This window comes from Streptomyces sp. NPDC017202 (genome assembly GCF_044331705.1).
Classification (GTDB): Bacteria; Actinomycetota; Actinomycetes; order Streptomycetales; family Streptomycetaceae; genus Streptomyces.
The window spans coordinates 57672-110867 of the sequence record NZ_JBIRNP010000006.1 but is presented as its reverse complement, the minus strand read 5'-3'; the positions used below and the strand labels follow the sequence as shown (position 1 = coordinate 110867).

Genomic DNA, 53196 nt, shown 5'->3' with positions numbered 1-53196 from the left:
GAGAAATGGGAATCCGCAAGTACAAGCCGACTACGCCGGGCCGTCGTGGCTCCAGCGTCGCCGACTTCGTCGAGGTCACGCGGTCCACGCCGGAGAAGTCGCTGGTCCGCCCGCTGCACAGCAAGGGCGGCCGTAACAACGCCGGTCGTGTGACCGTTCGCCACCAGGGTGGCGGACACAAGCGCGCCTACCGAGTGATCGACTTCCGTCGTCACGACAAGGACGGCGTGCCGGCGAAGGTCGCGCACATCGAGTACGACCCCAACCGCACCGCGCGCATCGCGCTGCTGCACTACGCGGACGGCGAGAAGCGCTACATCCTCGCCCCGCGCAACCTGCAGCAGGGTGACCGCGTCGAGAACGGTCCCGGGGCCGACATCAAGCCGGGCAACAACCTGGCCCTCCGCAACATCCCGGTCGGTACCACGATCCACGCGATCGAGATCCGTCCCGGTGGCGGTGCCAAGTTCGCCCGCTCCGCCGGCGCCTCCGTGCAGCTGCTCGCGAAGGAGGGCACCATGGCCCACCTCCGCATGCCGTCCGGTGAGATCCGCCTGGTCGACCAGCGCTGCCGCGCCACGGTCGGCGAGGTCGGCAACGCCGAGCAGAGCAACATCAACTGGGGCAAGGCCGGTCGCAAGCGCTGGCTGGGCGTCCGCCCGACCGTCCGCGGTGTGGCGATGAACCCGGTCGACCACCCCCACGGTGGTGGTGAGGGCAAGACCTCCGGTGGTCGCCACCCGGTCAGCCCCTGGGGTCAGAAGGAGGGTCGTACTCGTTCGCCGAAGAAGGCTTCGAACAAGTACATCGTCCGCCGCCGCAAGACGAACAAGAAGCGCTAGGAGCGGGTTTAGATGCCGCGCAGTCTCAAGAAGGGGCCCTTCGTCGACGACCACCTGATCAAGAAGGTGGACGTACAGAACGAGGCAGGCACCAAGAACGTCATCAAGACCTGGTCCCGTCGCTCGATGATCATCCCCAGCATGCTGGGTCACACGATCGCGGTGCACAACGGCAAGACCCACATTCCGGTGTTCGTCACCGAGTCGATGGTCGGCCACAAGCTCGGCGAGTTCTCGCCGACGCGCACCTTCCGGGGTCACGTCAAGGACGACCGGAAGTCGAAGCGCCGCTAAGGCGGGGTGGAATGACCATGACAGACACTGGAAGGACAACCATGGAAGCCAGGGCCCAGGCGCGGTACATCCGCGTCACGCCCATGAAGGCCCGCCGCGTGGTGGACCTCATCCGTGGCATGGACGCCACGGAGGCTCAGGCGGTCCTGCGTTTCGCCCCGCAGGCCGCGAGCGTGCCGGTCGGCAAGGTGCTGGACAGCGCCATCGCCAACGCCGCGCACAACTACGACCACACCGATGTCGACAGCCTCTTCATCTCCGAGGCCTACGTCGATGAGGGCCCGACCCTGAAGCGGTTCCGTCCGCGTGCCCAGGGCCGCGCCTACCGGATCCGCAAGCGGACCAGCCACATCACCGTGGTCGTCAGCAGCAAGGAAGGAACCCGGTAATGGGCCAGAAGGTTAACCCGCATGGGTTCCGGCTCGGCATCACCACGGACTTCAAGTCCCGCTGGTACGCCGACAAGCTGTACAAGGACTACGTCAAGGAAGACGTCGCCATCCGTCGGATGATGACGTCCGGCATGGAGCGCGCCGGCATCTCGAAGGTGGAGATCGAGCGCACCCGTGACCGCGTGCGTGTGGACATCCACACCGCTCGTCCGGGCATCGTCATCGGCCGCCGTGGCGCCGAGGCCGACCGCATCCGCGGCGACCTCGAGAAGCTCACGGGCAAGCAGGTCCAGCTGAACATCCTCGAGGTCAAGAACCCCGAGACGGATGCCCAGCTGGTCGCTCAGGCCGTCGCCGAGCAGCTCTCCTCCCGCGTCTCCTTCCGCCGCGCCATGCGTAAGAGCATGCAGTCGGCGATGAAGGCCGGCGCCAAGGGCATCAAGATCCAGTGCGGTGGCCGCCTCGGCGGCGCCGAGATGTCCCGCTCGGAGTTCTACCGCGAGGGCCGTGTGCCCCTGCACACGCTCCGCGCGAACGTGGACTACGGCTTCTTCGAGGCCAAGACGACCTTCGGCCGCATCGGCGTGAAGGTCTGGATCTACAAGGGCGACGTCAAGAACATCGCCGAGGTCCGTGCCGAGAACGCCGCTGCCCGCGCCGGCAACCGCCCGGCCCGTGGCGGCGGCGGCGCCGACCGCCCGGCCCGTGGTGGCCGTGGTGGCGGTGGCGAGCGGCGCGGTCGCAAGCCGCAGCAGGCTGCCGGTGCCGAGGCCCCCAAGGCCGAGGCCCCCGCCGCCGCTCCGGCTGAGAGCACCGGAACGGAGGCCTGACCGACATGCTGATCCCCCGTAGGGTCAAGCACCGCAAGCAGCACCACCCGAAGCGCCGTGGTCAGGCCAAGGGTGGTACGACGGTCGCGTTCGGCGAGTACGGCATCCAGGCCCTCACGCCGGCGTACGTGACCAACCGCCAGATCGAGGCGGCCCGTATCGCGATGACCCGCCACATCAAGCGTGGCGGCAAGGTCTGGATCAACATCTACCCGGACCGCCCGCTCACGAAGAAGCCTGCCGAGACCCGCATGGGTTCCGGTAAGGGTTCGCCGGAGTGGTGGATCGCGAACGTGCACCCGGGTCGGGTCATGTTCGAGCTGTCCTACCCCAACGAGAAGATCGCCCGTGAGGCCCTCACTCGCGCAGCCCACAAGCTGCCGATGAAGTGCCGGATCGTCAAGCGCGAGGCAGGTGAAGCGTGATGTCGGCCGGTACCAAGGCGTCCGAGCTGCGCGAACTGGGTGACGAGGAGCTTCTCGCGAAGCTCCGCGAAGCCAAGGAAGAGCTGTTCAACCTCCGCTTCCAGGCGGCGACCGGTCAGCTCGAGAACCACGGTCGGCTGAAGGCCGTCCGCAAGGACATCGCGCGGATCTACACCCTGATGCGTGAGCGCGAGCTGGGCATCGAGACGGTGGAGAGCGCCTGATGAGTGAGAACAACGTGACTGAGCAGACTGCAGAGGCCCGCGGCTTCCGCAAGACCCGTGAGGGTCTCGTCGTCAGCGACAAGATGGACAAGACCGTCGTCGTCGCCGTCGAGGACCGCGTCAAGCACGCGCTGTACGGCAAGGTCATCCGCCGTACCAACAAGCTCAAGGCCCACGACGAGCAGAACGCCGCGGGCGTCGGCGACCGCGTCCTCCTCATGGAGACGCGTCCGCTGTCCGCGACGAAGCGCTGGCGCGTCGTCGAGATCCTCGAGAAGGCCAAGTAGGTAGTTCCCGCAAGGGAATTCCCACCAGTACGCCTGCGGGCAACCCCGCAGGACAGTTCCGCCAGGCTCGGCAGGGGCTCCACCTCGTGAAGAGGCGGCCCCTGCCGGGAACCGGCAGACAAACAGGAGATAGACGTGATCCAGCAGGAGTCGCGACTGCGTGTCGCCGACAACACTGGTGCGAAGGAGATCCTTTGCATCCGTGTGCTCGGTGGCTCCGGTCGCCGCTACGCGGGCATCGGTGACGTCATCGTCGCCACCGTCAAGGACGCGATCCCCGGTGGCAACGTGAAGAAGGGTGACGTCGTCAAGGCGGTCATCGTTCGCACCGTCAAGGAGCGCCGCCGTCCGGACGGCTCGTACATCCGCTTCGACGAGAACGCCGCCGTCATTCTGAAGAACGACGGCGACCCTCGCGGCACCCGTATCTTCGGCCCGGTCGGCCGTGAGCTGCGCGAGAAGAAGTTCATGAAGATCATCTCGCTCGCGCCGGAGGTGCTGTAAGCATGAAGATCAAGAAGGGCGACCTGGTCCAGGTCATCACCGGTAAGGACAAGGGCAAGCAGGGCAAGGTCATCGCGGCCTTCCCCCGCGAGGACCGCGTCCTGGTCGAGGGTGTCAACCGGGTCAAGAAGCACACCAAGGCCGGCCCGACCGCCAGCGGTTCCCAGGCCGGCGGCATCGTGACCACCGAGGCCCCGATCCACGTGTCCAACGTTCAGCTGGTCGTGGAGAAGGACGGCAACAAGGTCGTCACGCGTGTCGGTTACCGCTTCGACGACGAGGGCAACAAGATCCGCGTTGCCAAGCGGACGGGTGAGGACATCTGATGGCTACCACCACCACTCCGCGTCTGAAGACGAAGTACCGCGAGGAGATCGCGGGCAAGCTGCGTGAGGAGTTCTCCTACGAGAACGTCATGCAGATCCCGGGCCTCGTCAAGATTGTGGTCAACATGGGTGTGGGCGACGCCGCCCGCGACTCCAAGCTGATCGAGGGCGCGATCCGCGACCTCACCACGATCACCGGTCAGAAGCCGGCCGTCACCAAGGCCCGCAAGTCCATCGCGCAGTTCAAGCTGCGCGAGGGTCAGCCGATCGGTGCTCACGTCACGCTCCGTGGCGACCGCATGTGGGAGTTCCTGGACCGCACCCTGTCGCTGGCGCTTCCGCGCATCCGCGACTTCCGCGGCCTGTCCCCCAAGCAGTTCGACGGCCGTGGCAACTACACCTTCGGTCTCACGGAGCAGGTCATGTTCCACGAGATCGACCAGGACAAGATCGACCGCGTCCGGGGTATGGACATCACCGTGGTCACCACGGCGACCAACGACGCTGAGGGCCGTGCGCTCCTTCGTCACCTCGGCTTCCCCTTCAAGGAGGCGTGAGCGAGATGGCGAAGAAGGCTCTGATTGCCAAGGCTGCTCGTAAGCCCAAGTTCGGAGTACGCGGCTACACGCGCTGCCAGCGCTGCGGCCGTCCGCACTCCGTGTACCGCAAGTTCGGCCTCTGCCGCGTGTGCCTTCGTGAGATGGCTCACCGTGGCGAGCTGCCGGGCGTGACCAAGAGCTCCTGGTAATCCCCGTACTTCGGGATTCCTGAGCTCTCGGTAAGTAAAGGGCAGTGTCAGGTGCCCACCCCTTCATGCCGTAGGCTGGGAGGGTTGGGCGCCTGACGCCCGTACGACTTACTACGCCGTAGGTCCACCGCGCCGCACCCGTCCCGTCTCGGATCGGGGAGAGGGATGGCGCACCAGGAAACCCCGGCGAGAGAGGCCACAGGCCAACTCATGACCATGACTGATCCGATCGCAGACATGCTGACGCGTCTGCGGAACGCGAACTCGGCGTACCACGACTCCGTGACGATGCCGGCATCGAAGATCAAGTCTCACATCGCGGAGATCCTCCAGCAGGAGGGCTTCATCACGGGCTGGAAGATCGAGGACGCCGAGGTGGGCAAGAACCTCACCCTCGAGCTGAAGTTCGGTCCCAACCGTGAGCGCTCCATCGCGGGCATCAAGCGGATCTCCAAGCCCGGTCTCCGGGTTTACGCGAAGTCCACCTCCCTGCCCAAGGTGCTGGGCGGCCTCGGCGTGGCGATCATCTCCACGTCGCACGGTCTCCTCACCGACAAGCAGGCCGGCAAGAAGGGCGTAGGCGGAGAAGTCCTCGCCTACGTCTGGTAGCGGAAGGGAACGGAGGAAACAGCTATGTCGCGCATTGGCAAGCTCCCCATCACGGTTCCCGCCGGCGTGGACGTCACCATCGACGGCCAGACGGTGTCGGTCAAGGGCCCCAAGGGCACGCTGACCCACACCGTCGTCGCGCCGATCGAGATCGCCAAGGGTGAGGACGGCGTTCTGAACGTCACCCGCCCCAACGACGAGCGTCAGAGCAAGGCCCTGCACGGCCTGTCCCGCACGCTGGTGGCGAACATGATCACCGGCGTGACCCAGGGTTACGTGAAGAAGCTCGAGATCAGTGGTGTCGGTTACCGCGTGACCGCGAAGGGTTCGAACCTCGAGTTCGCGCTCGGTTACAGCCACCCGATCACCGTCGAGGCGCCCGAGGGAATCACCTTCAAGGTGGAGACCCCGACCCGCTTCCAGGTCGAGGGCATCGACAAGCAGAAGGTCGGCGAGGTTGCGGCCAACATCCGCAAGCTGCGCAAGCCCGACCCGTACAAGGCCAAGGGTGTCAAGTACGAGGGCGAAGTCATCCGCCGCAAGGTCGGAAAGGCGGGTAAGTAAGCCATGGCATACGGGCAGAAGATCCTGAAGGGCGACGCCTACAAGCGCGCCGCGATCAAGCGCCGTCACATCCGGATCCGCAAGCGGATCGCCGGTACGTCGGAGCGCCCCCGTCTGGTCGTAACCCGCTCGAACCGCCACATCGTGGCCCAGGTGATCGACGACCTCAAGGGTCACACCCTTGCGTCGGCGTCCACCCTGGACACCTCGATCCGCGGGGGCGAGGGCGACAAGTCGGCGCAGGCCAAGCAGGTCGGCGCCCTGGTCGCCGAGCGTGCCAAGGCCGCCGGTGTCGAGGCCGTCGTTTTCGACCGTGGTGGTAACCAGTACGCCGGGCGCATTGCCGCTCTGGCGGACGCAGCCCGCGAGGCCGGACTCAAGTTCTGAGTCCTGGTTCCGTAGCTAGCGGAGACAGAGAGAGGTAATTCCAATGGCTGGACCCCAGCGCCGCGGTGGCGGTGCCGGTGGCGGCGAGCGGCGGGACCGGAAGGGCCGTGACGGCGGCGCAGCTGCCGCCGAGAAGACCGCGTACGTTGAGCGCGTCGTCGCGATCAACCGCGTCGCCAAGGTAGTGAAGGGTGGTCGTCGCTTCAGCTTCACCGCGCTGGTCGTGGTGGGCGATGGTGACGGCACCGTCGGTGTCGGTTACGGCAAGGCCAAGGAGGTGCCGGCCGCCATCGCCAAGGGTGTGGAGGAGGCCAAGAAGCACTTCTTCAAGGTCCCCCGTATCCAGGGCACCATCCCGCACCCGATCACGGGTGAGAAGGCGGCGGGCGTCGTCCTGCTCAAGCCGGCGTCCCCCGGTACCGGCGTCATCGCCGGTGGCCCGGTGCGTGCCGTGCTCGAGTGCGCCGGCGTTCACGACATCCTGTCGAAGTCGCTCGGTTCGTCGAACGCGATCAACATCGTGCACGCGACCGTGGAGGCCCTGAAGGGCCTGCAGCGTCCCGAGGAGATCGCGGCCCGCCGCGGTCTGCCCCTCGAGGACGTCGCTCCCGCGGCTCTGCTTCGTGCGCGTGCCGGGGCTGGTGCTGCGTAATGGCTCAGCTCAAGATCACGCAGACGAAGTCGTACATCGGCAGCAAGCAGAACCACCGTGACACCCTGCGTTCGCTCGGGCTCAAGCGCCTGAACGACGTGGTCGTCAAGGAGGACCGCCCCGAGTTCCGCGGAATGGTGCACACCGTCCGCCACCTCGTGACGGTCGAGGAGGTCGACTGATCATGGCGGAGAACAACCCGCTCAAGATCCACAACCTCCGTCCCGCCCCGGGCGCCAAGACCGCCAAGACCCGTGTGGGTCGTGGTGAGGCGTCGAAGGGTAAGACGGCCGGTCGTGGTACCAAGGGCACGAAGGCCCGTTACCAGGTTCCGGAGCGCTTCGAGGGTGGGCAGATGCCCCTCCACATGCGTCTTCCGAAGCTCAAGGGCTTCAAGAACCCGTTCAAGACCGAGTTCCAGGTCGTGAACCTCGACAAGCTGGCGGCGCTGTACCCGGAGGGTGGCGAGGTCACCGTCGAGGGGCTCGTCGCCAAGGGTGCCGTTCGCAAGAACAGCCTCGTCAAGGTGCTCGGCCAGGGCGAGATCTCCGTGGCGCTGCAGGTGACGGTCGACGCCGTCTCCGGCTCCGCCAAGGAGAAGATCACCGCCGCCGGCGGTACCGTCACCGAGCTCGTCTGATTCCATCAGGCGTCTCGATGACTTGAGCGATCCCGACCGGGGATACCCCACAAATGGGGTATCCCCGGTTGGTCGTTCCTAGGGTGGCAGTGTCGCCGGTAAGGTGGCCTGCACTGCCCTCTTTCACAAGGTGCCTCCGATGGGGCACCTTGGGCGGCAGTCGACCGTTACACATGTCGTCGTTCTTATTGGAACCTCAACACCGTCACCCTTGACGCAGACGCGCGGGGGTCGCAGGAGGCACCGTGCTCACCGCGTTCGCCCGGGCGTTCAAGACGCCCGACCTGCGCAAGAAGCTGCTCTTCACGCTCGGCATCATCGTGGTCTACCGGGTCGGCACCCACATCCCGATCCCGGGTGTCGACTACAAGAGCGTCCAGACCTGCGTGGACGAGGCATCCGGCAACCAGGGCCTCTTCGGTCTGGTCAACATGTTCAGCGGCGGCGCGCTGCTGCAGATCACGATCTTCGCCCTGGGCATCATGCCGTACATCACGGCGAGCATCATCCTTCAGCTGCTGACCGTGGTGATCCCGCGTCTGGAAGCGCTCAAGAAGGAGGGCCAGGCCGGTACGGCGAAGATCACGCAGTACACCCGGTACCTCACCGTGGCACTCGCCATCCTCCAGGGCACCGGCCTGGTGGCCACCGCCCGGAGCGGCGCGCTCTTCTCGGGCTGCTCGGTGGCCGGCCAGATCGTCCCGGACCGCGCGATCTTCAGCACCATCACGATGGTCATCTGCATGACCGCCGGTACGGCGATGGTCATGTGGCTCGGCGAGCTGATCACCGACCGCGGCATCGGCAACGGCATGTCGATCCTGATGTTCATCTCGATCGCCGCGACCTTCCCCTCCGCGCTGTGGGCCATCAAGAAGCAGGGCACGCTGGCCGGCGGCTGGATCGAGTTCGGCACGGTCATCCTCGTCGGCCTGGTCATGGTCGGCCTGGTGGTCTTCGTCGAGCAGGCCCAGCGCCGCATCCCCGTGCAGTACGCCAAGCGCATGATCGGCCGCCGCTCCTACGGCGGTACGTCGACGTACATCCCGCTGAAGGTGAACCAGGCCGGTGTGATCCCGGTCATCTTCGCCTCGTCGCTGCTCTACATCCCGGCTCTGATCGTGCAGTTCTCCAACTCACAGGCGGGCTGGGCGACCTGGATCACGCAGAACCTGGCGGACACGGCGGCGCCCGCGCACATCACTCTCTACTTCTTCCTGATCGTCTTCTTCGCCTTCTTCTACGTGGCCATTTCCTTCAACCCCGAGGAAGTCGCCGACAACATGAAGAAGTATGGTGGCTTCATCCCGGGCATCCGGGCTGGCCGACCGACCGCTGAGTACCTGAGCTACGTACTCAACCGGATCACCTGGCCGGGTTCGCTGTATCTGGGGCTGATCGCTCTCGTGCCGACGATGGCGTTGGCTGGTTTCGGGGCAAACCAGAACTTCCCGTTCGGTGGTACCAGCATCCTGATCATCGTGGGTGTGGGTCTCGAGACGGTGAAGCAGATCGAGAGCCAGCTTCAGCAGCGCAATTACGAAGGGTTCCTCCGCTGATGCGTATCGTCCTCGTCGGGCCGCCGGGCGCCGGTAAGGGAACGCAGGCCACTCGCCTAGCCGAGAAGCTGCGCGTACCTCACATCTCCACGGGCGACCTGTTCCGCGCCAACATCAGCCAGCAGACGGAGCTCGGGAAACTCGCGAAGTCCTACATGGACGCCGGCAACCTCGTCCCCGACGAGGTCACCATCGCCATGGCGAAGGACCGCATGGAGCAGCCGGACGCCGAGCGCGGCTTCCTGCTCGACGGTTTCCCGCGCAACGTCTCGCAGGCCGAGGCGCTGGACGAGCTGCTCACCACCGAGGGCATCAAGCTGGACGCGGTACTGGACCTGGAGGCCCCCGAGGAGGAGGTCGTCAAGCGGATCGCCGGCCGGCGCATCTGCCGCAACGACTCCTCCCACGTCTTCCACGTGACGTACAAGAAGCCGTCCAAGGACGGCGTCTGCGACGTCTGCGGCGGGGAGCTGTACCAGCGCGACGACGACTCCGAGGAGACCGTCCGCACGCGGCTGGAGGTCTACCACACGCAGACCGAGCCGATCATCGACTACTACAAGGCGCAGGGCCTGGTCGTGACGATCGAGGCCATGGGCCCGGTCGACGAGGTCACCGGCCGTGCGCTGGCGGCACTGAAGCGCGAGGACGACGGCCAGTAGGCTCCGTCCGGGTACGGCCGTGGAGTCCTCCGGGACGCCACGGCCGTACTGTTGTGTACGTATGTCATCGACCGACCTGAGTGACGGAGAGCGCAGGCCCCCCATGGTGCAGATCAAGAGCCCCGAGCAGATCGCCACGATGCGCGCGGCGGGCCTGGTCGTCGCCGCCGTCCACGCGGCGACGCGGGAAGCGGCGGTGCCCGGGGCGACCACGAAGGACCTCGACGAGGTCGCCCGCAAGGTCCTCGCCGAGCACGGCGCGAAGTCGAACTTCCTCGGCTACGGCGGCTTCCCCGCGACCATCTGCACCTCGGTGAACGACGTCGTCGTCCACGGCATCCCCTCCGACGAGGTCGTCCTCAAGGACGGGGACGTCATCTCCGTCGACTGCGGGGCGATCGTCGACGGCTGGCACGGCGACGCCGCCTACACCGCCTTCGTCGGCTCCGGTCACGCCCCCGAGCTGATCGAGCTCTCCCGGGTGACCGAGGAGTCGATGTGGGCCGGCATCGCGGCGATGAAGCAGGGCAACCGGCTGGTGGACGTGTCGCGGGCCATCGAGACGTACATCCGCCGCCAGCCGAAGCCGGGCGGCGGACGCTACGGGATCATCGAGGACTACGGCGGCCACGGCATCGGCACCGAGATGCACATGGACCCGCACCTGCTGAACTACGTCGACCGCAAGCGGGGCAAGGGCCCCAAGCTGGTCCCCGGCTTCTGCCTGGCCATCGAGCCGATGGTGTCGCTGGGTACGCCGCGCACGGAGGTCCTCGCTGACGACTGGACCGTCATCACCACGGACGGGACCTGGTCGTCGCACTGGGAGCACTCGGTGGCGTTGACCGAGCAGGGGCCGCTGGTACTGACCGCGGTGGACGGCGGGAAGGCGAAGCTCGCCGAGCACGGGGTCGTGGCCGCGCCCGACCCGCTGGCCTGAGGGTGCCGGGCGGGGGCTCGAGGTGTCTCGCCCCCGCCGCCCCTTCCCCTCCCTGCCCTTCTTCCCGGTCCGTCCGGGCCCGGGGACCGCTTAAGGATCTCCGGGGATGGGCAGACTTCCTCGATTCGTGTTTCCGGGTGCACTGACGTAGACTGACTCGTCGGCTCTTGTGCACCCGCATGTCTGTATGCGCCCGTAAGGGAAAGCCCAGGAGTCGATCAAGGTAGTCGATTCGAAGGGCGAAGCGTGGCCAAGAAGCAAGGTGCCATCGAGATCGAGGGCACTGTCGTCGAGTCTCTTCCGAACGCCATGTTCAGAGTTGAGCTCCAGAACGGCCACCAGGTCCTGGCGCACATCAGCGGCAAGATGCGCATGCACTACATCCGCATCCTCCCTGACGACCGGGTCGTGGTGGAGTTGTCTCCGTACGACCTGACGCGCGGCCGGATCGTCTACCGGTACAAGTAGATCTTGCCCAGGCCCCGTGCGTTCCCGCCCGGGGTGGCCGGCAACTGACCCGGAGAACCTCACATCCCATGAAGGTCAAGCCGAGCGTCAAGAAGATCTGCGACAAGTGCAGGGTGATCCGCCGTCACGGTCGGGTCATGGTCATCTGCGAGAACCCGCGCCACAAGCAGCGCCAGGGCTGATCGCACACAGATCGCACCCTCTGCATCACGCAGAATCTTCGCGCGACGCGAGCTGAATTGTTCATACGCAGAACCCAGACCTGTGGTCTGACACCCCCGGTTCGGAGGCCGGGGACCCAGTCCGTACCAAATTTTCCCGGGACTCCCGGAGAAGAGGACGGCGGCTGGGAGGCGGTTCTGCGGAAGACCTCCGAAGATCACCAGGAGCCATTGAATGGCACGCGTTTCCGGTGTTGACATCCCGCGCGAAAAGCGCGTGGAGGTCGCCCTCACCTACGTGTTCGGCATCGGCCGGACCCTGTCCCAGGAGACGCTGGCTGCGACCGGCGTCGACCCCAACACCCGCGTTCGCGACCTCTCCGAGGAGCAGCTCGTCGCGATCCGCGAGTACGTGGACGCCAACATCAAGACCGAGGGTGACCTCCGTCGCGAGATCCAGGCCGACATCCGCCGCAAGGTCGAGATCGGCTGCTACCAGGGTCTCCGTCACCGTCGTGGTCTGCCCGTCCGCGGTCAGCGCACCAGCACGAACGCCCGTACCCGCAAGGGCCCGCGTCGCGCCATCGCCGGCAAGAAGAAGCCGGGCAAGAAGTAGTCCTCAGCGGACGCTCATCAGCGGTCTTCGCTGTAGGACCGACCACCTCCCGTAGGAGTAATAGATGCCCCCCAAGGGTCGTCAGGGCGCTGCCAAGAAGGTGCGCCGCAAGGAAAAGAAGAACGTCGCGCACGGCCAGGCGCACATCAAGAGCACGTTCAACAACACGATCGTGTCCATCACGGACCCGGCCGGAAACGTGATCTCGTGGGCCTCCGCCGGCCACGTCGGTTTCAAGGGCTCGCGCAAGTCCACGCCGTTCGCCGCGCAGATGGCCGCCGAGTCGGCCGCCCGTCGCGCGCAGGAGCACGGCATGCGCAAGGTCGACGTCTTCGTCAAGGGCCCGGGCGCCGGTCGTGAGACCGCCATCCGTTCCCTGCAGGCGACGGGCCTCGAGGTCGGCTCCATCCAGGACGTCACCCCGACCCCGCACAACGGTTGCCGTCCGCCGAAGCGCCGCCGCGTCTGACGCACGGGCTCGCGGTGGCTCGGCAGTCGGCTGGGGGTGCGGGGGTCGTCCCCCGCACGACGCGGCACGGTTGCCGTCCGCCGAAGCGCCGCCGCGTCTGACGCACGGTCGTTTGCCGGACTGAGGTTCTCGGGCGGTACGGCTCCTCGGAGTCGTGTCGCCCGTACCCTTGTCTCATATCAGGGCGTCAAATAGCGGGCGCCCCTGACAGAAGGAACGCAACATGCTGATTGCTCAGCGTCCCTCGTTGACCGAAGAGGTCGTCGACGAGTTCCGCTCCCGGTTCGTGATCGAGCCGCTGGAGCCGGGCTTCGGCTACACCCTCGGCAACTCCCTCCGCCGGACCCTCCTGTCCTCGATCCCGGGTGCGGCGGTCACGTCCATCCGCATCGACGGCGTACTGCACGAGTTCACCACCGTGCCGGGCGTCAAGGAGGACGTCACCGACCTGATCCTCAACATCAAGCAGCTGGTCGTCTCCTCGGAGCACGACGAGCCGGTCGTGATGTACCTGCGCAAGCAGGGCCCGGGTCTGGTCACCGCCGCCGACATCGCGCCCCCGGCCGGTGTCGAGGTGCACAACCCCGACCTCGTCCTCGCCACGCTCAACGGCAAGGGCAAGCTGGAGATGGAGCTGACCGTCGAGCGCGGCCGCGGCTACGTCTCCGCCGTGCAGAACAAGCAGGTCGGTCAGGAGATCGGGCGCATCCCGGTCGACTCGATCTACTCGCCGGTCCTCAAGGTCACGTACAAGGTCGAGGCGACGCGTGTCGAGCAGCGCACCGACTTCGACAAGCTGATCGTCGACGTCGAGACCAAGCAGGCGATGCGTCCGCGCGACGCCATGGCCTCCGCCGGCAAGACGCTGGTCGAGCTGTTCGGTCTCGCCCGCGAGCTGAACATCGACGCCGAGGGCATCGACATGGGCCCGTCCCCCACGGACGCCGCCCTCGCCGCCGATCTCGCCCTGCCGATCGAGGAGCTGGAGCTCACCGTTCGGTCGTACAACTGCCTCAAGCGTGAGGGCATCCACTCCGTGGGTGAGCTCGTCGCCCGCTCCGAGGCCGACCTGCTCGACATCCGCAACTTCGGTGCGAAGTCGATCGACGAGGTCAAGGCGAAGCTGGCCGGCATGGGCCTGGCCCTCAAGGACAGCCCGCCCGGATTCGACCCGACCGCCGCGGCCGACGCCTTCGGCGCGGACGACGACGCGGACGCGGGCTTCGTCGAGACCGAGCAGTACTGATCCGTTTTCGGCTGCGGGACCGCTGTGGCTGGTCGCGCAGTTCCCCGCGCCCTCAGGGGCGCGGGGTCTCCGACGGGCGACCGCCCGCTCGGATACTGACTTCGGTACCTGATACGGCCGGGGCAGACACTGAGGAGAAAGACCATGCCGAAGCCCACCAAGGGTGCCCGTCTGGGCGGCAGCGCCGCGCACGAGAAGATGCTGCTCGCGAACCTCGCGAAGCAGCTGTTCGAGCACGGCCGCATCACCACCACCGAGGCGAAGGCCCGCCGTCTGCGGCCCTACGCCGAGCGTCTGGTCACCAAGGCGAAGAAGGGCGACCTTCACAACCGTCGCCAGGTGCTCCAGGTCATCTCGGACAAGGGCATCGTGCACACGCTCTTCACCGAGATCGGCCCGCGCTACGAGAACCGCCCGGGTGGCTACACCCGCATCACCAAGATCGGTAACCGCCGCGGCGACAACGCGCCCATGGCCGTCATCGAGCTGGTCGAGGCGCTGACCGTGGCGCAGCAGGCGACCGGTGAGGCCGAGGCCGCGACGAAGCGCGCGGTCAAGGAAGACGCCCTGAAGAAGGACGAGGCCGCCGAGGCCAAGTCCGACGAGGTCGCCGAGGACGCTGCCGAGGCCAAGGCCGAGGACGCGTCCGAGGAGTCGAAGGACGCCTGAGGCTCTGCCTTGCACAGGAGCGGGTCCTCCCTTCGGGGCGGGCCCGCTCTCGCGTTGTCGAGAGGATCCAGGAGTGAGTGACGAAGTACAGCCCGGGTTCGTGCGGGTGCGGCTGGACCTGTCCTACGACGGGGCGGAGTTCTCGGGGTGGGCCAAGCAGGCCGGCGGACGGCGGACCGTGCAGGGCGAGATCGAGGACGCCCTGCGGACCGTCACGCGGTCGGGGGAGACGTACGAGCTGACCGTGGCCGGGCGTACGGACGCCGGTGTGCACGCGCGGGGGCAGGTCGCGCACGTCGATCTGCCGCGCGAGGTCTGGGCGGAGCACCACGCCAAGCTGCTGAAGCGGCTCGCCGGGCGGCTCCCCAGGGACGTCCGGGTGTGGGCGCTGCGGGAGGCGCCCGCCGGTTTCAACGCGCGGTTCTCGGCCGTCTGGCGGCGGTACGCCTACCGGGTCACCGACAACCCCGGCGGGGTGGACCCGCTGCTGCGCGGTCACGTCCTCTGGCACGACTGGCCCCTCGACGTGGACGCCATGAACGAGGCCGCCGGGCGGCTGCTGGGGGAGCACGACTTCGCCGCCTACTGCAAGCGGCGGGAGGGGGCGACCACGATCCGCACGCTCCAGGAGCTGAGCCTGGTGCGCGGCGGAGACGGGATCGTCACGGCGACCGTGCGGGCCGATGCCTTCTGCCACAACATGGTGCGCTCGCTGATCGGGGCGCTGCTGTTCGTGGGGGACGGGCACCGGGGCCCGGAGTGGCCGGGGAAGGTGCTGGCCGCGGGCGTACGGGACTCGGCGGTGCACGTCGTCCGGCCGCACGGGCTGACGCTGGAGGAGGTCGGCTATCCGGCCGACGAGCTGCTGGCCGCGCGCAGCAGGGAGGCGCGGAACCGGCGGACGCTGCCCGGGGCCGGGTGCTGCTGACCCGCCCCCGGGGAGTGGGTCACTGGTTCGCCGCCGCCGATGCCTGGGTCTCGCCGCGGCGGCGGATCTGCTGGAACGCGAACTCCGCGAGGTTGTCCCCGGCGGCGAAGACCTGGGTGTCCTTCGTCGTCACGTCCTTGCCGTCGGTGAAGCCCGTGATCGTGAAGTAGGCGTACCGGCCGTAGGAGTTGGTCGTCGAGCGGCAGATCGCGCCGGCGCAGAAGGACTTGGCGTCGGTGCCGGGCAGCGCCTTGACGATGCTGCTCTTGTCGGCCTGTCCCTTGGCCTTGAGGGCCTGGGCCTCGGTGTCGAAGACGGCGACCCCGACCGTCACCGCGACGCCGTCCTTGACGTAGGTCACGCGCATCAGGCGGGTGCAGCCGTTGGCGGTCAGCACCTTGGGCAGGGTGCCCGCGGCGGCGGTGACGCAGTTGGTGGTGTCGGCCTTGCCGGCCTTCTGGTAGACGGCCGAGCCCATCGTCAGCTGCCTGCCGGGGAACATGATGTCCGGGCCGTTGGGCGCGCCGTCCTTGGCCTTGCTGGAGACGAACTCCTTCGGGTCCAGCGGCGGCGGGGCGCTGGTCGGTGCGAAGGACGGCGTCCCGGACGCGCTCGGCAGGTCGGCGGTGGCGGGCAGCGAGGAGGCCGGCTTCCCGGACGCCTCGTCACCGCCGTTCGCCGACACCACGGCCATGGCCACGGCGGTGCCGACGCCGAGCGTCGCGAGCACGCCCCCGCCTATCAGCAGCAGCCGGCGGCGCTTGTTGCGCGACTCCGACGCCTCGGCGAGCGCGGCCCAGTCCGGCGAAGGGTCCGTGGCACCGCTGGTCCACGGCTGCTCGGAGTTCGGTTTCCAGGGATCCCACTGGGACTGAGATCCCCCCTGCCCATAGCTCATGCGCCGCATCTTAGACGGGGCGAGAGGTGTGCTGTTCCGCCTCAACGGGCTCCGCTGCCCCTAGCGTTCGGGGAATGAGTACGGGCAAAGGCGACATCTCAGGGTGGTTGGTGCGGCGTTCTTCCTGGCCGCCGTGGCTGGGGCTGGTGGCGGTGCTGGGCGCGCTGACGGGGCATGTGGCGCGGGCCACCCCGGACGGCGGCATGGACAACGCGATCGTCGTCCGGGCGGCGCGCGCCTGGCTGGAGGGGCGGTCCCCGTACGACGATCCGCACTTCCTGTATCTGCCGGGGGCGGTGCTCGCCGCCGTGCCGCAGGCGCTGCTGCCGCCGGAGGTGCTGCGCGTGCTGGTGCCGGCGGTCGTCACGGCCTGTCTGGTGGGTGGCTGGGGGTGCGCGCTGCGGCTGCACCGGGTGGCGCTGGACAGCCGGCTCGCGGTGCTCGGGCTGACCGCGCTCGCGGCCGGCTTCGCCCCCTTCGGGCACCTGGTGCGGCTGGGCAACTGGACGGCGACGGCGGTCCTGGCGCTGCCGCTGGGGCTGCTGCTGGCGAGCCGGGGCCGGTGGACGGCGGCGGGCGCGGTGCTCGGTACGGCCCTGGCGCTGAAACCGCTGCTGGCCCCGCTGGCGCTGCTGTTCCTGTTCGCGGGGCGCTGGAAGGCGCTCGCCGTCATGGCCGCGGTCCCGGTGCTGGCCTCCGGCGCGTGCGCCCTGCTGCTGCCCGACCCGGCCGGGTTCCTCACCCGGACCCTGCCCTTCCTGCTGCACGGCCAGGACGCCTTCGTGCGGCTCTACGAGGCCTCTCCGGGGGCGGTGCTGCCGCGGCTGGGGGTGCCGGCGCCCGCGGCCCGCACGCTCGCGCTGGCCGCCTGCGCGGCGGGTCTGGTCGCGGCGTACCGGCGCTGGGGCCGCGCCGATCCCGGTCCGCTGCGGCTCTCCGAGACCGCGGCGGGGCTGATGCTCTCGGTGTTCCTGGTCTCACGGCCGTCGTACGACCACTACCTGCTCGTCGTCGTGCCGCTGCTGCTGGCCGGGCTGCCGTACCCGGGTTCGGTGGCGCGCGGACCGTGGTTCTGGCTGGCGATGGTCCCGCAGCTGCCCGGTCTGACCTGGCCTTATCTGGAGGCGGTGCAGCGCCGGGCCTTCCGGGACGCGGTGACGTTGTGCGTCCTGGCCGTGACGGTGGGTCGTCGGTGCGGCCGGCGTCCGCCGGCGGGGCGGTCCGGGCCGGCGGACGCGGACCCGCGGGCGGCGGTCCCCGGCGGCGATCACCTTTACACTGGATGAGGAGAAGCAGCGATCCTGACGGCCGCCGGCCTCGTTTTGACCCGGCCGAGCCACCGCAGGTATCCTGCATCTTCGTTGTGTATTGGCTTGCTCATTCTCACGGGACGGGCCCTTACACCGGTCCACCGGGCCGATGACCAGCGACCTGCACGCGGTATGCGTCACCGCAGTGCGGTCAGGGCTGTCGTGATCGTCTTCGGTGACCTTGTCAGGACCACTCACTCGAAGCGAAGGCTACGAACCGTGCGTACGTACAGCCCCAAGCCCGGCGATGTGACGCGCCAGTGGCACGTCATCGACGCTCAGGACATCGTCCTGGGTCGTCTCGCCAGCACCGCCGCCTCCATCCTGCGCGGCAAGCACAAGCCGATCTACGCCCCTCACGTCGACACCGGTGACTTCGTCATCATCATCAACGCCGACAAGGTGCACCTGTCCGGCAACAAGCGGACCCAGAAGATGGCGTACCGCCACTCCGGCTACCCGGGTGGTCTGCGCTCCGTCCGTTACGACGAGCTGCTGGACAAGAACCCGGAGAAGGCCATCGAGAAGGCCGTCAAGGGCATGCTCCCGAAGAACACGCTGGGCCGTCAGATGCTCTCGAAGCTGAAGGTCTACAAGGGTGACCAGCACCCGCACGGCGCGCAGCAGCCGCAGCCGTTCGAGATCACCCAGGTCGCGCAGTAACACCGGCCAGACCAAACCGAGCCAAGAGAATCTGAGGAATCACCGTGGCCGAGACCACTGCCGAGCAGCCGCTCGAAGAGCTTGACATCGACAGCTACACCACCGAGTCCGAGGTGCCCGTCGAGGGCGAGTACACCTCGGAGTCCATGGCCTCCCGCTTCGGCGACCCGCAGCCGGCCGCCGGCCTGGGCCGTCGCAAGAACGCCATCGCCCGCGTCCGGATCGTTCCGGGCTCCGGCAAGTGGAAGATCAACGGTCGCACCCTCGAGGACTACTTCCCGAACAAGGTGCACCAGCAGGAAGTCAACGAGCCGTTCAAGGTCCTCGAGCTCGAGGGCCGCTACGACGTCATCGCCCGCATCGCCGGTGGCGGTGTCTCCGGTCAGGCCGGTGCGCTCCGTCTCGGTGTCGCCCGCGCGCTGAACGAGGCCGACGTCGACAACAACCGCGGCCCGCTGAAGAAGGCCGGCTTCCTCACGCGTGACGACCGCGCGGTCGAGCGCAAGAAGGCCGGTCTCAAGAAGGCCCGCAAGGCCCCGCAGTACAGCAAGCGCTAAGCTTCGCTGCCTGCTCGTACGGGCTGTGGGCCGATCGGCCCGCCCCTCCGTACTCCGAACGCCCCGGCGGCACGCCACAGTGCCGTCGGGGCGTTCGTTTTCTCGCAGCTGTGGGCGTATAACGGCACAAGGTGCTCAAAGGCTTGTGTGATCGGATGTTCAGGGCATCAAATGCCTGAACGCGGGAGCCGCCGCTGATCCATCGACGCGCCGCACGGCTTTCGAAACTGACGCTTCCTCAGGAGGACAAGTGGGACGACTCTTCGGCACGGACGGCGTGCGCGGTGTCGCCAACGTGGATCTCACGGCCGAGATGGCGCTGGGCCTCTCCGTCGCGGCGGCGCACGTGCTGGCCGAGGCGGGCACCTTCGCGGGCCACCGGCCGGTGGCGGTCGTCGGACGGGATCCGCGTGCCTCCGGGGAGTTCCTCGAAGCGGCCGTCGTGGCCGGTCTGGCCAGCGCGGGCGTCGACGTCCTGCGGGTCGGCGTGCTGCCGACGCCCGCGGTCGCCTACCTCACCGGCTCGCTCGGTGCCGACCTCGGCGTGATGCTCTCCGCCAGCCACAACGCCATGCCCGACAACGGCATCAAGTTCTTCGCCCGCGGCGGCCACAAGCTCGCCGACGAGCTGGAGGACCGGATCGAGGCGGTCTACGACGAGCACCGCACCGGCGCCCCCTGGGACCGTCCGACCGGCGCCGGCGTCGGCCGGGTGCGCTCGTACGACGAGGGGTTCGACCGGTACGTCGCCCACCTGATCGCCGTACTGCCGAACCGGCTCGACGGGCTGAAGATCGTCCTGGACGAGGCGCACGGAGCCGCCGCCCGGGTCTCGCCCGAGGCCTTCACGCGGGCCGGTGCCGAGGTCGTCACGATCGGCGCCGAGCCGGACGGCCTCAACATCAACGACGGCTGCGGCTCCACCCACCTGGACAAGCTGAAGGCCGCCGTCGTCGAGCACGGGGCCGCCCTCGGCATCGCGCACGACGGTGACGCCGACCGCTGCCTGGCCGTGGACCACACCGGCGAGGAGATCGACGGGGACCAGATCCTCGCCGTGCTCGCGCTCGCGATGCGGGAGCGGGGCGCCCTGCGCTCGGACACCGTCGTCGCGACCGTCATGTCCAACCTCGGCTTCAAGATGGCGATGGAACGCGAGGGCATCTCGCTCGTGCAGGCCGCCGTGGGCGACCGGTACGTGCTGGAGGAGATGAAGCAGCACGGGTACGCGCTCGGCGGTGAGCAGTCCGGGCACGTGATCATCCTCGACCACGCGACCACCGGCGACGGCACACTGACCGGGCTGATGCTGGCGGCGCGGGTCGCCGAGAGCGGACGGACGCTCCGGGAGCTGGCGTCCGTCATGGAGCGGCTGCCGCAGGTGCTGATCAACGTCCCCGACGTGGACAGGTCCCGGGTCACCAGCTCGGCGGACCTCGCGGCCGCGGTCGGCGAGGCGGAGCGGGAGCTGGGCGCCACCGGGCGGGTGCTGCTGCGGCCCTCCGGCACCGAGCCGCTGGTACGGGTCATGGTGGAGGCCGCGGACATCGACCAGGCCCGCTCCGTCGCGGGTCGGCTGGCCGACGCGGTGAAGTCGGCGCTGGGCTAGGGCCGCGGGTAGGTCCGCGGGGCGGATTTCGCCCCGGCTCGCGGGTGGGGCGTCGTCTGACGCCTCCTCGCGAGCGACCAGAGCCACTTCTGCACCAGCAGGGTCAGGATCCCCGCCAGGATGATGCCCAGCAGGTTCAGCAGGAGTTGCTCCGAGGAACGCAGGGTCTGGTTGGTGTCGCCGTAGGTCAGGGCCACGGCCGCGTTGGCGGCGGCCGGGACGGTGGTGACCGAGATGGCGACGCCGACCAGGGCGCCCGACTTCGCCGAGGTGAGGGAGAGGGTGCCGGCGGCACCGGCGAGGACCGCCACCACGAAGGAGAACCAGTCCGGGGCGTAGACGAACCCCGTGTTCGGGCGGTCGCCCTCCAGCTGGTCCTTGGTGAACAGGCCCACGGCGTCCATGAAGACACTGAAGCCGGCCGTCACCGCCATCGCCGCGGCGAAGCCGACCAGCAGGGCGACCAGGGAACGCAGGGCCAGGCGCGGCGCGCGCTGCACGGCCGCCGTGCAGATGCCGGCCAGGGGGCCGAACTCCGGGCCGACCGCCATCGCGCCCACGATCAGGATCGCGTTGTCGAGCACCACACCGCAGGCCGCGATCATCGTCGCCAGGGTGATGAAGGCGACGTAGGTGACCGAGAGGGTCGACTCCTCGTGCGTCGCCTCGACCAGGTGCTCCCACAGGACCGCGTCGGCGGCCTCGCCCGGCGCCTCCGCCTCGGCCCGGTCGGCTCGCCGGGACAGCGACAGGTCGATGTTCTCGGCGGCGATCGAGCCGGTGTCCTCCAGGCCCAACTCCTGCAGCCCGGTGAGGAGTTGGTCGCCCGCCTCGCGTGCCACGTCGCACATGACGACATCGCCCCCGGGGTCGCGGGCGACGCCCGGCAGCACCACCAGGTGGGTGGCGCCGACCGTGTTCTCGATCAGGCGGACCGCGTCGTCGGTGCGGTCGGGCGGAGTGATCAGGCGCAGGTGCAGCATGGCGCCCTTTCTAACAGGCGCGGACCACGGCCCGCCCCGCAGGGGCGCCGGCCCCTCGGGTCAGAGCTTGCGCAGGCTCAGCCGTTGCACCTTGTGATCCGGGCCCTTGCGCAGGACGAGGGCCGCGCGGCCGCGGGTGGGGGCGATGTTCTCCACCAGGTTGGGCTTGTTGATGGTGCGCCACATCGTGCGGGCGTAGTCGAGGGCCTCGTCCTCGGAGACCTGGGTGTACTTGCGGAAGTACGAGTGCGGGTCCTGGAAGGCGGTCGCGCGCAGCTTGCGGAAGCGGTTGAGGTACCAGCGCTCGATGTCCTCGACGCGGGCGTCGACGTACACGCTGAAGTCGAAGTAGTCGGCGAGACCGACGCGGGTGCGGCCGTCCTTGCCGGGGAGCGCGGGCTGGAGGACGTTCAGGCCCTCGACGATGAGGATGTCGGGGCGGCGGACCGTGAGGCGCCGGTCGGGCACGATGTCGTAGATCAGGTGGGAGTACACGGGTGCGGTGACCTCGCCCTTCCCGGCCTTGACGTCGGCGACGAACCGGGTGAGGGCGCGGCGGTCGTACGACTCGGGGAAACCTTTCCGCGACATCAGGCCGCGGGACTCCAGCTCCCTGGTGGGCAGCAGGAAGCCGTCGGTGGTGACCAGCTCGACGCGCGGGTGTTCCGGCCAGCGCGACAGGAGGGCCTGGAGGAGGCGGGCGACCGTGGACTTGCCCACCGCCACCGAGCCGGCGACTCCTATGACGAACGGGGTGCCGGACTGGGAGCCCTGTTCGCCGAGGAAGGTGTTCAGGGCCGAGCGCAGGCCGTCGGTGGCGCCCACGTACAGGTTCAGCAGCCGGGACAGCGGGAGGTAGATGTCACGGACCTCGTCGAGGTCGATGACGTCACCGAGGCCGCGCAGCTGCTCGACCTCCTCGGCCGTGAGGGGCTGCGGCGTCTTGTCGCGCAGCGCGCTCCACTCGGAACGGGTGAGGTCGACGTAGGGAGTCGCCTCCGGCCGGGGCCGGTGGGCGCTCCGCGGTATCGAGGGGACCGGAGAGATCACAGTCCATTGTTAACGGAGTTCGAACAGGATGGCAGGTGGGATCCGTCACCCCGGCCGCCGATGGACGTGAGGTGTCGCCGAGGCGTGCGTACCCCCGTGGGAATTTCCGAATTCGGGCACGTGGAGGCCCTTTCGGGGCGCTGTCCCGCCGTACGCTGCCGGTCATGTGTGGAATCGTGGGATACGTGGGGGCCCAGCCGGCCCTCGAGGTCGTCATGGCCGGACTGAAGCGGCTGGAGTACCGGGGATACGACTCGGCGGGCGTCGCCGTCCTGGCGGACGGAGGGCTCGCCGCCGCCAAGAAGGCGGGCAAACTCGTCAATCTGGAGAAGGAACTGGGGGCCCGGCCGCTGCCGGCCGGGACGACCGGCCTCGGGCACACGCGGTGGGCCACGCACGGCGGGCCCACCGACGCCAACGCCCATCCGCACCTCGACAACGCCGGACGCGTCTGCGTCGTGCACAACGGGATCATCGAGAACTTCGCCGCGCTGCGGGCCGAGTTGGCCGAGCGCGGGCACGAGCTGCGCTCCGAGACCGACACCGAGGCCGTGGCCCATCTGCTCGCCGAGGAGTACTCGGCGACCGGTGACCTCGCGGAGGCCATGCGGCGGGTGTGCCGACGGCTGGAGGGGGCGTTCACGCTCGTCGCGGTGCACGCCGACGAGCCGGACGTGGTGGTCGGGGCGCGCCGCAACTCGCCGCTGGTGGTGGGCGTCGGGGACGGTGAGGCCTTCCTCGCCTCTGACGTCGCCGCGTTCATCGCCCACACGCGGTCGGCGATCGAGCTGGGCCAGGACCAGGTGGTGGAGCTGCGCCGGGACGGGGTGACGGTCACCGGCTTCGACGGCCGTCCGGCCGAGGTGCGCTCGTACCACGTCGACTGGGACGCGTCGGCCGCGGAGAAGGGGGGCCACGACTACTTCATGCTCAAGGAGATCGCCGAGCAGCCCAAGGCCGTCGCCGACACCCTGCTCGGCCGGATCGACGTCTCCGGCGCGCTGACCCTGGACGAGGTGCGGATCCCGGCCGCGGAGCTGCGCGAGGTCGACAAGGTCGTCATCGTCGCCTGCGGCACGGCGTTCCACGCGGGGCTGATCGCCAAGTACGCCATCGAGCACTGGACGCGGATCCCCTGCGAGGTGGAGCTGGCCAGCGAGTTCCGGTACCGGGACCCCATCCTGGGCGCGCGGTCGCTCGTGATCGCGATCTCGCAGTCCGGCGAGACCATGGACACCCTGATGGCGCTGCGGCACGCCCGCGAGCAGGGCTCCAAGGTGCTGGCGATCTGCAACACCAACGGGTCGACCATCCCGCGCGAGTCGGACGCGGTGCTGTACACCCATGCCGGGCCCGAGGTGGCCGTCGCCTCCACCAAGGCGTTCCTGACGCAGCTGGTGGCCTGCTACCTCGTCGCCCTGTACCTCGGCCAGGTGCGCGGCACCCAGTGGGGGGACGAGATCCGGGCCGTCGTGCGGGACCTGGCGCGGATCTCCGGGGAGGTCGAGCGGGTGCTGGAGACCATGGAGCCGGTGCGGGAGCTGGCGCGGTCGCTCGCCGACAAGAACACCGTGCTGTTCCTCGGCCGGCACGTGGGCCATCCGGTGGCCCTGGAGGGCGCGCTGAAGCTGAAGGAGCTGGCGTACATGCACGCCGAGGGCTTCGCGGCCGGTGAGCTGAAGCACGGGCCGATCGCGCTCATCGAGGAGGACCTGCCGGTCGTCGTCGTGGTGCCGTCCCCGCGGGGGCGGTCCGTGCTGCACGACAAGATCGTCTCCAACATCCAGGAGATCCGGGCGCGGGGCGCGCGGACGATCGTCATCGCGGAGGAGGGGGACGAGGTGGTCGTGCCGTACGCCGACCACCTCGTGCGGATCCCCGCGACGCCGACGCTGTTGCAGCCGCTGGTGGCGACGGTGCCGTTGCAGGTGTTCGCCTGCGAGCTGGCCACGGCGCGGGGGAACGAGGTGGACCAGCCCCGGAACCTGGCGAAGTCGGTCACGGTGGAGTAGGCGCCCTCGTCGCCCTCGTCGCCCTCGTCGCCCCCGTCGCCCCCGTCGCCCCCGTCGGTCAGCCGCGGGCCTGCTTGCGGCGCAGGTTCGCCGTGCGGGTCCAGCGGAGCAGGGCCAGTTCCAGGGCGATGATCCCGAGCGTGCCGCCGATGGGCGGTACGCGGCCCTCGTCGATCCGATCGGCGATCAGGTAGACGCCGAGCGCGGCCCAGGCCGCGGCCAGTACGGGCAGCAGGACGACGAGGGCCGTCCAGCCCCAGCCGCTCGTCCGGCCCCTCGCCCCGCCCCGCCCGACGGCCGGCTCCGGGGCCGGCCGGCGCGGCTGCGGGATCTGCTCGGGGGTGCGGGCCGGCATCGGGACGACGCACGCGGCGGGGACCGCCGCGTCCAGGGCCGCGACGCGTTCGGCGGTGACGCCCTCGAACAGGGTCGGCTCGACGGTGACCGCGAAGCCGTCGTGGCCGGTGAGCGCGCGGGCGCCGTCCGGCCGGGTGGTCATCGCGGCACAGGCGTCGTAGCGGACCGTGACCGGGCCCTTCGGGGTCTCCAGGGTGACACCCTCGGCGCCGATGACCAGCGCGACCCGGTCGTCCTCCCGGGACGGGTGCCGGGTGCCGGTGACGGCGGCCGGGGAGGACTGGGGGGCCAGGGTGAAGCCGGCCCAGTCCACGCCCCGGCCGGGCACCTGGATCAGGGCGGAGTCCCAGGCCTGCCGGGCCACCTCGTGCAGGTCGGCGACCGTGACCGCGTTCAGCTCGGCCCGGTGCTGCTCGGGGGAGAGGAGCGGGTGCCCGAGCAGCACGTTCAGCGCGTACGACGGGAGACTGGCGGCGCCGAGGTCGGGCGTGTCGTACATCTTGAGCATCTTGCCGCGCACGGCGTCCAGTTCGGACTGCTCGATGCGGCCCGCGCGCAGCCGGGCGAGGGCGTCGACGAAGCCGCCGACGACCGCGTCCTGCTTCTGCGGCAGGGAGTCCGCGTGGGCGGTGAGGGTGGCGAAGGCGGCGTCGCGCGGGGAGTAGTCGGCCTCCGCGGTGTAGGAGTAGCCGCCCTGCTGGCGCAGGTCGTGGAAGAGGGCCCGGCCGAGGACGTCGGCGAAGACGGCGGCCGCGGTGGAGCGGCGCAGCACCGAGGTGAGGACGACGTGGCCGTCGTCGCCGTGGATGTAGGCCGGGGTGACGGGCAGCGCGCCGGTCGCGGCCGGGGCCGGCGAGCGGGTTCCCGCGGGCAGGACCAGGTCGAGGCCCTCCGGCACGTGGTCGCTGGTGATCCACAGCACCGCGTTGTCCCGGGTGAAGCGGGTCTCGGCCCAGTGCCGGACCTGGTCCGGGGTGAGGCTCCAGGTGCCCAGTTCGTTGTAGCTGGACAGGCCGTAGCCCTGGGCGCCGTAACGCCACAGCGCGAGCGGGGACTGGGGGCCGCCGCCGCGGCTCGCCGCCTCCGTGCGCAGGATCTCCTTCTCGGTCTCCAGCCGGTCCATCGGCAGGTCCCGCAGGCCCGCGCACACGCTGTTGAGGTGGGTGACGACCTCCTCCTCGCCGCCGGTGACGTGGAAGAGGGTGTACGCGTTCGCCGTGGCGCCGTTGTAGTGCAGGTCGGACAGGCCGAGGCGGTGCAGGGCGAGGTGCTCGACGAGGTGCGTGATCCCGGCGGTGGCCAGGGTCTCGTCGGCGCGGCCCACCCGGAAGAACAGTCCGGCGCTGACCTCGTTCCCGGAGCCGGCGGTGTACAGGGTGGGGATGCCCTGGACGGTGGTGTGGGAGATCAGGCCGTCGAGAGCGGCGAGGCCGCTCGGGTCGTGCAGGTCGGTCGTCATGTGCCGGTGCCCCCTCAGGCCTGTGTCGCGAGCTTGCGGAACGTCAGGAACGACGCCTTCGGGTCACCCGTGTACTGCCACGGGAACTCCGTGGCCCGGTCGCCGAGGAAGGCGAAGTGCGGGGCCGCGTCGGCGTGGTGGCCGCCCATCGAGAAGGCGAACGCGAAGGCGCTGTGCGCGCCGACGGAGTACCAGTCGGGGCGGTGGGCGGGGTGCAGGACCGAGACCTGCGCGGCGAAGCGCAGATCGTCGCGGACCGGCACACCGCGCAGGTAGGCCGCGTCGTCGGGACTGTCCAGGTCCAGCCAGTGCTCGATGTGGGCGAGGGCCACCACGGCGCCCGAGTTCGAGCCGTCCGGCGCTGCGGTCGCGCACTCGCGGGCGAAGGCGTGCGCCGCCTCCCAGGTGCCGCCCCACTTCGGGCAGAGCTGCTGGAGCAGCTGCGTCTGCGCGCGGTAGTGGTGCGGGTGGTGGGCGGACAGCCGGTCGTAGCGGCGGCGCGCCTCGGCCTGCCCCAGCTGGAGGCCGCGCGCGGTGGTCAGCCGGACCGTCCAGGCGGGGCTGTACGCCGGCTGCTCCGCGCACACCTCGATCAGCAGTTGCTCGGCCCGGCGCAGCCAGGAGTGGAACTGCTCGAACTGGTCCCGCGAGACGTCCTGCGCGCGGGCGCCGCTGCGGATGTCCCAGCCGATGTGGACGTACCGTTCGGCGAGCAGGGTGCGCGGCAGGGGATCGGCGGGGAGTTCGGCGGCGGCCCGCTCCAGGAAGGTCTCGGCGCCGGGGGTCTCGGCGAGGACGGACGAGACCATCGAGATCTTCTCGGCCGAGTCCAGCCCCTTGACGAAGGCCCGGACGGCGGGCCAGTCACCGGCCCGCGCGGCCGTGCGCAGCGGGACCAGCTCGGGTGTGTTGTCGTACGGGTCGAAGGTCGGTCCCGGAGAGCCCGTGGATCCGCCTTTGGTGGTGCTGCTCATGCCCCCGCCCCCTGGCGTTGCCTTCCGCGCGCGCCGACTGGCCCCCCAGGGCGCGGGCGGTGAAGTGATGATGTGACGTGTGCTGATCGGTCTGTGGTCGGTCTGCGGTCGGTCCGTGTGCGAGCGGTGCGACCGTGTGATCAAGTCGCCGCAGGCTAGCAGCCGGCTCCGACAGCCGCGTGGGCGACCGGGGCTCACGGTCCTCCCGCCGTAGGGTGCTCGGCATGAGCATCATCGGGGTCGGTATCGACGTGGCCGAGATCGACCGGTTCGCGGCATCGCTGGAACGTACGCCCGCGCTGGCCCAACGCCTTTTCCTGGAGAGCGAGTTGCTGCTGCCGAGCGGGGAGCGGCGGGGCGTCGCCTCGCTCGCGGCCCGGTTCGCGGCGAAGGAGGCCCTCGCCAAGGCGCTGGGCGCTCCCGCGGGTCTGCTGTGGACGGACGCGGAGGTGTACGTGGAGGACAGCGGGCAGCCGCGGCTGCGGGTGCGCGGGAGCATCGCCGCCCGGGCCGCCGAACTGGGCGTGCAGTCCTGGCACGTGTCGCTCAGTCATGACGCCGGTGTCGCCTCGGCGGTGGTGATCGCGGAAGGGTGACCGCGGCGGGACGGGCGGGCGGGGCGGGTCCGCCCCCGGCGGGGGGCCCGGTGTTTGACTGGGCCCATGCGTACTGCCTATTGCGTGGACACGGTCCGGGCCGCCGAGCGGGACCTGATGGCGCGGCTCCCGGAGGGCGCCCTGATGCAGCGGGCCGCCGCCGGGCTCGCCGCCGCCTGTGCCGATCTGATGGGGCGGGTGTACGGACGCCGGGTCGTCCTGCTCGTCGGGAGCGGCGACAACGGGGGTGACGCCCTGTACGCCGGGGCCCGGCTGGCCCGGCGCGGCGCGGGCGTGACGGCCGTGCCGCTCGCTCCCGGACGCGAGCACGCCGGCGGGCTGGCCGCGTTGCTGCGGGCCGGTGGCCGGACCGTGGCGCCCCAGGACGCCGGCGGGCCGATCCGGCGGGCCGACCTCGTCCTCGACGGCATCGTCGGGATCGGCGGGCGCGGCGGACTGCGCGAGGACGCGGCACGGCTCGCCGCGCTGGCCGACGCGTCCCGGGCCGCCGTCGTCGCCGTCGACCTGCCCAGCGGCGTCGAGGCCGACACCGGCGAGGTGCGGGGCGCCGCCGTCCGGGCCGACCTCACCGTGACCTTCGGGACCCACAAGCCGGCCCTGCTGGTCGATCCGGGGCGCGAGCACGCCGGGTCGGTGCGGCTCGTCGACATCGGCCTCGACCTGCCCGGCGAGCCGGAACTGGAGGCCCTCCAGCACGCCGACGTGGCCCGGCTGCTGCCCGTGCCGGGTGCCGAGAGCGACAAGTACCGGCGCGGGGTGGTCGGGATCGCCGCCGGGTCCGCGCGCTATCCGGGCGCGGCCGTCCTGGCGGTCGCCGGCGCACTGCGGGGCGGGGCGGGGGCCGTACGGTACGTCGGGCCCGCCGGACAGGCCGTGCTCGCGCGCTACCCCGAGACGCTGGTGTCCGACCGGGGGCCCGGGCGGGCCGGGCGGGTGCAGGCGTGGGTCGTCGGGCCCGGCGCCGGGGACGACGCCGGCACCGTGGCGGAGGTGCTCGCCTCCGACGTGCCGGTGCTGATCGACGCGGACGGGCTGCGGCTCGCCGACGTGGACGCGGTGCGCGGGCGGACGGCGCCGACGCTGATGACCCCGCACGCCGGGGAGGCGGCGGCGCTCCTGGGGGTGTCGCGGGAGGAGGTCGAGGCGGGGCGGCTGGCCGCCGTGCGGGAGCTGGCGGGGCGGTACGGGGCGGCCGTGCTGCTGAAGGGAGCCACGACGGTGGTCGCGGGGGAGGGCGGTGCGGGCGCGGTGCGGGTGAACCCGACGGGGACGCCGTGGCTGGCCACGGCCGGCAGCGGGGACGTGCTCTCGGGGGTGGCGGGGTCGTTGCTGGCCGCGGGGTTGTCGGCGGTGGACGCCGGCAGCGCGGGGGCGTACCTGCACGGGCTGGCCGGGCGGTTCGCGGCGGCGGGCGCCCCGGTGGGGGCGCACGAGGTGGCGGAGGCGGTGGCGAGGGCCTGGCGCGATGTCGTACGGGAGTGAGGCGGGGCAGGGTTCCCGCCCGCGCGGCCCCGGCCCCGGACCCCTCGGGAGGCCCCGGCCCCGAACTCCCCCCGGGAGGCCCCGGACAGGCGGGAACGCCCCGTGCCGCCCGCTGTCCGGCCCGGCTCTCCGTGCGCGTCAGGGGGCTCTGAGAGACTGGGCGCGATGAGTGAGACTGCACAGCCGACCGGCGCCCCGCCGCGCGCCCGGGCCGAGATCGATCTGGCCGCGCTGCGGGCCAACGTGCGCGCGCTGCGCGCGAAGGCGCCCGGCGCGGCGTTCATGGCCGTGGTGAAGGCCGACGGATACGGCCACGGCGCGGTGCCCTGCGCCCGCGCCGCCGTCGAGGCGGGCGCCACCTGGATCGGCACCGCCACCCCGGAGGAGGCCCTCGCGCTGCGCGCCGGGGCGGGCCTGCCGGCGGACGTCCGGATCATGTGCTGGCTGTGGACTCCGGGCGGGCCCTGGCGGGAGGCCGTCGAGGCGGACCTGGACGTGTCCGTGAGCGGTGTGTGGGCGTTGCGCGAGGCGGTCGAGGGGGCACGGCTCGCCGGGCGGGCCGCCCGCGTGCAGCTCAAGGCCGACACGGGCCTCGGGCGCAACGGCTGCCAGCCCGCCGACTGGCCCGAACTGGTCGCCGAGGCGCTGCGCGCCGAGCGCGCGGGCCTCGTCCGGATCACCGGCCTGTGGTCGCACTTCGCCTGCGCCGACGAACCCGGCCACCCGTCCGTCGCCGCCCAGCTGGCCCGCTTCCGCGAGATGCTGGCGTACGCCGAGGAGCACGGCGTACGGCCCGAGGTGCGGCACATCGCCAACTCGCCGGCCGTGCTGACCCTCCCCGAGACCCACTTCGACCTGGTCCGGCCGGGCATCGCCATGTACGGCGTCTCCCCGAGCCCCGAGCTGGGCTCCGCCGCCGACCTCGGACTGCGCCCGGTGATGACGCTGTCGGCCTCGCTGGCCCTGGTCAAGCACGTGCCGGGCGGCCACGGCGTCAGCTACGGCCACCACTACACGACCCCCGGCGACACCACCCTCGGCCTGGTCCCCCTCGGCTACGCCGACGGCGTCCCCCGGCACGCCTCCGGCACCGGTCCCGTCCTCGTCGGCGGCAAGTGGCGTACGGTCGCCGGGCGGATCGCGATGGACCAGTTCGTCGTCGACCTGGGCGGCGACGAGCCCGCCCCCGGCGAGGAGGCGGTGCTCTTCGGCCCCGGCGACCGGGGCGAGCCCACCGCCGAGGACTGGGCGCAGGCCGCGGGCACCATCGCGTACGAGATCGTCACGCGCATCGGAGCACGCGTCCCGCGCGTCTACACGGACGAGACGGACGAGGCGGACCGGACCCCGTGAGCGCGCTCTTCTGAGCGCACCCGCGTCCCCCGTACATGCGCAGGCGATTCCTGTGCATGCGATTCATGTGAACGAGGAACCAAACGGGTGTCCGCGCGCCGGGCACCCCGGCGCCCGGCGGCATCCTGCACACCCTGCGACACCCGGCGAAGAGGAGCGGTACGTGAGCGAGAGCAGCGCGGAGGCGTTGGCGGGTGCCGCCTCGGCGGTCGTCGACGCCGCCTCCGCCACGGGGGCCGGCGGCTGGCGCCGGGCGACCGGCATCGCGGGGGCCGCGATAGGCGTGATCGCCGCGGGCGCCGCCGCCGGAGTCGCCCTGGAGCGGATGACCGTCGGACGGGGCATGCGGGCCAAGGCCCGCCTCGCCCTCGATTCGACGGGCCCGTACGGCGCCCTCCGCGGCACCCCCGGCAAGGCCTTCGCCGACGACGGCACCGAGCTGTACTACGAGGTCGACGACGTCGAGCCGCAGGGCGGGCCGGCGAACCGCCGGCGCAGGCTGTTCGGCCGCAAGGCCCCGCTCCCCGTCACCGTCGTCTTCAGCCACGGCTACTGCCTCACCCAGGACTCCTGGCACTTCCAGCGGGCGGCCCTGCGGGGCGTCGTACGGACCGTGCACTGGGACCAGCGCAGCCACGGCCGGTCCGCGCGCGGGGCGGCCCAGCTGCGGGACGGCGAGCCGCTCACCATCGAGCAGCTGGGCCGCGACCTGAAGGCCGTCATCGACGCGGCCGTGCCGGAGGGGCCGATCGTGCTCGTCGGGCACTCGATGGGCGGCATGACCGTCATGGCGCTGGCCGCGCAGTTCCCCGAGCTGATCCTCGAGCGGGTCGTCGCCACCGCCTTCGTCGGTACGTCGTCCGGGCGGCTCGGCGAGGTCAACTTCGGTCTGCCGGTCGCCGGGGTGAACGCCGTGCGGCGGGTGCTGCCGGGCGTGCTGAAGGCGCTGGGCCAGCAGGCCGCGCTGGTGGAGAAGGGGCGGCGGGCCACCGCCGACCTGTTCGCCGGGATCATCAAGCGGTACTCGTTCGCCTCGCGGGACGTGGATCCGGCCGTCGCCCGCTTCGCCGAGCGGATGATCGAGGGCACGCCGATCGACGTGGTCGCCGAGTTCTACCCGGCCTTCACCGACCACGACAAGACCGAGGCGCTCGCCTGCTTCAGCGACATGCCGGTACTGGTGCTGGCCGGCATCGGGGACCTGGTGACGCCGAGCGAACACAGCGAGGCCATCGCCGACCTGCTGCCGGACGCCGAGCTGGTGCTCGTCCCCGACGCCGGTCACCTCGTGATGCTGGAGCACCCGGAGGTCGTCACCGACCGGCTCGCCGACCTGCTCACCCGCGCGGGCGCCGTACCGGCAGGCGTTACCGTGGGTGGCTATGGAAGCACCAGCAGCAGCGCGCAACCCGGCTGAGACCGAGCTGACCGTCACCTCCCCCGAGCAGATGCGGGACCTGGGCCGGCGCCTGGCCGAACTGCTGCGCGCGGGCGATCTCGTGATGCTCAGCGGCGAGCTGGGCGCGGGCAAGACGACACTGACGCGCGGCCTCGGCGAGGGACTCGGCGTGCGGGGCGCGGTCACCTCGCCCACCTTCGTGATCGCCCGGGTCCACCCCTCCCTCCAGGGCGGTCCGCCGCTCGTCCACGTCGACGCGTACCGCCTGGGCGGCGGGCTCGACGAGATGGAGGACCTGGACCTCGACGTGTCCCTGCCCGAGTCCGTGATCGTCGTGGAGTGGGGCGAGGGCAAGGTCGAGGAGCTGACCGAGGAGCGGCTCCAGGTGCGCATCCACCGGGCCGTGGGCGACACGACGGACGAGGTGCGGCAGGTGACGGTCACCGGTCTGGGCGACCGGTGGGCGTCGGCGGACCTGAGCGTGCTGGCGGCCTGAGCGGGGCGGCCGCGGGAGCCGGCCCGGGCGCGCCGGTGGCCCGGTCCGGTCGGCGGCACCGGCTGGTCGACGGCCTCGGCCGATCGCCTGCCGCGGCCGGCCGGCGTGGCCGCGGGTACGGGCCGGCCCGCCGCCCGGGTATGCGGCGCGGGGGTGCGGTGCGGGCGGGCCGTGCCTCCGACGAACGCGGGCGGGCCGTGCCCCCGACGAATGCGGGCGAAGGTTCCGACAGGGCGTCGGCAAAATGTTGCGTTCTGCCTGCCGGGCGTGGTCACATGGTGTTCCGCCCTTGGTTAGGTCTACCTAACTAGGTCCGCCCGGCCCCCAGGAGGCGTCCATGCCGGCCACCGAGCCCCAGGCCCCGCGGCGGCCGTCCGCCCTCGCCGGGGTGTCCATGCGCGACCTGCTGGCGTCCTGCGCCGCCGCGGAGGCCGTGTCCCGGCCGCCGCGCGGGCCCGAGCCCGCGCACCCCGGGAAGCGGCCCGCCCACGACGGGAAGCGGCACCGCGAAGCCGCCTGACCGCCCGTTCCCCGTCCGTCGTCGCCGGTCCGTCCCCGGGGCCACCACGGCCTCTACGGGATCACGACGACCCGCTGCCCGATCGTCGCGAACTTCCAGACGGCGTTCCCGTCCGCCCGTGAGGCACGGATGCCACCCGTCTTCGCGGTCGGGTCGGGGGCCGGTGTCGAGCCGTCGACCGCCGCGCTGAAGCCGATCGACACACCCTTGACGCCGGTGAAGCGCACCACGTGCTCGATGGGGGTGCCGTCGGTGCCGGTGACGGCGCGCGAGCGGGAGGTGACGGCGTAGGTGCCGGGGAGCGGGTCGACGCTGCCGGGGGTGACCTGGAAGGTGCGCTCGGCCCTGCCGTCCGCGGCCACCAGCCACACCCGGTCGTCGGCCACCGAGTACACCACCCGCGCGCCCGTGCCCGAGCCGGCCGGCAGCGCGGTGGGGTTCCTGGTGTCGCGCGGCGCCTTCGTCGTCGCGGCGGAGGCGTTCGCCCGCGGCGCGGCGAGGCCGGCCGGCACGCTCGCCGAGGCCTGGTAGGCGAGGAACCCGACGGTCGCGACGGCCGCCGCGGTGAGCACGGCCACGAAAGTCGAGCTGCTGCCTGCCACCGCGACCACCTCTTCGTCGTACGTCCGTGCCTGGCCGCGACGTTAGCAGCCGGTGACCTCCGTGCCCGGGCGGCCGTGCCCGGGCCCCGCGAGCCGTACGCTGTTGGCGTGCTCTTGCTCGCTCTGGATACCGCCACCCCCGCCGTCACCGTCGCCCTGCACGACGGAACGGACGTCCTCGCCTCCGCCGGCCAGGTGGACGCGCGCCGGCACGGTGAGCTGCTGCTGCCGGCCGTCGACCGTCTCCTCGCCGCCACGGGGCGCCGGCTCGACGCCGTCACCGGGATCGTCGTCGGCACCGGCCCCGGCCCGTACACCGGGCTGCGCGTCGGCCTGATGACCGCCGACACCTTCGGGCTCGCGCTCGGCGTGCCCGTGTACGGCCTGTGCACCCTCGACGGCCTCGCGTACGCCGCCGACCTCGAAGGCCCCTTCGTCGTGGCGACCGACGCCCGCCGCAAGGAGGTCTACTGGGCGCGCTACGCCGACTCCCGCACCCGCCTCACCGGGCCCGCCGTCGACCGGCCGGCCGACATCGCCGAGCAGGTGGCGGGGCTGCCCGCGGTCGGCGCGGGCGCGCTGCTCTACCCGGACACCTTCCCCGCGGCGCACGAGCCGGAGCACGTGTCCGCCGCCGCGCTCGCCTCCCTGGCCGCCGAGAAGCTGGCCGCCGGCGAGGAGCTCCCGGCGCCCCGGCCGCTCTACCTGCGCCGGCCCGACGCCCAGGTCCCCAAGAACTACAAGGTGGTCACCCCCAAGTGACCGAACCCGCAACCCCCGCGCTGCGCGAGATGCGCTGGTGGGACATCGATCCCGTCCTGGAACTCGAGAAGGCCCTCTTTCCCGAGGACGCCTGGTCGCGCGGCATGTTCTGGTCCGAGCTGGCGCACTCCCGCGGCCCCGAGGCGACCCGCCGGTACGTGGTGGCCGAGGACGGTGACCGCATCGTCGGCTACGCGGGCCTGGCCTCCTCCGGAGACCTGGCCGACGTCCAGACCATCGCCGTCGCCCAGGACCACTGGGGCACCGGACTGGGCGGCCGGCTGCTGGCCGAGCTGCTGCGGGCCGCGACCGCCTTCGAGTGCGCCGAGGTCATGCTGGAGTGCCGCGTCGACAACGTCCGCGCGCAGAAGCTGTACCAGCGCTTCGGCTTCCAGCCCATCGGCTTCCGGCGCGGCTACTACCAGCCGGGGAACGTGGACGCCCTGGTCATGCGCCTGACCACGGCATCCGACAGCGGCTCCGCCACGGAACCGACATCAGTACAAGGAACCGAGATCAATGACTGACGAACCGCTCGTCCTCGGCATCGAGACCTCCTGTGACGAGACCGGCGTCGGCATCGTCCGCGGCACCACCCTGCTGGCGGACGCCGTCGCCTCCAGCGTCGACGAGCACGCCCGCTTCGGCGGGGTGGTGCCGGAGGTGGCGAGCCGGGCGCACCTGGAGGCGATGGTCCCGACCATCGACCGGGCGCTGAAGGAGGCCGGCGTGTCCGCGAGGGACCTCGACGGCATCGCCGTGACGGCGGGTCCCGGCCTGGCGGGCGCGCTGCTGGTCGGCGTGTCGGCGGCGAAGGCGTACGCGTACGCCCTCGGCAAACCGCTGTACGGCGTGAACCACCTCGCCTCGCACATCTGCGTGGACCAGCTGGAGCACGGCCCGCTGCCGGAGCCGACGATGGCCCTGCTGGTGAGCGGCGGCCACTCCTCCCTGCTGCTCTCCTCGGACATCACCTCCGACGTCCGCCCGATGGGCGCGACGATCGACGACGCGGCGGGCGAGGCCTTCGACAAGATCGCCCGCGTGCTGAACCTGGGCTTCCCCGGCGGCCCGGTCATCGACCGGTACGCGCGCGAGGGCGACCCGTCCGCGATCGCCTTCCCGCGCGGCCTGACCGGGCCGCGCGACCCGGCGTACGACTTCTCCTTCTCCGGTCTCAAGACGGCGGTCGCCCGCTGGATCGAGGCGAAGCGGGCCGCCGGCGAGGAGGTGCCGGTGCGGGACGTGGCGGCCTCCTTCCAGGAGGCGGTGGTGGACGTGCTGACCCGCAAGGCCGTCCGCGCCTGCCGCGACGAGGGCGTCGACCACCTGATGATCGGCGGCGGCGTCGCGGCCAACTCCCGGCTGCGCGTGCTGGCCCAGGAGCGCTGCGAGGCGGCCGGCATCCGGCTGCGGGTGCCCCGGCCCAAGCTGTGCACGGACAACGGCGCGATGGTCGCGGCGCTCGGCGCGGAGATGGTGGCCCGGGGCCGGTCCGCCTCCGACTGGGACCTGTCGGCGGACTCGTCCCTGCCGGTGACCGACCCGCACGTGCCGGGCCGGGCCCACGACCACGACCACGTGCACGCGGTCGGTGAGGACAACCTGTACTCATGACCGTCGCGCTGATGTGGGAGGCCAGGGCCGCGGACGGCCGGGGCGCGGAACTGCTGGCGTGGGCGCGGGAGCAGCGGCTCCCGCGCCCTCCCGTGCGCCGTGAGACCTTCCGTGCCCCGCAGGACCGGGTCCTCGTCATCACCTGGTGGGACGCGGAGTTCGACGCGGACCTCCCGGAACTCCCGGATCCCGACGGGGGTTTGGTCACACGGGCCGTGCACCGGTGGCGGTTCGAGGCGGTGGACCCGGACTGAGCCGGGCCCCCCGCCCGGGTCCCTACCCCCGCTCCGACACCCGCGTCTCGCAGCGCAGTTGCCGGTCCGGCCCCGTTTCCCGCACCGGCCCCGTGAGGCTGAGCCGCACCGTGTGCCGCGCGTCCGCGCTGGACGCCCCCAGCCGCAGCTCCAGGTCGCCCGGCTCCACCACGCGCCGCCCGGCGCGGTCGGTGAAGGCCGACAGGTCGGTGTGGAAGCGGAAGGTGACGCGCGCCGACCCGCCCGCGGGCAGTTCCAGCCGCTGGTAGCCGATCAGCCGTACGTCGGGCCGGGTCACGCCGGCCACCGGGTCGTGCAGGTAGAGCTGCACGACGTCGGCGCCCGCGCGGTCGCCGGTGTTGCGGACGGTCAGCGACAGGTCGTACGAGCCGTCCGTGCCGAGGGAGGTCTCCGGCGCGTCGACGTCCTCCCAGGCGAACGTGGTGTACGAGCGGCCGTGCCCGAAGGGGTACAGCGGGGTCGGGTCCAGGTTGCTGACCTCCCCGGCCAGGCCCAGGGGCGGCTGGAGGTAGGTCCACGGCTGACCGCCCGTCACCCGGGGCACGCTCACGGGCAGCCGGCCCGAGGGGTTGACGCGGCCCGACAGCACCCCCGCCACCGCCGGGCCGCCCTCCTCGCCGGGGAAGAAGGCCTGCACGACGGCGCCCAGGCGGCCGTGCCAGCGGCCGAGTGCGTAGGGGCGGCCGGTGAGCAGGACCAGCACCACCGGCACGCCGGTGGCGACCAGCGCGTCCAGCAACGCGCCCTGCACGCCGGGCAGGCGCAGGTCCGCCACGTCGCAGCCCTCGCCCGAGGTGCCCCGGCCGAACAGGCCCGCCCGGTCGCCCAGGACCGCCACGCACACGTCCGCCTCCGCGGCCCTGGCCACGGCCTCCTCGATGCCCGTGACGTCCGGGTCGGAGACCGGGCAGCCCTCGGCGAACGTCACCTTGGCGTCGGGGAGTTCGGCGCGCAGCGACTCCAGCACCGTGGGGATCTCGATGCCGAGCTCGGTCCCGGGGTGGTGGGTCAGGACGTGGGAGGGGAAGGAGTAGCAGCCGAGCATCGCCAGGGCGTCCGCCGCCCGCGGGCCGACGACCGCGATCCGGGTGTCGGGGGAGAGGGGGAGCAGACCGTCCGGGTTGTCCAGCAGGACCACGGACTCCTCGGCCAGCCGGCGGGCCACCGCGCGGTTGGCCGGCGGGTCGAGGTCGACCCGCTCCGGAACCTCGGGCTGCCAGTCCTCGTCCAGGAGGCCCAGTTCGCACTTCTGGAGCAGGACCCGGCGTGCGGACCGGTCGATCAGCTCCTCGGGGACCTCGCCCGCGCGGACGGCCGCGACCAGCGCGTCGCCGTAGTACTTCACCGTCGGCAGCTCGACGTCGATGCCGGCCTCCAGCGCCAGCCGGGCGGCCTGCACGGGCGTGCCCGCCACCCGGTGCAGGGTCTGGAGGAAGCCGATGCCGAAGTAGTCGGCGACCACGGTGCCCGTGAAGCCCCATTCCTCCCGCAGGAGCCGGGTGAGCAGCTCCGGGTCGGCGGAGGCCGGCACGCCGTCGCGTTCGGTGTAGGCCGCCATGACGGAGCGGGCGCCGCCCTCGCGCAGCGCCATCTCGAACGGCGGCAGGGTGACGTCCGCGAACTCGCGGGTGCCCGCCCGCACCGGGGCCAGGTTGCGGGCGCCGGCGGAGGAGGCGTACCCGGCGAAGTGCTTGAGCGTGGCGACGATCCCCGCCGACTCCAGGCCGCGCACATAGGCCGCGCCGACCGTGCCGACCAGGTACGGGTCCTCGCCGATGGTCTCCTCGACCCGGCCCCAGCGCGGATCGCGTACGACGTCCAGGACCGGGGCGAGGCCCTGGTGGACGCCGACCGCGCGCAGGTCGCGGCCGATGTGCCGGGCCATCTCCTCGACCAGCGGCGGGTCGAAGGCGGCGCCCCAGGCGAGCGGGACCGGGTAGGCGGTGGCGCGCCAGGCGGTGAAGCCCGCCAGGCACTCCTCGTGCGCCACCGCGGGGATGCCGAAGCGGCCGGCGGCGGCGATCCGGCGCTGGGCACCGGCCAGTGCGCGGGCGCCGAGCGCCGGGTCCACGGGGGCCGTGCCGAAGGGGCGGGTCAGCTGGCCGAGGCCCCCGGTGATCAGCTCGTCCCAGTCGACGGCGGAGTCCGCGGTCATGTCGTGCTGGTGCGGGGCGACTCCGTCACCGTCCGTCGCGGCGCCGACCCACACGCCGTACAGCTGGGCGGTCTTCTCCTTGAGGGTCATCCGGGAGAGGAGGTCGTCGACGCGGGCGGCCGCGGGCAGGGCGGGGTCACGCCAGGGGGCGGTGGTCATGAAGCTCCTGTCAGAGGTCGGTGAGCCACCAGAGCGGGAATCAACGGTGCGAATGTTTCGAGCTTTACTTCGAATGTTCCGGGAACCTATGGCGTCCCCATGGGTTCGTCAAGAGGGAGCGCGGGGATACGATCGCCGCCATGACACCCTCGGAGCCCACTGAGACGCGGACGGAAGACCGGCCCACACGGCGTCCCGCGGCGCGGACCGCCACCCTCGCGGAGATCGCGCGCGAGGCCGGCGTCTCGGCGCCGACTGTTTCGAAGGTCCTCAACGGCCGTGCCGACGTGGCCCCCGCCACCCGGACCCGCGTCGAGGAGCTGCTGCGCGCCCACGGCTACCGGCGGCGCCGGGCCGAGGCGACCCGCTCGCCCCTGATCGACCTGGTCTTCCACGAGCTGGAGAGCGCCTGGGCGATGGAGGTCATCCGGGGCGTGGAGAACGTGGCCCGGGACGCCGGGCTGAGCGTGGTCCTCAGCGAGAGCGCCGGGCGGCTCACCCCCGGACGGAGCTGGGCCGACCAGGTGGCCGCGCGCCGCCCGCACGGCGTGGTGCTCGTGCTGTCCGGGCTCGACGTGTCCCAGCGGGCGCTGCTCACCAGCCGGTCCATCCCGTTCGTGGTGATGGACCCGGCGGGCGACCCCGGCGCCGACGTGCCGTCCATCGGCGCCACCAACTGGCAGGGCGGCCTCGCCGCCACCCGGCACCTGGTCGAACTGGGCCACCGGCGGATCGGGGCGATCAGCGGACCCCCGCAGATGATGTGCAGCCGGGCCCGGCTCGACGGTTACCGCGCGGCCCTGGAGACGGCCGGGCTGCCGGTCGACCCGGGGATGGTCAAGACCGGTGACTTCCACCACGAGACCGGCTACCGGCTCGGCCGCGAGCTGCTCGCCCGCCCCGACCGGCCCACCGCCGTGTTCGCGGGCAACGACCTGCAGGCGCTCGGTCTCTACGAGGCCGCCCGCGAACTCGGGCTGCGCATCCCCGAGGACGTCAGCGTGGTCGGCTTCGACGACCTGCCGGTGGCCCGCTGGGTCGGCCCGCCGCTGACGACCGTACGGCAGCCGCTGACGGAGATGGCCGAGGCGGCCGCCCGGCTGGTGCTGGAGCTGGGGCGCTCCGGGGACGCGCCCGCGGCGACCCGGGTGGAACTGGCGACCAGCCTGGTGGTGCGGGCGAGCACGGGAGCACCGCCGTTGGCCGGAAGGTGACGTGTCGACGGGTGGCGACGACGCCTCCTATACTCCTCCGAAGCCAATCGGTTGCACAGCCGAAACTTTCGGACTGTTCCAACGCCCCGTACAACGGAACGGTTCCCGACGGCGGTTCGGTGACCTTCGGGTTCAACGGATCGTGGAGCGGGAGCGATCCGGTGCCCACGGTGACCCCGGGGTGAAGGTGACGCGCCGACCGTAAGATTTTCCGAAGAAATCCTGCCCGGGGTGCCTTTCCTCACAGTCCGCTCATCATTCGGACCTACGTTCCCCGCGTGACGGGAAACGACGCGAACGGGCACGGGGACGCGCGCGGCGGCACGCGCGAGGCCGGGGACGAGGACAGCCACCTCAGCCTCGCGGCCGGCACCCACCACCTCGACGGCACCCGGGCCCTCGCCCGCACCCGGCACGGCATCGGCGACGGCAGCGACCTGGGCCGCATCGGCCTCCAGCAGACCCTGGTGAAGGCCCTGCTGGAGCAGATGTCCACGACGGACCTGGCGACCGACCCCGCCCGGCTCTACCGGGTCGCCGACGCGGCCACCGCCGGCCTCACCACCGACACCGGCCTCGACTCCCTCACCGAGCTGACGGAACTCGGCCGGAGCCTGAAGGGCCTGTCCGCCGCGAACGTCACCACCGTGACCATGCCGGTGCTGTCGGCCTCCTCGGACCCTAACCGGGTCGTCCCCGACGAGCCCGAGGCGGGCGACCTGTGGGAGTCGCTCGGACGGGCCTGAGCCCTGAGCCCTGCTTTCTGCCCTCTGAGCTGATCCGGCCCGCCCCGAAAAGAATGTCGAAGTTCTCCGCCGGAGGTGTCGATCCGACCGTCTCCCGTTCGACGTGCAGGTGAGAGGCCGGGAGGAGCCCGGTCGCGCACCACCCGAGGAGCCACCATGCCCCGCTTCATGTCCCTGGTGAAGATGGACGAGTCGACCGTGCCGGCCGAGGGCCCGAGCCCCGAGATGATGCAGCGCATGGGCGAGCTGATCGAGGAGATCACCAAGGCCGGCGTCATGCTCGACACGGCCGGCTTGATGCCCGCCGAGCAGGGGACCCGCGTCCATCTGAACGGCGGCGGGATCTCCGTCACCGACGGCCCCTTCACCGAGACCAAGGAGGTCGTCGGCGGCTACGCGATCTTGCAGTGCAAGGACATGGCCGAGGCGCTGGAGTGGTCCAAGCGCTTCCTGAAGGCCCACGGCGACGACTGGACCATGACCCTGGAGGTCCGGGAGATCCAGGAGGGCTGACCCGCTTCCCCGCGGCCGCCGGAAGGTGTTCGATGGCGGGTTGTGGATCAACAGCCCGCCGTCGGCCCCCGCAGTGCCACGGCCGCCATCGAGACCGTCTTCCGCCTGGAGTCGCCCCGCGTCGTCGCCGCCGTCGCGCGTATCGTCCGGGACGTCGGCATCGCCGAGGAACTCACGCAGGACGCCCTGCTGGCCGCGCTGGAACGCTGGCCCCGCGAGGGCGTCCCCGACAACCCCGGCGCCTGGCTCACCGCCACCGCCAGGCACCGCGCCGTCGACCTGGTCCGCCGCCGGGAGACGTACGCCCGCAAGCTCGCGGAGATCGGCCGGGACCTGGAGACGACGGCACCCGCGCCCGAGCCCGCCGACCCCGAGGACATCGACGACGACCTCCTCCGCCTGATCTTCACCACCTGTCACCCCGTGCTGTCCGCCGAGGCCCGCACCGCGCTCACCCTGCGGCTGCTCGGCGGACTCACCACGGCCGAGATCGCGCGTGCCTTCCTCGCGCCCGAGCCGACGGTCGCCCAGCGGATCGTCCGCGCCAAGCGCACCCTGGCCCGCAGGAACGTCGTCTTCGAGGTGCCGTACGGGCCCGACCGCGAGGCCCGGCTCGGCTCCGTCCTCGACGTCGTCTACCTGATCTTCAACGAGGGGTACGCGGCCACGGCGGGCGACGACCGGCTGCGTCCGGGCCTGTGCGAGGACGCCCTGCGGCTGGCCCGCCTGCTGGCCGCCCTGATGCCGAAGGAGCCCGAGGCGCACGGTCTGGCCGCGCTGCTGGAGTTCCAGTCCTCGCGGACGGCCGCCCGCACCACCGCCGACGGCACACCGGTGCTGCTGGCGGACCAGAACCGCCGCCGCTGGAACCGCATGCTCATCGCCCGCGGCATCACCGCCCTGGGCCGCGCCGAGGCCGAGGCCGCCGGCGTGCCCGGCCCGTACGTCCTCCAGGCCGCGATCGCCGCCTGCCACGCGCACGCGTCCTCCTACGAGGAGACCGACTGGCGTGCCATCGCCGCCCTCTACGGCCTCCTCGCGGCCCGCGCCCCGTCCCCGGTGGTCGAACTCAACCGCGCGGTCGCCGTGTCGATGGCCGAGGGCCCGGAGCCGGCCCTGCGGATCGTCGACGCCCTCGCCGCCGAACCGGCCCTGCGCGACTACCACCTGCTCCCCAACGTCCGCGGCGACCTGCTCCGGCGCCTGGGCCGCACCGCCGAGGCGGGCGCGGAGTTCGAGCGGGCCGCGCGGCTGACCGGCAACGAACGGGAACGGGAGCTGCTGCTGCGCCGGGCCGCTCAGGCCGGGTGACCGACGGGCGCCGGGTGGCCGACGAGCATCGTCGGCGCCCCCGCGACCCGGGTCAGGAACACGGTCGCCGAGTTCGGCCCCTGCGGCTTGACCTTCCTGCGCAGCTCCTCCGGCTCCACCGCCGAGCCGCGCTTCTTCACGGTGAGGATCCCCACCCCGCGCTCCCGCAGCAGCGCCTTCAGCTTCTTGACGTTGAAGGGCAGCCGGTCGGTGATCTCGTAGGCGGTGGCGTACGGCGTCGGCCGGAGCGTGTCCGCGGTGACGTAGGCGATGGTCTCGTCGACCAGGCCGCCGTCCAGGTCCCGGGCCACCTCGGCCACCAGGTGGGCCCGGATGACGGCGCCGTCCGGCTCGTACAGGAAGCGCCCCACCGGCCGCACCTCCGGGTCGGGTAGACCGGTGCCGAGCAGGGTGCGCGGGCCGGGGAGGAGGGTGGCGCGCACCGCGCCCGGCTCGGTCCCGAACCACAGCACGGCCTCCTTCACGTCCCCGCCGTCGGAGATCCACTCGGCCTCGGCCGCGGCGGGCACGACCTCGTGCGGGATGCCGGGAGCGACCTTCAGCGCGCCGTGCGGGGCCTTCAGGGCCGCCCCGACCGCCCAGGACAGCGGCGGCGAGTAGGCCTCCGGGTCGAAGATCCGTCCCCGGCCGCCCCGTCGCGCCGGGTCGACGAACACGGCGTCGTACCCGTCCGTGCCGACCTCCGTGACGTCCGCCTCGCGCACCTCGATCAGACCGGCGAGCCCGAGCGCCTCGGCGTTGGCGCGGGCCACCGCCGCCGTCAGCGGGTCGTGGTCCACGGCGAGCACCCTGATCCCCGCGCGGGCGAGCGCGATCGCGTCGCCGCCGATCCCGCAGCACAGGTCGGCGACCGAGGCCACGCCGAGCGCCTTCATCCGCTCGGCGCGGTGGGCGGCGACACTCGCGCGCGTCGACTGCTCGACCCCGTTCGGGGTGAAGAACATCCGCTCCGCGTCCTCGGCCCCGAACTTCGCCGCCGCCCGCTGCCGCAGCCGGGCCTGTCCGAGCGCCGCCGAGACCAGCTCGGCGGGGTGTTCGCGGCGCAGCCTGGTGGCGACGGCCAGTTCGTCGGCCGGGGCGGTGCCGCGCACGGCGTCGAGGAGGGCGCGGCCCTCGGGGGTGAGGAGCGGGGCGAGGTCGTTCACCGGGTCATTGTGGGCCAGTCGGTGGATGGTGCGCCTCCGGCGGCGGTGTCGGGCGGGATCGCGTGGACGTGACTGCGAGGATCCGGCGCCATGGGATCAGGATCAGTCGTACAAAATGACAAAAAGGGGGTGCGGCGGATGGGAGCCAGGGCCGGCATCACGGTCCTCGCCCTGGCCGCCCTCGCCTCCGGCTGCGCCCCCGGCGGCACGGGCGCCGACGGCACCGGGAGCCGCCCCGCCCCCGGCCAGCAGCCCTTCCAGGGCCGGCCCGCCCGCGCCCTGCACGCCTACGCGGCCAAGCTGCGCGCCGAGTACGCCGCCCGGGCCGCGGCCGCCGCACGCTGGCGGCTCGGGAAGGTCCCGCTGACACCCCCCGCCCCGCCCGCGACGAAACCGGAGATCACCACCCGCCAGGGCTTCGAGGTCGACGACCACGAGGAACTCGGCCTCCCGCCGGTCTTCACCACCGTCCCCACCAAGGACAAGGTCGTCTTCCTCACCATCGACGACGGCGCCGAGAAGGACCCGGCGTTCCTGCGCATGATGAGCGACCTGAAGATCCCCTACACGGCCTTCCTCAGCGACTACCTCGTCAAGGAGGACTACGGCTACTTCAAGAAGATGCAGGACGCGGGGGTGACCCTGAACAACCACACCCTCCACCACCCCTACCTGCCCGCCCTCTCCTACAGCAGCCAGAAAGACGAGATCTGCGGCATGCAGGACGTCATCGAGGAGCACTACGGCAGACGCCCCGCGCTCTTCCGCCCGCCCTTCGGCAACTACAACCGCGACACCCTGCGCGCCGCGAAGGCCTGCGGCGTGAAGTACGCGCCGCTGTGGAGCGAGGAGGTCTTCGCCGACCACTGGGACTACCGCGAGTGGGACCGCGACCTCCACCCCGGCGACATCGTCCTCACCCACTTCCGCGGCCGCGCCGACTGGAAGGGCACCATGCCCGACATGATCCGCCGCTTCCTGGACCTGGTCACCGAGAAGGGCTACGCGGTGGCCCGGCTGGAGGACTACCTGTGAGAAGGCGGACCGCGCTGCTCGCGTCCGTCACGGCCCTCACGGTGACGCTGACCGGCTGCGCCCGGTCGGCCGACCCGGCCGAACACCCGGGCCGCACGGCGACGGAGCGGGCGCGGTCCGCGGGGCCGGGCGCCGAACGGGGCGCACGCCCGCGCGCGCCGGCCGTCGGGCAGGGGGCCGGGCAGGGCACGCGGCCACAGGCCCCGGCGGCCGAGCGGGCCGAGCGTCCGCACACGCCGGCCGCGGAGCAGCCGTACCGCCGCTGGGGTCTGGCCGCCCCGCTCGCCCCCGCCCCCGCCCGCACAGCGGCGGCCGGCCCCCTCGCGGGCGGCCCGTCCCGCCCCGCGCTCCCGCCGGTTGTCGACCGGATCCCGACCCGCGACAAGGTCGTCTTCCTCACCTACGACGACGGCGCCGAACGCGACCCCCGCTTCGTCACCATGGTCCGCGAACTGCGCCTCCCCGTCAGCATGTTCCTCACCGACAGCGTGGTGGGCCCGGGCTACGCGCACTTCGCCCGGCTGCGGTCGGTCGGCGCCGGCCTCCAGAACCACACCCTCGACCACGCCGCCCTGCGCGGCCTGCCCTACGCGGGCCAGCGCGCCGAGATCTGCGGCCAGCAGGACAAGCTCAAGGCCCGCTTCGGCCTGCGCCCCCGCCTGTTCCGCCCGCCCTACGGCGCGTACGACACGGTGACCCTGCGCGCGGCCGCCGACTGCGGGATCACGGCCCTCGTCCTGTGGCGGGCCGCCATGGGTCCCACCGACCTCACCTACACCCACGGCTCCCACCGCCTGCGTCCCGGGGACGTCGTCGCCGTCGACCCCGACGAGACCGGGGGACCGAGTCTGCGGGAACGCACGACGAGGCTGCTGCGGCGGATCCAGGAACAGGGCCTGACGGTGGGCCGCCTGGAGGACTACCTCTGAGGGCTTTCCCCGTCACGCCCGCACCGGAAGCCGGAAGCCGGCCCCTCCCGGACCCGGACGCCGGCCCCCGCCCGACCCGGATCCCGACCCGGATCCCGACCCGGATCCCGACCCGGATTCCGGCAGGCGCGACGCACGGTGTTGGCACTCCGCTTGACCGAGTGCTAATCGCGGTCATAGTCTCAGCTCTGGCACTCCCCACTGGAGAGTGCCAATAGCGACGGGCAGGTCCGGCACCCGCGACGACGGATCCACCTGGTCGCCACCTCAGACAGTTAACCCCGTGAGATCTCCGAAGGGGGAGGTCGGATCGTGACGACCACCAGCTCCAAGGTTGCCATCAAGCCGCTCGAGGACCGCATTGTGGTCCAGCCGCTCGACGCCGAGCAGACCACGGCCTCTGGCCTGGTCATCCCGGACACTGCGAAGGAGAAGCCCCAGGAGGGCGCCGTCCTCGCCGTGGGCCCGGGCCGCTTCGAGAACGGCGACCGCCTGCCGCTCGACGTCAAGGTCGGCGACATCGTCCTGTACAGCAAGTACGGCGGCACCGAGGTGAAGTACAACGGCGAGGAGTACCTCGTCCTCTCGGCTCGCGACGTGCTCGCGATCATCGAGAAGTAATTCACCCAGTTCTGCAGTGAACTGCGCCCCTGGCCCCCGCGTCTTTGTGAAGCCGGGTGCTGGGGGCGCGGTTCGTTTCTCCCACGCTTTCCGAGAGGGCTGAACCGCTCCCATGGCGAAGATCCTGAAGTTCGACGAGGACGCCCGTCGCGCCCTCGAGCGCGGCGTCAACAAGCTTGCCGACACGGTCAAGGTGACGATCGGCCCCAAGGGCCGCAACGTCGTCATCGACAAGAAGTTCGGCGCCCCCACCATCACCAACGACGGTGTCACGATCGCCCGCGAGGTCGAGCTCGACGACCCGTACGAGAACCTCGGCGCCCAGCTGGTGAAGGAGGTGGCGACCAAGACCAACGACATCGCGGGTGACGGCACCACCACCGCCACCGTGCTCGCCCAGGCGCTGGTCCGCGAGGGCCTGCGCAACGTCGCCGCCGGCGCGTCGCCCGCCCTCCTGAAGAAGGGCATCGACGCCGCGGTCAAGGCCGTCTCCGACGAGCTGCTCGCCACGGCCCGCCCGATCGACGAGAAGTCCGACATCGCCGCCGTCGCCGCGCTGTCCGCCCAGGACCAGCAGGTCGGCGAGCTGATCGCCGAGGCCATGGACAAGGTCGGCAAGGACGGTGTCATCACCGTCGAGGAGTCCAACACCTTCGGCCTGGAGCTGGACTTCACCGAGGGCATGGCCTTCGACAAGGGCTACCTGTCGCCGTACTTCGTGACGGACCAGGAGCGCATGGAGGCCGTCCTCGAGGACCCGTACATCCTCATCAACCAGGGCAAGATCTCCTCCATCGCCGACCTGCTGCCGCTGCTGGAGAAGGTCATCCAGACCAACTCCTCCCGCCCGCTGCTGATCATCGCCGAGGACCTGGAGGGCGAGGCGCTCTCCACCCTGGTCGTGAACAAGATCCGCGGCACCTTCAACGCCGTCGCGGTGAAGGCCCCCGGCTTCGGTGACCGCCGCAAGGCGATGCTGCAGGACCTCGCCGTCCTCACCGGCGCCACGGTCATCTCCGAGGAGGTCGGCCTCAAGCTCGACCAGGTCGGCGTCGACGTGCTCGGTTCCGCCCGCCGCGTCACCGTCACCAAGGACGACACCACGGTCGTCGACGGTGCCGGCAACACCGAGGAAGTCCACGGCCGCGTCGCCCAGATCAAGGCCGAGATCGCGAACACGGACTCCGACTGGGACCGCGAGAAGCTCCAGGAGCGCCTCGCGAAGCTGGCCGGCGGCGTGTGCGTGATCAAGGTCGGCGCCGCCACCGAGGTGGAGCTGAAGGAGAAGAAGCACCGCCTGGAGGACGCCATCTCCGCGACCCGCGCCGCGGTCGAGGAGGGCATCGTCTCCGGTGGTGGCTCCGCGCTCGTCCACGCCGTGAAGGTCCTCGAGGGCAACCTCGGCAAGACCGGCGACGAGGCCACCGGTGTCGCCGTCGTCCGCCGCGCCGCCGTCGAGCCGCTGCGCTGGATCGCCGAGAACGCCGGCCTGGAGGGCTACGTCATCACCTCCAAGGTCGCCGAGCTGGACAAGGGCCAGGGCTTCAACGCCGCGACCGGCGAGTACGGCGACCTGGTCAAGGCCGGTGTCATCGACCCGGTCAAGGTCACCCGCTCCGCCCTGGAGAACGCCGCCTCCATCGCCTCCCTCCTCCTGACGACCGAGACCCTGGTCGTCGAGAAGAAGGAAGAGGAGGAGCCCGCCGCCGCCGGACACGGCCACGGCCACTCCCACTGACGCACGTCAGCCACCGAGGCCCGGCCCCCACGAGGGGTGCCGGGCCTCGGCGTTTCCACGACGACCGTCACCCGTCGTGCCGCACCAGGAACCGGCCGGGCTCCGCGAGCGCCGCCCAAGCCCCTTCGCGGTCCAGCAGCGGATGTCCCCGACGGTGAGGCCGCCGCGCTGCTTGTGCGGGGGCGCCGGGCCCTCACCGCGTACCGGTGCCGTCCCGTACCACCGCCCACACGGTCCTGCCGGGCGCACCGAACCGCGGGGCGACGCCCCGGTCCTCGGCCGGCGCCGCGACGAGCGCGAGCCCGGGCCCTCCGTCCGCGTCGGGCAGGCCGTCCTGGGCGGGGCGCGGGAGCCGTTCGCCGCGGGCGTCGCCGACCTCGCCGCGGATCCGTCCGCCGTCGTCGAGCCGTTCGAGGCGCAGGTGCCGGTCCCGGCCGGGCACCCGCCCGTGGGTCACGGCGCCGGCGGACGGACCCGCGGCGATCAGCTCGACCGCGTCGTGCGCGAGGATGCCGCGCCGCCGGCATCGCGGTACCCGGCGAGGAGAGGCGGACCCCGGCCCCCGGACGAGCGGGGGACGGGGTCCTGGTGGAACCTCGCGGGCTACTTCCCGAGTACCCCCAGCTGCCGCATCAGACCCGCGCGGTCGTACTGCCACCAGCCCTCGCAGATCATGCCGTCGCGGAACCGCTGCCAGGTCATGCCGGTCATGACGACGTCCTGACCGGTGGCGGGCAGGCCGAGGAAGTCGCCCTCGTGCCGGGCGGTCCAGGTCCAGCGGGTGCACACCCGGTCGCCCTGGGCGATCTGGTCGTCGACCCGGAAGGAGAAGTCGAAGGCCCGCCGCCAGCCCGCGAACTCCTCGCGCGCCGCCGCCAGCCCGTTGTCCCGCGGACTGGAGGGGTCGTGGTCCACATAGTCGTCGGTCATCCGTTCGAACATCGCGCCGATGTCGATCGTCCCGGCCCGCTCGAACCACTCCCGCGCCGTCGCGCGGTTCAGCTGCTCGTCGCGCACCACTTCCAGGTCGGTGAAGGTCGGCATCTCGTCACAGAGCGCGACCATGTCGTCGAAGATCTTCTCGGTCTCCGGCAGGCCCGAGTTCCGCATCGCCTCCTCGTACGACGGGAACTCCACGATCTCGACGACGTGCGACGCGTCCGACCGGTCCTTGCCGACCACCGCGTGCGTCGCCGTCCGCTTTCCCCTGGTCTTCTCGACCCAGGTGTCCATCAGCCGGTTCATCTCGTCGAACCGGCTCGTCCTGCAATCGATGAGCTGTACGAAGGTCATCGCGCCGCCTCCGGCCCCCCTGGGTCCGGCCCTGTCACGCCCCATTTTCCCACCGGAGCCCCGAGACCGCCGCCCGCCGCCCGTACGTTCGTCCACCGGGTCCCGGGCACGACCGCCCGCCTACTGCGGCCCGTACTTCCGCCCCGTCCGCGAGCTGATGCCGCCCAGCAGCGACCTGGGCGTCACCTTCACCAGGCCCATCAGCGCCTTGTAGCGCGCGTCGGGGATCGACACCGACTTCCCGCGCGCCAGGTCCGCCAGCGCCGCCGCGACCAGCTTGTCCGCGTCGAGCCACATCCAGCCGGGGATGTTGTCCGTGCCCATCCCGGCCCGCTCGTGGAACTCGGTGCGCACGAACCCCGGGCAGAGCGCCATCAGCCGCACCCCGCTGCCCGCCAGGTCCTTCGCCGCCCCCTGGGTGAACTGCACGACCCACGCCTTGGAGGCGCCGTACGTCCCGCGCGGCACGAAGGCGGCCACCGAGGCCACGTTGACGACGCCCCCGCGCCCCCGCTCCCGCATCGCCCCGGCCGCCGCCGACGTCAGCCGCAGCACCGCCTCGCAGTGCACCTTGAGCATCCTCAGCTCGTCGGCCATCGACACGTCGAGGTAGCGGCCCTTGTTGCCGAAGCCGGCATTGTTGACCAGCAGGTCGACGGGGTTCTTGCGGTCACCGAGCCGGGCGGCCACCGTCTCGATGCCCTCGTCCGTGGCCAGGTCGGCCGTCAGCACCTCCGCCTCGATGCCGTGCCGGTCGTGCAACTCGGTCGCCTGCTCGCGCAGCCGCTGAGTGTCCCGGGCGACGAGGACGAGGTCGTGCCCGCCCGCCGCGAGCCGTCGCGCGAACGCGGCACCGATGCCCGCGGTCGAACCTGTGATCAGAGCCGTTGTCATGGCAGAAGGTTAGTGACCCGGAGTCCGGGCGTCCGCTCCGCGCACGCGGCCTGCGGAAAGTGACGGAACCGTGCACGCGGTCACCGGCGACGGCGGCTCAGCCGCCGTACTTCTCGACGTACGCGCGGGCCGCCGCCAGCGCCTCCGGGTGCAGCGCCTCGCCGGCCGCCAGCAGCCGGGGCAGCAGCTCCCGGTGGGTGGTGGTCGCCTGGAACTCCATCCGGGCCGTCACCTCGTGCTCCGGCAGGTGGACGATCTCCACGGCGTCCCCCGCGCGTATCTCGCCCGGCGTGATCACCCGCAGGTAGGCGCCCGTCGCGGCCTTCCGCGTGAACCGCCTGACCCAGCCCTTCTCGCCCACGTGACCCTGGAAGGTGCGGCAGGGGATCCGCCCCGCCGTCACCTCCAGCACCACCTCCGGGCCGATCCGCCAGCGCTCGCCGATCCGCGCCCCGGACACGTCCAGACCGGTGGTGGTGAGGTTCTCGCCGAACGCGCCGTTGGAGAACGCGCGTCCCAGCTCGCGCTCCCAGTCGTCCAGGTCCTCGCGCGCGACGGCGTACACCGCCTGGTCGTCCCCGCCGTGATGGCGCAGGTGGCACACCGCGTCCCCGGCGAGCCCGCTTCCGCCGACGCCCTTCGGACCGGGCGGGGCCACCCGCACCGGCCCCTCGACGGGCCGCTTGTCGATACCGGTCAGCCCGTCGGGCTGGTCGGTGTACGGCACGGCCCGGGGACGGCCCACGTTGACGGACAGAAGCCTCATGGCGGCACGCTAAGCGACCGGCGGTCAAAGTGTCGACGCATTATCCGCCCCCTTTCCCAAGGCTCCCTTATGCGACTCGCCTATGCTCGAAGGATGATCGAGGCCCGTCATCTCCGCGTGCTGCGCGCCGTCGCCGCCACCGGGTCCTTCTCGGCGGCGGGCCGCGAGCTGGGCTGCACCCAGCCCGCGGTCAGCCAGCAGATGAAGGCGCTTGAGACGTCCGTCGGCACACCGCTGCTGGTGCGCAGCGGCCGCGAGATGCGGCTGACCCAGGCCGGCGAGGCCCTCGTACGGCACGCCGCCGGGATCCTCGCCGGACTCACCGCCGCCGAGGAGGAGGTCGCCGCGATCGCCGGTCTGCGCGCCGGCCGGGTCCGCCTCGTCTCTTTTCCCAGCGGCAGCTCCGCGCTCGTCCCGACCGCGCTGGCCGCCCTGCGCGCCGCGCACCCCGGGACCCGGGTCTCGCTGGAGGAGGCCGAGCCGCCCGAGTCCGTCGAGAAGCTGCGCGCCGGCGACTGCGACATCGCCCTCGCCTTCCGCTACGAGGACGCGCCGGGCGCCGAGGAGTGGTCCGACCTGGTCGTCCGCCCCCTGCTGGCGGACCGGCTCGTCGCCCTCGTGCCCGAACGCCACCGGCTCGCGCGCGCGGACTCCCTCGCCATCGGCGAACTCGCCCGCGAGCCGTGGATCGCCGGCTGCCCGCGCTGCCGGGGCCGGCTGGTGGAGGTGTGCGAGGCCGCGGGCTTCACCCCCCGCATCGACTTCGCGACCGACGACTACCCGGCGGTGGCCGGCCTGGTGGGCGCGGGCCTCGGCGTCGCCGTCCTCCCCGAGCTCGCGATCGAGTCCGTACGGCCGCGGGGCGCGCGTGCGGTGACCCTGGAGCCGGCGGTGCGGCGCGAGGTCGTCGCGCTCACCCTGCCCGACCTGGCCCAGGTGCCGGCGGTGGCGGCGACGCTGGAGCAGCTCGCGCGGGCGGCGGCACGGTAGCCGTACGGCGGTGGGGGGTCGTACGGGGCCGCGGGGGTCGTACGGGCGGGGGCGTCCGAGAGGCAGGGGGCGTTCAAGAGATGAGGGCACGCGCGTGTGCGTGCCCTCCGCTGCGTGGAGAAACGTTCCTTCAGTTGTTCGAAACGCCGCCCGCGCCGCCCGCGCCCGCCGATGCCGGCACCAGGCGGTTGCGTGCCCGCCCCATGAGCTCCTCGCGCTCGTCCTCGGTCAGCCCGCCCCACACGCCGTACGGCTCCCTCACCGCCAGCGCGTGCGCCGCGCACTGCGCGCGCACCGGGCACCTCATGCAGACCTCCTTGGCCGAGTTCTCGCGAGCGCTCCGCGCCGCCCCGCGCTCGCCCTCGGGATGGAAGAAGAGCGAGCTGTCCACCCCGCGGCAGGCGGCCAGGAGCTGCCAGTCCCACAGGTCCGCGTTCGGTCCGGGAAGGCGGGAGAAATCTGCCATTGCGTGACCCCTTGTAGCCGTGCTGAGCGGATACGGTGCCCACGACCGTACAACTACGATCTAAGGAGATGAAAATATGACTCATTGCGAATCTAGCCTCAGACACCAGTAAATGGGAAGAAATAGGGCTGAACGGGGCACGGGTTGTGAGGAAAGCTCGCGGGTCCGCGCGGCTCTCTCGGCCGTGTCCGACTCCTCACGTAGAGTGCCGAAGAATGCACGCGGCCCCGTAACTCTTTCGAGTGACCATCGTTGAGTGTGCGGTGGCGGTTGAAAACACAAACGCTCGGGCAAGCGTCCGAGACGGTCGACCGCACAGGTGACGATACGTACCAGCCTGGAGGCACAAGGTGACGCGCATCAGCTGCGGAGGACGGCCATGACTTCCGTCCTCGTCTGCGACGACTCCCCGCTTGCCCGAGAGGCGCTCCGCCGCGCGGTCGCGACCGTGCCCGGCGTCGAGCGCGTGACGACGGCGGCCAACGGCGAGGAAGTCCTCCGCCGCTGGGGTGCCGACCGCTCGGACCTCATTCTGATGGACGTGCGCATGCCGGGACTGGGCGGTGTGGAGACCGTCCGTCGGTTGCTGTCCGCCGACCCGGGCGCACGCATCATCATGCTGACCGTCGCCGAGGACCTCGACGGCGTCGCGCTCGCGGTCGCCGCCGGCGCCCGCGGCTACCTGCACAAGGACGCCTCGCGCGCCGAACTGCGCGCGACGGTCACCCAGGCCCTGGCCGACCCCACGTGGCGGCTCGCCCCG

64 protein-coding genes and 2 pseudogenes (1 of these 66 cut by a window edge) are annotated in these 53196 nt (G+C 71.6%); 53 read left to right on the top strand and 13 right to left on the bottom strand.

Annotation, left to right across the window (positions count from 1 at the left end; all coding sequences use genetic code 11):
• The first annotated feature begins 5 nt into the window (after positions 1-5).
• The 27 genes from rplB to truA all read left to right on the top strand — a co-directional run bounded on the left by rplB (position 6) and on the right by truA (position 15442).
• Positions 6-842, top strand: coding sequence for a 50S ribosomal protein L2 (gene rplB, locus ACH4N1_RS14675; protein WP_030039757.1), 837 nt, complete (start codon positions 6-8; stop codon positions 840-842).
• 12 nt (positions 843-854) lie between these two features.
• Complete coding sequence (gene rpsS / locus ACH4N1_RS14670) at positions 855-1136, top strand: 30S ribosomal protein S19 (protein ID WP_363089032.1); 282 nt, start codon at positions 855-857, stop codon at positions 1134-1136.
• A 41-nt stretch (positions 1137-1177) separates the two neighbouring features.
• Positions 1178-1525 carry a 50S ribosomal protein L22 gene (rplV, locus tag ACH4N1_RS14665; RefSeq protein ID WP_006130776.1) on the top strand — a complete coding sequence of 116 codons (348 nt, stop codon included), beginning with the start codon at positions 1178-1180 and terminating at the stop codon, positions 1523-1525.
• Positions 1525-2358 carry a 30S ribosomal protein S3 gene (rpsC, locus tag ACH4N1_RS14660; RefSeq protein ID WP_366059592.1) on the top strand — a complete coding sequence of 278 codons (834 nt, stop codon included), beginning with the start codon at positions 1525-1527 and terminating at the stop codon, positions 2356-2358. The genes rplV and rpsC overlap by 1 nt, the downstream gene beginning before the upstream one ends.
• A gap of 5 nt (positions 2359-2363) precedes the next feature.
• Positions 2364-2783, top strand: coding sequence for a 50S ribosomal protein L16 (gene rplP / locus ACH4N1_RS14655; protein ID WP_004927269.1), 420 nt, complete (start codon positions 2364-2366; stop codon positions 2781-2783).
• Entirely contained in the window at positions 2783-3007 is a 225-nt protein-coding gene (gene rpmC / locus ACH4N1_RS14650; RefSeq protein WP_003998824.1) for a 50S ribosomal protein L29, read from the top strand. The genes rplP and rpmC overlap by 1 nt, the downstream gene beginning before the upstream one ends.
• Positions 3007-3294, top strand: a complete 288-nt coding sequence (gene rpsQ / locus ACH4N1_RS14645) for a 30S ribosomal protein S17 (protein WP_009327090.1) — start codon at positions 3007-3009, stop codon at positions 3292-3294. Before rpmC ends, rpsQ begins: the two co-directional genes overlap by 1 nt.
• Before the next feature lie 135 nt (positions 3295-3429).
• Entirely contained in the window at positions 3430-3798 is a 369-nt protein-coding gene (rplN, locus tag ACH4N1_RS14640) for a 50S ribosomal protein L14 (RefSeq protein WP_003998823.1), read from the top strand.
• Positions 3799-3800: 2 nt separating this feature from the next.
• Positions 3801-4124, top strand: a complete 324-nt coding sequence (gene rplX / locus ACH4N1_RS14635; protein WP_033272457.1) for a 50S ribosomal protein L24 — start codon at positions 3801-3803, stop codon at positions 4122-4124.
• A complete protein-coding gene (rplE, locus tag ACH4N1_RS14630; RefSeq protein ID WP_030788262.1) occupies positions 4124-4681 on the top strand; it encodes a 50S ribosomal protein L5 in 558 nt (185 codons plus the stop codon). The genes rplX and rplE overlap by 1 nt, the downstream gene beginning before the upstream one ends.
• Before the next feature lie 5 nt (positions 4682-4686).
• Entirely contained in the window at positions 4687-4872 is a 186-nt protein-coding gene (locus tag ACH4N1_RS14625; protein ID WP_003948630.1) for a type Z 30S ribosomal protein S14, read from the top strand.
• Positions 4873-5082: 210 nt separating this feature from the next.
• Positions 5083-5481 (top strand): 30S ribosomal protein S8, encoded by a 399-nt coding sequence (gene rpsH / locus ACH4N1_RS14620; protein WP_073491923.1) that lies wholly within the window; start codon positions 5083-5085, stop codon positions 5479-5481.
• Positions 5482-5505: 24 nt separating this feature from the next.
• Positions 5506-6045, top strand: a complete 540-nt coding sequence (rplF, locus tag ACH4N1_RS14615) for a 50S ribosomal protein L6 (protein WP_058923759.1) — start codon at positions 5506-5508, stop codon at positions 6043-6045.
• Positions 6046-6048: 3 nt separating this feature from the next.
• Complete coding sequence (gene rplR, locus ACH4N1_RS14610; RefSeq protein WP_398097245.1) at positions 6049-6432, top strand: 50S ribosomal protein L18; 384 nt, start codon at positions 6049-6051, stop codon at positions 6430-6432.
• Between the two features lie 43 nt (positions 6433-6475).
• Entirely contained in the window at positions 6476-7084 is a 609-nt protein-coding gene (gene rpsE / locus ACH4N1_RS14605) for a 30S ribosomal protein S5 (RefSeq protein WP_013001409.1), read from the top strand.
• Entirely contained in the window at positions 7084-7266 is a 183-nt protein-coding gene (rpmD, locus tag ACH4N1_RS14600; RefSeq protein ID WP_030788246.1) for a 50S ribosomal protein L30, read from the top strand. Before rpsE ends, rpmD begins: the two co-directional genes overlap by 1 nt.
• A gap of 2 nt (positions 7267-7268) precedes the next feature.
• Positions 7269-7724, top strand: coding sequence for a 50S ribosomal protein L15 (gene rplO, locus ACH4N1_RS14595; protein WP_003974249.1), 456 nt, complete (start codon positions 7269-7271; stop codon positions 7722-7724).
• Between the two features lie 245 nt (positions 7725-7969).
• Positions 7970-9283: a preprotein translocase subunit SecY gene (secY, locus tag ACH4N1_RS14590; RefSeq protein ID WP_398097242.1), complete on the top strand. Its 1314-nt coding sequence runs from the start codon at positions 7970-7972 to the stop codon at positions 9281-9283.
• Positions 9283-9945 (top strand): adenylate kinase, encoded by a 663-nt coding sequence (locus tag ACH4N1_RS14585; RefSeq protein ID WP_366059590.1) that lies wholly within the window; start codon positions 9283-9285, stop codon positions 9943-9945. The genes secY and ACH4N1_RS14585 overlap by 1 nt, the downstream gene beginning before the upstream one ends.
• A 103-nt stretch (positions 9946-10048) precedes the next feature.
• On the top strand, positions 10049-10885 hold the full coding sequence (map, locus tag ACH4N1_RS14580; RefSeq protein WP_398097240.1) for a type I methionyl aminopeptidase: 837 nt from the start codon (positions 10049-10051) through the stop codon (positions 10883-10885).
• Between the two features lie 246 nt (positions 10886-11131).
• Positions 11132-11353: a translation initiation factor IF-1 gene (infA, locus tag ACH4N1_RS14575; protein WP_004927214.1), complete on the top strand. Its 222-nt coding sequence runs from the start codon at positions 11132-11134 to the stop codon at positions 11351-11353.
• Positions 11354-11421: 68 nt separating this feature from the next.
• Complete coding sequence (gene rpmJ, locus ACH4N1_RS14570) at positions 11422-11535, top strand: 50S ribosomal protein L36 (RefSeq protein ID WP_003998809.1); 114 nt, start codon at positions 11422-11424, stop codon at positions 11533-11535.
• A gap of 214 nt (positions 11536-11749) precedes the next feature.
• The gene (gene rpsM / locus ACH4N1_RS14565; RefSeq protein WP_020132619.1) at positions 11750-12130 is read left to right on the top strand and encodes a 30S ribosomal protein S13; all 381 of its coding nucleotides are present in this window, start codon (positions 11750-11752) and stop codon (positions 12128-12130) included.
• A 64-nt stretch (positions 12131-12194) separates the two neighbouring features.
• Positions 12195-12599 (top strand): 30S ribosomal protein S11, encoded by a 405-nt coding sequence (gene rpsK, locus ACH4N1_RS14560; protein ID WP_010354218.1) that lies wholly within the window; start codon positions 12195-12197, stop codon positions 12597-12599.
• Positions 12600-12822: 223 nt separating this feature from the next.
• On the top strand, positions 12823-13845 hold the full coding sequence (locus ACH4N1_RS14555) for a DNA-directed RNA polymerase subunit alpha (protein WP_003966937.1): 1023 nt from the start codon (positions 12823-12825) through the stop codon (positions 13843-13845).
• A gap of 144 nt (positions 13846-13989) precedes the next feature.
• Positions 13990-14514: a 50S ribosomal protein L17 gene (gene rplQ / locus ACH4N1_RS14550; RefSeq protein ID WP_398097237.1), complete on the top strand. Its 525-nt coding sequence runs from the start codon at positions 13990-13992 to the stop codon at positions 14512-14514.
• A 73-nt stretch (positions 14515-14587) separates the two neighbouring features.
• Positions 14588-15442 carry a tRNA pseudouridine(38-40) synthase TruA gene (truA, locus tag ACH4N1_RS14545; RefSeq protein ID WP_363089038.1) on the top strand — a complete coding sequence of 285 codons (855 nt, stop codon included), beginning with the start codon at positions 14588-14590 and terminating at the stop codon, positions 15440-15442.
• A gap of 19 nt (positions 15443-15461) precedes the next feature.
• On the opposite strand, the gene ACH4N1_RS14540 is transcribed toward truA, so the two are convergent.
• The gene (locus ACH4N1_RS14540) at positions 15462-16340 is read right to left on the bottom strand and encodes a hypothetical protein (protein WP_398097236.1); all 879 of its coding nucleotides are present in this window, start codon (positions 16338-16340) and stop codon (positions 15462-15464) included.
• A gap of 74 nt (positions 16341-16414) precedes the next feature.
• On the opposite strand from ACH4N1_RS14540, the gene ACH4N1_RS14535 reads away from it, so the two are divergent.
• From ACH4N1_RS14535 to glmM, 4 genes are all read left to right on the top strand, one after another.
• Positions 16415-17626: a glycosyltransferase 87 family protein gene (locus ACH4N1_RS14535; RefSeq protein WP_398097235.1), complete on the top strand. Its 1212-nt coding sequence runs from the start codon at positions 16415-16417 to the stop codon at positions 17624-17626.
• Positions 17627-17869: 243 nt separating this feature from the next.
• Positions 17870-18313, top strand: coding sequence for a 50S ribosomal protein L13 (gene rplM / locus ACH4N1_RS14530; protein WP_189718044.1), 444 nt, complete (start codon positions 17870-17872; stop codon positions 18311-18313).
• Positions 18314-18357: 44 nt separating this feature from the next.
• Positions 18358-18870 (top strand): 30S ribosomal protein S9, encoded by a 513-nt coding sequence (gene rpsI / locus ACH4N1_RS14525; RefSeq protein WP_366062763.1) that lies wholly within the window; start codon positions 18358-18360, stop codon positions 18868-18870.
• 250 nt (positions 18871-19120) lie between these two features.
• Positions 19121-20479 carry a phosphoglucosamine mutase gene (gene glmM, locus ACH4N1_RS14520; protein WP_382791587.1) on the top strand — a complete coding sequence of 453 codons (1359 nt, stop codon included), beginning with the start codon at positions 19121-19123 and terminating at the stop codon, positions 20477-20479.
• On the opposite strand, the gene ACH4N1_RS14515 is transcribed toward glmM, so the two are convergent.
• Positions 20476-21462, bottom strand: coding sequence for a DUF389 domain-containing protein (locus ACH4N1_RS14515; protein WP_398097234.1), 987 nt, complete (start codon positions 21460-21462; stop codon positions 20476-20478). The genes glmM and ACH4N1_RS14515 overlap by 4 nt on opposite strands.
• Positions 21463-21522: 60 nt before the next feature.
• Complete coding sequence (gene coaA / locus ACH4N1_RS14510) at positions 21523-22512, bottom strand: type I pantothenate kinase (RefSeq protein WP_398097233.1); 990 nt, start codon at positions 22510-22512, stop codon at positions 21523-21525.
• A 164-nt stretch (positions 22513-22676) separates the two neighbouring features.
• On the opposite strand from coaA, the gene glmS reads away from it, so the two are divergent.
• The gene (gene glmS / locus ACH4N1_RS14505; protein ID WP_398097231.1) at positions 22677-24524 is read left to right on the top strand and encodes a glutamine--fructose-6-phosphate transaminase (isomerizing); all 1848 of its coding nucleotides are present in this window, start codon (positions 22677-22679) and stop codon (positions 24522-24524) included.
• Positions 24525-24582: 58 nt separating this feature from the next.
• Here the strand turns inward: glmS and ACH4N1_RS14500 are convergent, their stop codons facing one another.
• Entirely contained in the window at positions 24583-26340 is a 1758-nt protein-coding gene (locus tag ACH4N1_RS14500) for a M16 family metallopeptidase (protein WP_398097229.1), read from the bottom strand.
• A gap of 14 nt (positions 26341-26354) precedes the next feature.
• The gene (locus ACH4N1_RS14495) at positions 26355-27314 is read right to left on the bottom strand and encodes a hypothetical protein (RefSeq protein ID WP_398097227.1); all 960 of its coding nucleotides are present in this window, start codon (positions 27312-27314) and stop codon (positions 26355-26357) included.
• A 224-nt stretch (positions 27315-27538) separates the two neighbouring features.
• On the opposite strand from ACH4N1_RS14495, the gene ACH4N1_RS14490 reads away from it, so the two are divergent.
• The 6 genes from ACH4N1_RS14490 (at position 27539) to ACH4N1_RS14465 (ending at position 33181) form a co-directional block, all read left to right on the top strand.
• The gene (locus ACH4N1_RS14490; protein WP_398097225.1) at positions 27539-27910 is read left to right on the top strand and encodes a holo-ACP synthase; all 372 of its coding nucleotides are present in this window, start codon (positions 27539-27541) and stop codon (positions 27908-27910) included.
• A 66-nt stretch (positions 27911-27976) separates the two neighbouring features.
• A complete protein-coding gene (locus ACH4N1_RS14485; RefSeq protein ID WP_398097223.1) occupies positions 27977-29413 on the top strand; it encodes an NAD(P)H-hydrate dehydratase in 1437 nt (478 codons plus the stop codon).
• Between the two features lie 165 nt (positions 29414-29578).
• Entirely contained in the window at positions 29579-30766 is a 1188-nt protein-coding gene (alr, locus tag ACH4N1_RS14480) for an alanine racemase (RefSeq protein WP_398097221.1), read from the top strand.
• A gap of 163 nt (positions 30767-30929) precedes the next feature.
• On the top strand, positions 30930-32183 hold the full coding sequence (locus ACH4N1_RS14475; protein ID WP_398097219.1) for an alpha/beta fold hydrolase: 1254 nt from the start codon (positions 30930-30932) through the stop codon (positions 32181-32183).
• Positions 32149-32661, top strand: coding sequence for a tRNA (adenosine(37)-N6)-threonylcarbamoyltransferase complex ATPase subunit type 1 TsaE (tsaE, locus tag ACH4N1_RS14470; RefSeq protein ID WP_366061315.1), 513 nt, complete (start codon positions 32149-32151; stop codon positions 32659-32661). The genes ACH4N1_RS14475 and tsaE overlap by 35 nt, the downstream gene beginning before the upstream one ends.
• Before the next feature lie 337 nt (positions 32662-32998).
• Entirely contained in the window at positions 32999-33181 is a 183-nt protein-coding gene (locus ACH4N1_RS14465; RefSeq protein WP_398097217.1) for a hypothetical protein, read from the top strand.
• Between the two features lie 53 nt (positions 33182-33234).
• Here the strand turns inward: ACH4N1_RS14465 and ACH4N1_RS14460 are convergent, their stop codons facing one another.
• Entirely contained in the window at positions 33235-33783 is a 549-nt protein-coding gene (locus ACH4N1_RS14460; RefSeq protein ID WP_398097216.1) for a hypothetical protein, read from the bottom strand.
• 108 nt (positions 33784-33891) lie between these two features.
• On the opposite strand from ACH4N1_RS14460, the gene tsaB reads away from it, so the two are divergent.
• Genes tsaB through ACH4N1_RS14440 form a run of 4 tightly spaced genes read left to right on the top strand, consistent with a single transcriptional unit; the run spans position 33892 to position 36416 of the window.
• Positions 33892-34545, top strand: a complete 654-nt coding sequence (gene tsaB, locus ACH4N1_RS14455) for a tRNA (adenosine(37)-N6)-threonylcarbamoyltransferase complex dimerization subunit type 1 TsaB (RefSeq protein WP_398097215.1) — start codon at positions 33892-33894, stop codon at positions 34543-34545.
• Complete coding sequence (rimI, locus tag ACH4N1_RS14450) at positions 34542-35072, top strand: ribosomal protein S18-alanine N-acetyltransferase (RefSeq protein WP_398097213.1); 531 nt, start codon at positions 34542-34544, stop codon at positions 35070-35072. The genes tsaB and rimI overlap by 4 nt, the downstream gene beginning before the upstream one ends.
• A complete protein-coding gene (gene tsaD, locus ACH4N1_RS14445) occupies positions 35065-36162 on the top strand; it encodes a tRNA (adenosine(37)-N6)-threonylcarbamoyltransferase complex transferase subunit TsaD (protein WP_398097212.1) in 1098 nt (365 codons plus the stop codon). Before rimI ends, tsaD begins: the two co-directional genes overlap by 8 nt.
• Positions 36159-36416, top strand: a complete 258-nt coding sequence (locus ACH4N1_RS14440; protein ID WP_382786754.1) for a hypothetical protein — start codon at positions 36159-36161, stop codon at positions 36414-36416. The genes tsaD and ACH4N1_RS14440 overlap by 4 nt, the downstream gene beginning before the upstream one ends.
• Positions 36417-36438: 22 nt before the next feature.
• Here ACH4N1_RS14440 and ACH4N1_RS14435 read toward each other — a convergent pair whose 3' ends face one another.
• Positions 36439-38751: a glycoside hydrolase family 3 N-terminal domain-containing protein gene (locus ACH4N1_RS14435; protein WP_398097211.1), complete on the bottom strand. Its 2313-nt coding sequence runs from the start codon at positions 38749-38751 to the stop codon at positions 36439-36441.
• A gap of 140 nt (positions 38752-38891) precedes the next feature.
• Between ACH4N1_RS14435 and ACH4N1_RS14430 the strand changes: the two genes are divergently transcribed.
• From ACH4N1_RS14430 to ACH4N1_RS14410, 5 genes and pseudogenes are all read left to right on the top strand, one after another.
• The gene (locus ACH4N1_RS14430) at positions 38892-39965 is read left to right on the top strand and encodes a LacI family DNA-binding transcriptional regulator (protein WP_398097210.1); all 1074 of its coding nucleotides are present in this window, start codon (positions 38892-38894) and stop codon (positions 39963-39965) included.
• Between the two features lie 74 nt (positions 39966-40039).
• Positions 40040-40150 (top strand): annotated as a pseudogene (locus tag ACH4N1_RS14425) (cellulose binding domain-containing protein); the annotation flags it as partial.
• 123 nt (positions 40151-40273) lie between these two features.
• Positions 40274-40711: pseudogene (locus ACH4N1_RS14420) on the top strand (LCP family protein); the annotation flags it as partial.
• Positions 40712-40867: 156 nt separating this feature from the next.
• Positions 40868-41224: a YciI family protein gene (locus tag ACH4N1_RS14415; RefSeq protein WP_398097208.1), complete on the top strand. Its 357-nt coding sequence runs from the start codon at positions 40868-40870 to the stop codon at positions 41222-41224.
• A 42-nt stretch (positions 41225-41266) separates the two neighbouring features.
• The gene (locus ACH4N1_RS14410; protein WP_398097207.1) at positions 41267-42535 is read left to right on the top strand and encodes an RNA polymerase sigma factor; all 1269 of its coding nucleotides are present in this window, start codon (positions 41267-41269) and stop codon (positions 42533-42535) included.
• Here ACH4N1_RS14410 and ACH4N1_RS14405 read toward each other — a convergent pair.
• Complete coding sequence (locus ACH4N1_RS14405) at positions 42523-43701, bottom strand: methyltransferase domain-containing protein (protein ID WP_398097205.1); 1179 nt, start codon at positions 43699-43701, stop codon at positions 42523-42525. The two genes, ACH4N1_RS14410 and ACH4N1_RS14405, sit on opposite strands and share 13 nt — an antisense overlap.
• Before the next feature lie 138 nt (positions 43702-43839).
• On the opposite strand from ACH4N1_RS14405, the gene ACH4N1_RS14400 reads away from it, so the two are divergent.
• The 4 genes from ACH4N1_RS14400 to groL all read left to right on the top strand — a co-directional run bounded on the left by ACH4N1_RS14400 (position 43840) and on the right by groL (position 48024).
• A complete protein-coding gene (locus ACH4N1_RS14400) occupies positions 43840-44736 on the top strand; it encodes a polysaccharide deacetylase family protein (protein ID WP_398097204.1) in 897 nt (298 codons plus the stop codon).
• On the top strand, positions 44733-45665 hold the full coding sequence (locus ACH4N1_RS14395; protein ID WP_398097203.1) for a polysaccharide deacetylase family protein: 933 nt from the start codon (positions 44733-44735) through the stop codon (positions 45663-45665). The genes ACH4N1_RS14400 and ACH4N1_RS14395 overlap by 4 nt, the downstream gene beginning before the upstream one ends.
• A 312-nt stretch (positions 45666-45977) precedes the next feature.
• Entirely contained in the window at positions 45978-46286 is a 309-nt protein-coding gene (gene groES / locus ACH4N1_RS14390) for a co-chaperone GroES (RefSeq protein ID WP_398097201.1), read from the top strand.
• Positions 46287-46398: 112 nt separating this feature from the next.
• Entirely contained in the window at positions 46399-48024 is a 1626-nt protein-coding gene (groL, locus tag ACH4N1_RS14385; RefSeq protein ID WP_363089067.1) for a chaperonin GroEL, read from the top strand.
• Positions 48025-48217: 193 nt separating this feature from the next.
• On the opposite strand, the gene ACH4N1_RS14380 is transcribed toward groL, so the two are convergent.
• The 4 genes from ACH4N1_RS14380 to ACH4N1_RS14365 all read right to left on the bottom strand — a co-directional run bounded on the left by ACH4N1_RS14380 (position 48218) and on the right by ACH4N1_RS14365 (position 50977).
• Complete coding sequence (locus tag ACH4N1_RS14380) at positions 48218-48481, bottom strand: hypothetical protein (protein ID WP_398097200.1); 264 nt, start codon at positions 48479-48481, stop codon at positions 48218-48220.
• A 146-nt stretch (positions 48482-48627) separates the two neighbouring features.
• Complete coding sequence (locus tag ACH4N1_RS14375) at positions 48628-49317, bottom strand: ester cyclase (RefSeq protein ID WP_398097198.1); 690 nt, start codon at positions 49315-49317, stop codon at positions 48628-48630.
• A gap of 120 nt (positions 49318-49437) precedes the next feature.
• Entirely contained in the window at positions 49438-50211 is a 774-nt protein-coding gene (locus ACH4N1_RS14370) for an SDR family NAD(P)-dependent oxidoreductase (RefSeq protein ID WP_398097196.1), read from the bottom strand.
• 97 nt (positions 50212-50308) lie between these two features.
• Complete coding sequence (locus tag ACH4N1_RS14365; RefSeq protein ID WP_398097194.1) at positions 50309-50977, bottom strand: MOSC domain-containing protein; 669 nt, start codon at positions 50975-50977, stop codon at positions 50309-50311.
• Between the two features lie 93 nt (positions 50978-51070).
• On the opposite strand from ACH4N1_RS14365, the gene ACH4N1_RS14360 reads away from it, so the two are divergent.
• Complete coding sequence (locus ACH4N1_RS14360; protein WP_398097193.1) at positions 51071-51967, top strand: LysR family transcriptional regulator; 897 nt, start codon at positions 51071-51073, stop codon at positions 51965-51967.
• 130 nt (positions 51968-52097) lie between these two features.
• On the opposite strand, the gene ACH4N1_RS14355 is transcribed toward ACH4N1_RS14360, so the two are convergent.
• Positions 52098-52433, bottom strand: coding sequence for a WhiB family transcriptional regulator (locus ACH4N1_RS14355; RefSeq protein WP_398097192.1), 336 nt, complete (start codon positions 52431-52433; stop codon positions 52098-52100).
• Between the two features lie 379 nt (positions 52434-52812).
• Here ACH4N1_RS14355 and ACH4N1_RS14350 point away from each other — a divergent pair, with 379 nt between their 5' ends.
• Positions 52813-53196 carry the 5' portion of a response regulator transcription factor gene (locus tag ACH4N1_RS14350; protein WP_003948568.1) on the top strand. The gene runs 228 nt beyond the window's last position, so 384 of the gene's 612 nt are visible here — the first part of the coding sequence; the start codon lies at positions 52813-52815; its stop codon lies beyond the right edge, outside the window.

Bases quoted from the DNA above. Each gene is read 5' to 3' on its own strand.
- rplB (WP_030039757.1), top strand. From the start codon at position 6: ATGGGAATCCGCAAGTACAAGCCGACTACGCCGGGCCGTCGTGGCTCC.
- rpsS (WP_363089032.1), top strand. From the start codon at position 855: ATGCCGCGCAGTCTCAAGAAGGGGCCCTTCGTCGACGACCACCTGATC.
- rplV (WP_006130776.1), top strand. From the start codon at position 1,178: ATGGAAGCCAGGGCCCAGGCGCGGTACATCCGCGTCACGCCCATGAAG.
- rpsC (WP_366059592.1), top strand. From the start codon at position 1,525: ATGGGCCAGAAGGTTAACCCGCATGGGTTCCGGCTCGGCATCACCACG.
- rplP (WP_004927269.1), top strand. From the start codon at position 2,364: ATGCTGATCCCCCGTAGGGTCAAGCACCGCAAGCAGCACCACCCGAAG.
- rpmC (WP_003998824.1), top strand. From the start codon at position 2,783: ATGTCGGCCGGTACCAAGGCGTCCGAGCTGCGCGAACTGGGTGACGAG.
- rpsQ (WP_009327090.1), top strand. From the start codon at position 3,007: ATGAGTGAGAACAACGTGACTGAGCAGACTGCAGAGGCCCGCGGCTTC.
- rplX (WP_033272457.1), top strand. From the start codon at position 3,801: ATGAAGATCAAGAAGGGCGACCTGGTCCAGGTCATCACCGGTAAGGAC.
- rplE (WP_030788262.1), top strand. From the start codon at position 4,124: ATGGCTACCACCACCACTCCGCGTCTGAAGACGAAGTACCGCGAGGAG.
- ACH4N1_RS14625 (WP_003948630.1), top strand. From the start codon at position 4,687: ATGGCGAAGAAGGCTCTGATTGCCAAGGCTGCTCGTAAGCCCAAGTTC.
- rpsH (WP_073491923.1), top strand. From the start codon at position 5,083: ATGACCATGACTGATCCGATCGCAGACATGCTGACGCGTCTGCGGAAC.
- rplF (WP_058923759.1), top strand. From the start codon at position 5,506: ATGTCGCGCATTGGCAAGCTCCCCATCACGGTTCCCGCCGGCGTGGAC.
- rplR (WP_398097245.1), top strand. From the start codon at position 6,049: ATGGCATACGGGCAGAAGATCCTGAAGGGCGACGCCTACAAGCGCGCC.
- rpsE (WP_013001409.1), top strand. From the start codon at position 6,476: ATGGCTGGACCCCAGCGCCGCGGTGGCGGTGCCGGTGGCGGCGAGCGG.
- rpmD (WP_030788246.1), top strand. From the start codon at position 7,084: ATGGCTCAGCTCAAGATCACGCAGACGAAGTCGTACATCGGCAGCAAG.
- rplO (WP_003974249.1), top strand. From the start codon at position 7,269: ATGGCGGAGAACAACCCGCTCAAGATCCACAACCTCCGTCCCGCCCCG.
- ACH4N1_RS14585 (WP_366059590.1), top strand. From the start codon at position 9,283: ATGCGTATCGTCCTCGTCGGGCCGCCGGGCGCCGGTAAGGGAACGCAG.
- map (WP_398097240.1), top strand. From the start codon at position 10,049: ATGGTGCAGATCAAGAGCCCCGAGCAGATCGCCACGATGCGCGCGGCG.
- rpmJ (WP_003998809.1), top strand. From the start codon at position 11,422: ATGAAGGTCAAGCCGAGCGTCAAGAAGATCTGCGACAAGTGCAGGGTG.
- rpsM (WP_020132619.1), top strand. From the start codon at position 11,750: ATGGCACGCGTTTCCGGTGTTGACATCCCGCGCGAAAAGCGCGTGGAG.
- rpsK (WP_010354218.1), top strand. From the start codon at position 12,195: ATGCCCCCCAAGGGTCGTCAGGGCGCTGCCAAGAAGGTGCGCCGCAAG.
- ACH4N1_RS14555 (WP_003966937.1), top strand. From the start codon at position 12,823: ATGCTGATTGCTCAGCGTCCCTCGTTGACCGAAGAGGTCGTCGACGAG.
- rplQ (WP_398097237.1), top strand. From the start codon at position 13,990: ATGCCGAAGCCCACCAAGGGTGCCCGTCTGGGCGGCAGCGCCGCGCAC.
- ACH4N1_RS14540 (WP_398097236.1), bottom strand. From the start codon at position 16,340: ATGAGCTATGGGCAGGGGGGATCTCAGTCCCAGTGGGATCCCTGGAAA.
- ACH4N1_RS14535 (WP_398097235.1), top strand. From the start codon at position 16,415: ATGAGTACGGGCAAAGGCGACATCTCAGGGTGGTTGGTGCGGCGTTCT.
- ACH4N1_RS14515 (WP_398097234.1), bottom strand. From the start codon at position 21,462: ATGCTGCACCTGCGCCTGATCACTCCGCCCGACCGCACCGACGACGCG.
- glmS (WP_398097231.1), top strand. From the start codon at position 22,677: ATGTGTGGAATCGTGGGATACGTGGGGGCCCAGCCGGCCCTCGAGGTC.
- ACH4N1_RS14500 (WP_398097229.1), bottom strand. From the start codon at position 26,340: ATGACGACCGACCTGCACGACCCGAGCGGCCTCGCCGCTCTCGACGGC.
- ACH4N1_RS14495 (WP_398097227.1), bottom strand. From the start codon at position 27,314: ATGAGCAGCACCACCAAAGGCGGATCCACGGGCTCTCCGGGACCGACC.
- ACH4N1_RS14490 (WP_398097225.1), top strand. From the start codon at position 27,539: ATGAGCATCATCGGGGTCGGTATCGACGTGGCCGAGATCGACCGGTTC.
- ACH4N1_RS14485 (WP_398097223.1), top strand. From the start codon at position 27,977: ATGCGTACTGCCTATTGCGTGGACACGGTCCGGGCCGCCGAGCGGGAC.
- alr (WP_398097221.1), top strand. From the start codon at position 29,579: ATGAGTGAGACTGCACAGCCGACCGGCGCCCCGCCGCGCGCCCGGGCC.
- tsaE (WP_366061315.1), top strand. From the start codon at position 32,149: ATGGAAGCACCAGCAGCAGCGCGCAACCCGGCTGAGACCGAGCTGACC.
- ACH4N1_RS14465 (WP_398097217.1), top strand. From the start codon at position 32,999: ATGCCGGCCACCGAGCCCCAGGCCCCGCGGCGGCCGTCCGCCCTCGCC.
- tsaD (WP_398097212.1), top strand. From the start codon at position 35,065: ATGACTGACGAACCGCTCGTCCTCGGCATCGAGACCTCCTGTGACGAG.
- ACH4N1_RS14440 (WP_382786754.1), top strand. From the start codon at position 36,159: ATGACCGTCGCGCTGATGTGGGAGGCCAGGGCCGCGGACGGCCGGGGC.
- ACH4N1_RS14435 (WP_398097211.1), bottom strand. From the start codon at position 38,751: ATGACCACCGCCCCCTGGCGTGACCCCGCCCTGCCCGCGGCCGCCCGC.
- ACH4N1_RS14430 (WP_398097210.1), top strand. From the start codon at position 38,892: ATGACACCCTCGGAGCCCACTGAGACGCGGACGGAAGACCGGCCCACA.
- ACH4N1_RS14415 (WP_398097208.1), top strand. From the start codon at position 40,868: ATGCCCCGCTTCATGTCCCTGGTGAAGATGGACGAGTCGACCGTGCCG.
- ACH4N1_RS14400 (WP_398097204.1), top strand. From the start codon at position 43,840: ATGGGAGCCAGGGCCGGCATCACGGTCCTCGCCCTGGCCGCCCTCGCC.
- groL (WP_363089067.1), top strand. From the start codon at position 46,399: ATGGCGAAGATCCTGAAGTTCGACGAGGACGCCCGTCGCGCCCTCGAG.
- ACH4N1_RS14375 (WP_398097198.1), bottom strand. From the start codon at position 49,317: ATGACCTTCGTACAGCTCATCGATTGCAGGACGAGCCGGTTCGACGAG.
- ACH4N1_RS14370 (WP_398097196.1), bottom strand. From the start codon at position 50,211: ATGACAACGGCTCTGATCACAGGTTCGACCGCGGGCATCGGTGCCGCG.
- ACH4N1_RS14365 (WP_398097194.1), bottom strand. From the start codon at position 50,977: ATGAGGCTTCTGTCCGTCAACGTGGGCCGTCCCCGGGCCGTGCCGTAC.
- ACH4N1_RS14360 (WP_398097193.1), top strand. From the start codon at position 51,071: ATGATCGAGGCCCGTCATCTCCGCGTGCTGCGCGCCGTCGCCGCCACC.
- ACH4N1_RS14355 (WP_398097192.1), bottom strand. From the start codon at position 52,433: ATGGCAGATTTCTCCCGCCTTCCCGGACCGAACGCGGACCTGTGGGAC.